This window comes from Nostoc sp. (genome assembly GCF_036917555.1).
In the GTDB taxonomy this organism is placed as follows: domain Bacteria; phylum Cyanobacteriota; class Cyanobacteriia; order Cyanobacteriales; family Nostocaceae; genus Nostoc.
In genome coordinates, this window is sequence record NZ_JBALDD010000065.1 from 115,343 (window position 1) to 173,013 (window position 57,671).

The following is a 57,671-nucleotide window of genomic DNA, read 5'->3' on the forward strand; positions in this document are numbered from 1 at the left end:
ATTGGGCACAGTCCTACATTACTTTTATGACTCCCTAGCGCGATTGGCTGTTTATCCAAAAGTCTCATCTTCAGAACGTCAGCAACTCCTCAAGCAGGTCAAAGCGAATCAGAAAAAACTGAAGAAGTGGGCTTTTTACGCCCCAAGCAATTACCAACATAAGTTTCTACTGGTAGAAGCAGAACAACATCGGATACTGAAGAAATATCCAGAGGCGATCGCTCTCTACGATCGCGCCATCGCCCTCGCCAAAGAAAATCAATACCTCAACGAAGAAGCATTAGCCAACGAACTTGCCGCCAAATTCTATCTCGATTGGGGCAAAGAAAAAATCGCTCAAGTCTATATGACAGAAGCCTATTATTGTTACACCCGTTGGGGAGCCAAAGCCAAAGTGATTGATTTAGAAACCCGATATCCCCAACTACTCGTAGGAATTTTCCAGAAACAGCAACCATTTTTCACACTCACAGAAACGATGATTCCGATCTCCTCTCACACTATTCAGAGTTCCAGCTTCGGTAATGGTAGCTTTTCAGAAGCTCTCGATCTAGCAACTATTCTCAAAGCTTTTCAATCTCTCTCTAGTGAAATTGAGTTGGAGAAATTACTCTCGACCCTACTTCAGGTGATACTCAAAAACGCAGGAGCTGATAAATGTGCGTTGCTGATGCCTTCAGGCTCGCACTGGGTAATTGAGGCATTATCCCAACTCGAAGGGCCTGCCATTGTCTTGCGTTCGCTGCCCTTTGAGGATCATCAAATAGTACCTGTTGCCCTGATTAATTGGGTCAAAAACACCCTATCATTGGCTGTGATTGAGAATGCAGTAGTCGAGCCAACCCTCGTGGCTGACCCCTATATTCTGCGCCATTCACCTAAGAGTATTCTCTGTGCGCCAATTCTCAACCAAGGCAAGTTGATTGGCATTTTGTACCTCGAAAATAACCTGACGGTGGGAGCTTTTACCAGCGATCGCCTACAAGTTCTCAAACTCCTCACTACTCAAGTAGCTATTTCTCTAGAAAATGCCCAATTATATCACAAATTAGAGAACTATTCCCATACTTTGGAGCAAAAAGTAGAAGAACGCACCCAGGAAATAACAGAAAAAGCAACTCAGTTAGAATTAACACTAGAGAAACTTTACTCAACTCAAGCCCAACTAATTCAATCAGAAAAAATGTCTGGTTTGGGACAGCTAGTTGCTGGGATTGCTCATGAAATTAATAATCCAATTAATTTCATCTATGGCAACTTACAACCAGCGAGTGAATACGTTGCATCCTTAATTGAATTAAATAATTTATATCAGCAACTTTATCCGCAACCATTGCCAGAGATTGCCGAAAAAATGGCAGATATAGAACTAGAATTTTTAGTGAACGATTTACAAAAGCTCTTATCCTCGATGAGGGTGGGAGCAGATCGCATCTGTCAAATTGTGCTGTCATTGCGAAATTTTTCCCGTTTGGATGAATCAGAAATCAAACCCGTAGACATTCACTCTGGTATTGATAGCACGCTGTTAATTTTGCAGCATCGACTTCAGAATAATAGTAAACATCCAGAGATTGTAGTTATTCAGAAATATGGTCAACTACCTTTAGTTAATTGTTATGCTTCTGCTCTGAATCAGGTGTTTATGAACATTATCAACAATGCCATTGATGCCTTAGAAATATCAGATACAAATCGCCAGCTTACTATTGTAATTCAGACTGAATTAAAAGAATCAAACAAGATATTAATATCTATTGCAGACAACGGTATAGGCATGAGCAAGTCCGTGCAAAATCAGATATTTAACCCATTTTTTACGACGAAATCAGTAGGTAGTGGTACGGGTTTAGGATTATCAACTAGCTATTCGATTGTGGTAGAAAAACATGGGGGTCAGTTAAGTTGCATTTCTACACCAGGAGAGGGAACAGAATTTTTTATTAAAATTCCAGTATAATTTTTGGTGATTTTTGTTAAACAACTTCAGATATCTGGGAATACTAAATCTGAAAATCTTAAGGATTTAGCAATATGGTTAGCACTCTAGTCAGTATTCCTGGATATCGCATCTATACAGAACTTTACAATGGTTCCAGAACTATAGTTTATCGAGGGTATTGAGAAACCGACTCATTACCCGTAGTGATTAAACTGCTGAAAAATCCTTATCCCAGCTTCTCTGAACTCTTGTCGTTTCGCAATCAGTACACCATTGCCAAAAATCTCAACTCACCGCTAATCATCCAAACCTACAGCCTGGAGGCGTATCAAAATGGCTATGCGTTGGTGATGGAAGATTTTGGCGGGATTTCTCTAAAAGAGTGGGGAGTGGGGGAAAGTGTAGAATCTCTGATGGAGTTTTTAGAAATAGCGATCGCACTGTGCAATGCCTTAGATATATTGTACCAGAATTGCACTATTCATAAAGACATCAAACCCGCGAATATTTTAATTAATCTCGAAACAAAACAAGTTAAATTAATTGACTTTAGTATTGCATCTCTGCTGCCACAAGAAACTCAAGAAATCCAAAATGCCAATACCCTAAAAGGAACTCTGTCCTATCTTTCACCAGAGCAAACTGGAAAGATGAACCAGGGTATTGACTACCGGAGTGACTTCTACTTCTACTCATTAAGTGTCACATTTTACAAACTACTCACAGGACAATTACCATTTATCTCTGACGATCCAATGGAATTGGTACATTGTCATCTTGCCAAAACCCCTACTTTAGTACATCAGATAACTCCTGAAATTCCGTTAGTTTTATCGAAAATAATCAGCAAATTGATGGCAAAAAATACCGAGGATCGCTATCAGAGTACATTAGGAATAAAGCATGATTTAGAAATTTGTCTTAATCAATTAAAAGCCACTGGAAATATTGAATATTTTACAAACAGAGAGTGAGATATTAGCGATCTTTTTACCATTATGGAAAAATTATATGGTCGAGAAAAGGAAGTCAATGAACTACTAGAAGCATTTGATAGAGTATCCACAGGAAACAGCAAAATGGTATTGATCACTGGGTTTTCTGGCATCGGTAAAAGGTAATTAATGAAGTTTACAAACCTATAGTCAAACAACAGGGATATTTTATTAAAGGGAAATTTGACCAGTTTAATCGCAACATTCCTTTTTCAGCATTTGTCCAAGCATTCCGAGATTTAATGGGACAATTGATTGCAGAAAGTGATGTCCAAATCCAGCAATGGAAAAGTCAAATTATTCAAGTGTTAGGTGAAAACGGACAGGTAATTATTGATGTCATTCCCGAATTAAAACGCATTATTGGTACTCAAACACCTGCAACAGAATTATCTGGTATTGCTGCACAAAATAGATTTAATTTATTATTCCAAAAATTCCTTCAATTATTTACTCAAAATCCACATCCATTAGTGATATTTGTGGATAATTTACAATGGGCTGATTCGGCTTCATTGAAACTTATTCAATTATTAATGAGTGATGCAAATTAAGGATATTTATTATTAATTGGGGCATATCGTGATAATGAAGTATCACCTGCACATCCTTTGATATTGACATTGGATGCAATTAGGAAAGCAGCGGCAATTGTAAATACAATTACCCTAGGACCTCTAAGTCAATTAAAATTGAACAAGCTGGTAGCTGATACGTTAAGATGTACCGAGAACTTGGCGTTTTTTCTATCAGAATTGATTCATCGAAAAACTCAAGGTAATCCTTTTTTTATCCGAACGCTCAAATACAAACCATCTTTGAACCACAATTACTAGACACTTGTCAAGATATCCCCAGAAAAATTATTAACTATGTCAAGAATACCCAAGAAACCGTTGTCATAGATAATTGCCAAACAGATATCAGGGGGGTGATTGGGGAATATATGCATTCCTCACAACCCCAGAGTGTCTTGTGTACACCAATTATTAATCAAGGGCATTTAGTGGGGATTTTATATCTGGAAAACCAAATCACTTCTGGAGTATTTACCCAGGAACAATTGCAAGTAATTAACTTACTTTCTTCCCAAGCAGCAATCTCTCTAGAAAATACCAGACTTTATCAAAAAGCTCAACAAGCATTACTTGATTTACAACAGGCACAATTACAAATTGTTCAAAGTGAAAAAATGTCAGCTTTGGGTAACTTAGTTGCTGGTGTCGCTCATGAAATGAATAATCCTCTCGGTTTTATTGCTGCTACTCTAAAACTTGCTCAACCTACCGTCGCAGATATTAGCGAACACCTGAAGCTCTATCAAGAAACTCTACCAAATCCAGGCGAGGAAATCAAAGACCACGCCGAAGAAATTGACTTAGACTATAGCTTATCAGACTTGCCCAAGATGATTGATTCCATGACTATGGCGTGCGACAGGTTAAAAAATATCAGTACTAGTCTTCGCACTTTCTCCCGCGCTGACAAGAATTCGCTACGAATTAATGAAATGTTGTACTAAGTAAAGTAAATGTGAGGTAAATATGTGTAAGAAGGCACTAAATGACGAGGTATTGCTTTTACGTCAGCAAAATGCACAATTGCTGCAACAGTTAGAAGCATTGCAAGAACTTTATTCAACTACGCTGTTAGCTGAACAACATCAAATTTGGGAATTAGTTACTGGGTTAATCTAAAATCTAAAATCCAAAATTGTTTGACTATTGACTAATAGCTAAACAATCAGTTTCTGCCCACCAGGCATAAATAGGCGTGTCGCGGTCTGGTAAAGTGCCAAAAGTATTAGGTTGCAACACATTGATGCTAATGCCATTTGTTAATTCCATAACATAATTAACGTGTGTGCCCAAATACATAACGTTGACAAGCCGTCCTTCAAAGCAGTTAGCTGGCAAATTAGGTGGATACAGCGAAAGCTGTATTTTTTCTGGACGCACACTTACTACTACAGCTTGTGATAATTCAGTTGGTGTATCTTCAGTGCGGCTAATAACAATTGATAGTCCTATTTTTGTGGAAATTTTAATATTAGAGGAGTCTACCGCGACGATTTCACCACTGAATAAATTAGTATCACCAATAAAATCAGCAACAAAGGATGTACAGGGACGTTCGTAAATTTGGTTGGGAGTGCCAACTTGTTCAATTTTGCCTCGATTCATCACGGCAATGCGATCGCTCAAAGACAATGCTTCTTCTTGGTCGTGTGTCACCATCACAAAGGTTAACCCCAAGTCTTTGTGTAAATTTGATAACTCAACCTGCATTTCCTTACGTAGTTTTAAATCTAACGCCCCTAAAGGTTCATCCAGTAGTACAACGGTGGGACGGTTGACTAAAGCCCTTGCTAAGGCGACTCGCTGCTGTTGGCCCCCAGAAAGTTGATTGGGAAAGCGCGATCGCAAACTTTCCATTTTCACAAGTTTTAAAGCTTCTTGGACTCTAGCTTCAATTTTCGATTTGGGTATTTTTTTTAACCGCAGTCCAAAGGCGATGTTATTCCAGACATTCAGGTGGTTAAATAGAGCGTAACTTTGAAATACAGTATTGACGGGTCGGCGGTAAGGAGGCACATTAGTCATGGACTGACCCTGAATAAACACCTTACCAGCATCAGCAATTTCAAACCCAGCAATTAAGCGTAGTGTTGTTGTTTTACCACAACCGGAGGGGCCTAAAATACTAAAAAATTCTCCTTGTCTGACATCCAAATCTATTCCATTTACTGCTGGTTCTTGGTTAAAAAACTTGAAGACGTTACGCAGTTCAACATCAAGTGGCTGAAAACTTGTTATCCCCCTCTGATTTTGCATGACAATTTGAGCCATAATCCTCAGTAGAATGCCGTGATCTTACGTTATTTTGTCAATTGCTCTAGTCTTTTGGGCAGACTATATTTGACACTTTGGTTTATTGTATCCGCCAAAAACAATTGTTCAAGAATATACTCGCCTGATTCTTTCATACCCAGTAAGGAGAATAAAATTGTGGTAAATTTATATACTTAAAATCCTGTTTAGAGATTCTGTGATTAAGTTAACATGCCTTAAAATTGCATAATAGCAATTGCTAAAAGACTGGCTAGAATTGCATTTATTCATTTGGAATACTTCGACAAGCTCAGTACAAGTTTTGAATTTTGAATTAATACTTATGTCTTTATTCCCATCACTTGGCAGCAAAAAAGATACACGTACAGTTGGACGTGGTTTCCAATCAATATTTTTAATCGTATTTACCCTATTAATGACCAGTGGGATTGAGGCTCGTTTGGCTTACTTGCAAATAGTTGAAGGGCCAAAACTCCGGGAACGAGCTGAAGCAAACCGAATTCGGATGATTACCAAACAACCAGAACGGGGCAATATTTTTGACCGGAATGGCAAACTTTTAGCCAGTACTCGCTATCCTAGCTCAGTATATTTGTGGCCAATGGCACATACTAAGCCTTCCTGGTCTGTAGTCGGCCCGCGTCTGGCGCAAATTCTCAACATTCCCCAAGATGAGATGGAAAAGAAATTAGAACAAGCAGGTGCTAATTCTTCTTCACTCATCCGGGTTGCTCGCGATTTAAATGAAGCAGAAATTACGGCATTAAAGGAGTATAAAAATGAACTCCCAGAAGTGGAAATCAATACAGATTCTGTACGTTATTATCCCCACGGCAAGGAATTAGCGCACGTACTAGGTTATACACGAGAGTTGACCGCTGACCAGTTAAAGGGCAAGAAGGAGTTAGGCTATCGATTGGGAGATGTAATCGGTCAAATGGGTGTGGAAAAAGCTTATGAGAAAGCTCTACGGGGCGAATGGGGCGGTCAGCAAGTGGAAGTGGATGGTGCGGGTAGACCAATCCGGGTTATAGGGGAGAAACAGGCAAAAGCTGGTAATGATTTGCACCTGACCATAGATTTGGATGTGCAAAAAGCAGCCCAAAAAGCTTTGGGAAATCACCGAGGTGCGATCGCAGCACTCGATCCGAATAATGGTGCTGTTTTAGCGTTGGTATCTTACCCCACCTTTGACCCAAATATCTTTTCTAAACAAAAACTCTCCCAGAAAGATTGGGAAAGCGTGCAAGGTAAAGATCATCCCTTGGTTAATCGTGCCCTGAGTGCCTTTCCGCCCGCCAGTACTTTCAAAATTGTCACTACAACAGCTGGACTCGAATCAGGTGAATTTTCTCCTGACTCAATACTACAAACCTTTGGTTCTCTTACCGTGGGTGGGGTGACATTTGGTGAGTGGAACCACGCTGGATTTGGGCCATTAGGATTTCCGAGAGCGATCGCTATGAGTAGTGATACTTTCTTCTATCAAGTTGGTAGAAAAGTCGGTGGTCCCACTTTAATCAAATGGAGTCGCAAATACGGGTTTGGTCAAAGAACTGGTATTGAATTTCGTGATGAAGAATCAGTAGGCTTGGTTCCAGATGAAACATGGAAGCAGAAAGCTTGGAAGATACCTTGGACTGTAGGCGACACCATTAATATGTCAATTGGTCAAGGCGCTTTGCAAGTGACACCTCTGCAATCAGCGATTATGTTTTCTGTCCCTGCTAATGGTGGATATCGAGTTCAGCCGCATTTGCTTAAAGATAACGAAGAAGCAAAAAGTTGGCGAGAATCCTTAAATATGAAGCCGACAACTATCAAAGTTCTCCGCGACGGACTGCGGAAGGTGGTGAGTGAAGGCACTGGTAAGCGCTTGGACGTGCCGACAATTGCCCCAGCGTCCGGGAAAAGTGGCACAGCTGAAGCTGGTGTTGGTCGCCCAAATCATACATGGTTTGGTGCTTATGCGCCCAGTAATAAGCCAGAAATTGTGGTTGTGGCCTTTGGGGAAAATACTGGCGAACATGGTGGTACTATTTGCGGGCCAATGGTTTTACAAGTACTAGAAGCTTATTTTCAGCATAAGTATCCAGGTAAGTATCAAAAACCTCAGCCTGACCCATCAGAAGCTAAAACTCAAAGTTCAGGACATGGCACTGGAGACTAGCAGGAGGCAGAAGGTTGGAAATCGTGATTGACGACTATATTCGAGCCATAATGACTAAAAACCAGATTCCGGGGCTTTCTGTTGCAGTGGTGCGGGAAGGTGAACCTGTTTTAGTTAAGGGCTATGGACTGGCAAATGTTGAACACTCTGTTCTAGCGACTGAACATACAGTTTATGAAATTGCCTCTGTCGGTAAAACTTTTACCGCTACAGCCATAATCATGCTGGTTGAGCAAGGGATAATTTCGTTAGAAGATGCGATCGCAGACTATCTCGATTGTCTACCCCTAACATGGCAAAATGTCACAATCGGGCATATTCTGTCTCATCAGTCTGGAATTCCTAGTTATACCGATGCCCCAAACTACTGGGAAATTACCCATCTTAATTTATCGAAATCTGAAATTTTGGCTTTAGTTACTCACCTACCCCTCAAGTTCCAACCGGGTGAGTTTAGCGCCTATGACAACACAGGTTACTATCTACTGGGTTTGATCCTAGAAAAGGTAACTGAACAATCTTATGGAGATTTGTTACAAGAGCGCATTTTTGCTCCTTTGGGAATGAGTGCAACCGTGATGAATAATCCCAGTGAAATAGTTCCACACAGGGCTGCTGGCTATCGGTTGCTAAACAGCAAACTCATTAACAAACCTTACTACAGTCCTTCTGTTACCTATTCGGCTGGAGGTCAACTTTCCAGCGTAGAAGATATGGTGAAGTGGGAACAGGCGCTTTGTGGTGAAACTTTGCTAAAGCAATCAACCCTTGATTTGATGTGGACTCCTCATTTTCCAAATCAGGGTGATGATTGGGAAAAGTTAAGATATGTTGCAGGTTTAGGTTGGTGGGTATTGAATTATGGCAATCGCCGAGTAGTTAGTCATAATGGTTCGATACTAGGATTCGCAAGTAACATTACCCGCTTTATTGATGACAAAATTACCGTGATTTTACTTTGCAATCTAGATAAAATTTCTCGACCAGATGCGATCGCTAAGAAAATTGCTGAATACTACTGTCCAGCCCTTAAAGAACTAGTGCTTCAGCCTCCACTAGATGAGAGGGAGTAAGGAGAGAGGAAGAGAACCAATTAATTACTCCTGACTCTTGTCTTTTGTCTTTTGTCTTTTATGGCGATATCTTAGCGGGTTTCAAGTTTCTGGCTTTGTAAAACATTTCCAAGCTATTGCGATCGCCTACAAAACGCCAGTGCCAAGGCTCATAACTTACACCTTGAGCATTATCTTTGGGAAAAGACATTTCAAAGCTAAAACGTGCTGCATTTGCTTGCAGCCACCGATAAGCCTTGGTATTGTCAAAGTTTGTTTGAAGATTAGTTGCTGGTACTGCTCCGTCTCCAACATCCACAGCATAACCTGTGTGATGTTCGCTATGACCAGGAGGAGCGCTGAGGGCGGCTCGTTGTGCTGGCGTTTGATTTCGCTGGGCACCGACAGCAAAAAACAACTGCTCTTGGTCTTTGACTGAGCGAAAGCCAGAAATTGGTACTAAAATTACACCTGAGCTCCGCGCTGCTGCTACCATCTCCTCAAACTTTTGGGCAGCAGCTTTTCGCATTCTAATGCCCCTATTTGCGGAGATGGTTACTAGTTCTGACTCAGGGGCTTCTGGGTATGGAAAATGCCCTAACACAGTATCGCTGGAATTATTAGATGCTGTTGGAGTTGTAGGAGTAGAAGTAGCTGGTAAAAGTTGAGAATCGGCGGTTTTTTTGGGTGCTGTGACCAAAAACAAAAAACTGCCAATTAAAGCTAGCAAGACAAATCCTGCAATTCCCCCAATAAAGATAATTCGGGGTTGCAACCAAATTTTAGATGCTGCAACAGGGGTATCGCGTACAGCCACTGGAATATCATCGCCAAGGTCATTCGATGAGTTTTGCGGTTTTCCAGAAAACCCTGTCTTATTCAAGGGTAAACTCCTGTTTTTGTGGAATAGCCATAACAGATTTTGCACTGGACAAAAGTAAACGTAACAGGTAGCATTTTACATCTGTGGTTCTTAGGCGCAACCTTGACAAACCTTTTAGAACTATACGTCAAGCTGGGAGGATTAGTCCTGGTAGGTTTTATACTGGGACGCAAACTACCTGTAACAGTTCCTACACGTTTGGGACTGTTTCTTTTTTGGGTGGGAGTACCCATAAGCATAGTATCGTTTTTGCGTCAATCTAGTTTATCAGGGCAATTTTGGATTGCACCTGCAATCGCTTACCTCGCTATTTTACTAGGAGCATTTTTAGCTTGGTTAGGGATTAAAGCACAAGCCTATTTTAAAAAGACTGTTCCCCAACCACCAACTCAGGCTAGCTTGATATTAGCTGCAATGTTAGGTAATACTGGTTATCTTGGTTTTCCGATCACCTTAGCAATGGTAGGCAAGGAATACTTTGCTTGGGCGCTATTTTATGATTTGCTAGGTTCATTCCCAGGAACTTATGCTTTGGGTGTGTTGCTAGCAGCGCGTTTTGGTGGCGGTGTCCAGAATCATTGGCAGATTACTAAAGCCATTTTAATTAATCCTGCGCTGTGGGGTTTCGGATTTGGCTTGCTGTTTCGGCAGGTGACAATTTCCACAGTTGCGGAATTCTGGTTAGAAAAATTTGCTTGGAGTAGTGTAGCTTTATCCCTGGTGTTAATTGGAATGCGACTGGCGCTGCTCAAATCTTGGCGTAGCCTACCACAAGTAGGGATAAGCTTAGGAATCAAAATGCTGCTAGTTCCCTTGATATTGGGTAGCATCTTACCCCTGTTTGGATTAACTGGGGCGATCGCAAAGATAATCGTGCTACAAATGGCCATGCCTCCAGCTTTCGCCACACTGGTAATTGCTGAGACATTCAATCTCGATCGCGATCTGGCAGTTACTGCCTTAGCTGCTGGGGCTATAGTATTGTTGGTTACTCTCCCAGTTTGGTTGTGGCTGTTTTGATTTTGGATTCATGTACTGTGATACGATCGCTTAAAACCCCAGGAAAAGCGTATTTTATCGTTCTAATGTAAGCGTGTTTAGAAGATGCTTTTGAAATACTACTAATCCGCCTTGGCTCCCCCAATGTTTGTTGAATGTAGGGGTTTCCAACTTCATCACTTTACCCCCTTGAAGATGGACATGATAACCAAACACTATGTCTTGTTCAGGAGGTAGACTCGAATAATCCGCTATCCAAATTACTTGAACGCGACGGGAGATACCAAATTCTCCTTCGGGAGTCTCTTTATACAAAGTGTTGTTCAGAAGTTTGACAATATGCGTTACTTTGGTACGCTGTCTTAAAAGAATAAGTTCGCTTTCTTCTGGTTTGAGGGCGTTCTCTGCTTGTTCTGTTTTCCAATTTAATTGAAAAATGTTTAAAACCGGGCCAACATTTTGATAAGCCCAATATTTATCATCACCCTGATGATTTACATTTTTAGTCCACTTTAATTCTGTCAAATCCATACATTTAATCTCTATTGTAACAATAAACTTTATATATCAATATTCAGCTATGGATTTTGTATTACTCCAGAATAACTGCTACTCTCAATTTTTACAGTTTTAACATCACAAGTGGAAAAAGTGCTATTTGCCATATTTGTAGAAATTTGCTTAAACCCTTGTTCTGTTAATATCTTGCCACTATCAGATATAATAATGCTCATAGTCTTATTACTACTATCAAAGGTTGCTTCAGCCGCTCCTGCCATACTCTCATTAAAATTTGTTGCACATAATCTTCCGTTTACCTTTCCAGATATTGAAGAAGATTCAGATCCACTTCCAGAAGATGAAGAAACAGATGAAACTGGTGGAAATGAAATATTGTTTTGTTTAATCAAGGCTAAAATTAAAAATCCTAAGATAATAAATATGATATTAAAAAACATTCTTAAACCTTTGTGACATGAGCGGATAAATATAGAAGATACATAAATTTCTTCATAGGATTTTCTAGTAAATCCTGATATATACCACTTACAGAAACTCCATAAAGCTGATAATATCACCACCTTGGGGTCATATTGCTTCTTGACATAAGTAGATTGAGAATATTCTAAAGGTTTATCTGTTAATTGTTTTTTGGTAGGAGAATTTGTTAATTTAATTTCCGATGAATTTGATGAAGGCGGTAATTCCTCTGCTAATGTAAATTATTGGCTCCATGCCGGGAAGTCTTCACCTGTCTGTCGTCCGTACACCTGAACTATTTTAACGGACGAAATATCCAAACTTATTATTCCTCTGTGAATCAACTCAACTAAAACCTGTTGCTCTGGAACTGAAGTTGATTCCAACATTATCTTTAAGCAACTATTTTTAAAAGCAATCTTGGCATTGATACCTTTAGGTTGGAGAGAGCGGTTTATCAAGACACCAATCGCTTGTACATCACCCTGCTTTGCAAGTTTCAGATAATTTAATTGCGTCATTTTTTAGTTCAAATAGGTTTGGTAGTGCTGAACTCTACAAAGCCCTATCTGTTGTGGACATATAGCAATTATTTCCCACATCCTATTCTCTACAAACTATTGCTGTCATCCGAAGAAAACGAGGATTTCTAAAAAATAACATTAGGTCTTTTCAGGAAATTTACTGAAGGATTATCATTGAAAAGCTGTAATTTTTTCAACGAGTTTCATGGAATTCACCATCCCTCTATAGGTCAATACAGTTCAGTTAAGAATTTCTTCCTTCTCTTTCCTCTCTTACTTTGCGTTCTTTGCGTCCTTGGCGGTTCATAAAAAAAATTGACCTTGACAAATAGTTTTAGTCTTAACCCAACGTATTGCTCTATAGGTAAGTTATTTCTGCGCGATTCCTTAGCATAATTAGAGCGTGGCGAAGGAATTGATGCATATCAGTTAAACTTCTACTGGATGCTGCCCATAATATGGTAAAGCCTCTGACCAATTAGGACACTTGCCCTCTTGCCAATCGAGATTAGCTAATTCCAAAATACTTGTCACCGTTGCTGCTAACCCAGATTGGGCTTGAATCAGCTGATAATTAGTGTTCCAATTCGCTAAAGTTTCCTGCCATGCTTCTGGTGTCAACACTCTATCTGACAAACACACTTTTAGTTTAGAAGTATCTGGCTCAAACTGATAAATAGCAGCGAAAATTTGACCTCGTTGTGCTGGCATTTCCACAGCAATAGTTTTTAGATTTTGACTTTTGCCTACTTCTGACCAAGCTACCGCAGCCAAAGTTGAAATCGCAAATACAGGAATATCTAACTGTTGTCCCAAAGTGCGAGCAGTCACGACACCAATCCGAGTTCCTGTAAAGCCGCCGGGGCCTTTTGCAACTGCGATAAAGGACAAATCTGCCCAAGTTTGCGGTTTGATAAATTCAATTAAATATTGATGCACTAAGCTAGATAGATCGCGCCCCAAATTCCAAATTTGAGAGCGAGTATCGCCTGCAAAATTACTAATTGCTAGACCTAATTCAGGTGTAGTGGTATGTAGTGCTAAAGCGTATTTATTTATTGGAAGGTTTTCTAGTTCCGTTGTCAAAGTTATTTAAAATATCTATTTTTATAGAGTTAACGTGATTTATTCAAGCATATAACATAGCGGTTGTTAATTGAATAGACTACATTTCTTTTCTTCTGCTTTGGACAGAAGTCTCAGGAGAAAGGTTTTGCTATTTGAACAAAATCATAAAGTGATCGCAAATTTTTGCTTGCTGTTGACTTTCTATGTGCGATCGCGGCTATGATGGGGGATTTGGATTACCGCCTTGCTGTCTCAATAGATAGTCCAAAACTCGGTCAATTCGCTCCAAGGCAGCACCTGTGGTAAGTTGAAACTCCTGAAACTGAGATTTTTGTTCCTCAAAGCTTCGGTCAAGCTTTAGCATGAGTGCTTCTAATCGCTCAGTTCGTGCCTTTGTTTCCTCGATCTCACTGCCTGCCTTTGTAAATAGGCGTTGCGTGTGAGTGATAAAACTATCAACCCTATCAGAAACTTGGTCAACTTTTGCCCCTACCTGGTCAACACCCACCCCTATTTGGTCAAGGTGAGATTGGGTGCGGTCTTGTTTTATCGTCAACTCATCAAGGTGAGATTGAGTACGGTCTTGTTTTATCGTCAACTCATCAAGGTGAGATTGAGTACGGTCTTGTTTTATCGTCAACTCATCAAGGTGAGATTGAGTACGGTCTTGTTTTATCGTCAACTCATCAAGATGAGATTGAGTACGGTCTTGTTTTATGGTCAACTCATCAAGATGAGATTGAGTACGGTCTTGTTTTATGGTCAACTCATCAAGATGAGATTGGGTACGGTCTTGTTTTATGGTCAACTCATCAAGCCGCCTGTTTGCTGATTCTGCGTAGCTAGCAGTAGACACTAGCAATCGCTTAACAGTTTCGAGTTCATCTTCTACATGGTCTAGTCGCTGTGCGTTGGTCATGCTGTTTTCTCTTGGCTGGCTTCTTTATCTTCTGCGATCGCTTTCCTGACATCTCCTCCCTGTACCATGAATTTGCAATCGTTGAAGGACAAATCATTACAGCAGTTTTCATGTATTTAAAGCACATCTGTCATAAAGGCACAGCAATGGTGTACCCCTACCGCGTGGTCTATTTACCTGAAAATAGCTGTAAGATACACCAATCATTTTCTATCAAGTGGGCACTAATTCACCAGGACGCAACTTCGACCATTTACCTGTTTCCCGCTTGAAACTCAGACAACCAACAACATCCCATTCCATTTCAATCACATCATCTTTAGTCCGAATGTTGACATTAATAGAAGGTTCATTCGGATCAAAATCTGGTGTTTCTGTCAAGTGAGGCTGTTGGTGCTGCCCTTCTACGGCATGATAGGTAACACAGCTGTCTACATAGTGGCAATTCACGCAAATACACATAATAGAACCAACTCCAGGGGCCTTTATTGTTAATCTAACTTAAGCCCAACTGTTATTCATGAGTTGCTGGGTTGATTTTTATTACAATGCGTGAATCAATTCCTTCTACCCTAGCTCCCGAAAATTGGCCTTTTAGTTTGGAATTCCTGCCACAACCCGCTTACATGGTAGGCGGCGCTGTCCGAGATGCGATCCTTGGCAGAACTCGCGAATATCTGGATCTAGATTTTGTTATACCATCCAAGGCGGTAAAGGTAGCGAGAGCGATCGCTCATCATTACAAAGCTGGTTTTGTGTTACTCGATGCAAAACGACAAATTGCTCGTGTGGTTTTTCCCGACGCCACAGCTGACTTTGCCCAACAGGAAGGAGATAGTTTAGAAGTTGATTTGCACAGACGGGACTTTACGGTAAATGCGATCGCTTATAATCCCCATACGCAAGAAATTATCGATCCTCTGCAAGGTTATGTAGACTTACAGCAGGGCATTTTGCGAATGGTATCACCCGCGAACCTAGAAGATGACCCTTTGCGGTTAATGCGAGGTTATCGCCAAGCTGCCCAACTAGGTTTTACTATTGAGCCAGCTACCCAAGCCACAATTCGTTCTTTGGCATCACATCTTGGCAAAGTTGCAGCCGAAAGAGTTAGGGTAGAAATTGGCTATCTACTGGCAAATTCTCAGGGTACTCCTTGGATTACAATGGCTTGGGAGGATGGTTTACTTGCCCCTTTCTTCAAAAATGCCACCCGTGAAAGCTTACTCAAACTAGCAGCAGTTGACACAGCCGCCGCCTTACTTACACAAAAGTGGCAAAAACTAGGGGTACAACTGCAAGAATATATCCGTGATAGTATTAAAACTACTTGGCTAGGTATTGCCAAACTTGCTTGTCTTGTCAACCCAAATCCAGAATTAGCAGAAATAGAGCTACAGGAACTAACTTATAGTCGTGCAGAAATCCGAGGTGTAACTACTGCTCTGAAACTGTTACCGCAATTGAAACTAATTGATATGTCGTTGCGAGAACAATACTTTTTGTTTCATGACGCAGATATTGTGTTCCCCGCTACGGTAGTGCTAGCTGTAGCAATTAATAATTTGGTAGAGGCAATATCTGGTGACAAGCCACTACACACAGCAGTGGAAACTAAAGCAATGAGCTACCAAGTTTTAGCACCTTTGATCAACCGCTACCTCAACCCTAATGATGCGATCGCTCATCCCACTCCACTAGTAAGCGGGAAGGAGTTGATTATATCATTAGATATTCCAGCTTCGCCAATTATTGGTCAACTGTTGACAGAAATTGCTATAGCACAAGTTGAGGGGAAACTTTCAACACCAACAGAGGCGATCGCTTATGCACGTCAGTTAATTGATGGTTAAATATACTTCATTAATTTCTGGTAATGTAACAAACGCGATGCCTACGCAATTTTGGCACTCCTGGCTAAGGCTGGTAAATCTACAACTTCAAGTACTTTAAGTATCCGCTACTTACCATAAAATACTGATCTTTATAGTCAATCCTGGCAATTACATACATCAATTATGCTACTATTTACTTGATATTATGACTACTTTACTATATTATTTCCTAAAATTTAGCGGCGATGGATAACCGAATGCACTATACACTAACCTATTCATTTTTATGCCTTAGTTGGTCGTCTGAAGATAGTCTTGTACATTGAATTAAACACTTACTAGAAACAAAAACTTTTAGGTTTTCCTGATGGGTAGAATTTTTATGCCTAGCTTTTATTAGACAGGACTAACTGCTTATGAATGGACAGCCTTTAATTTTGGTTGTAGAACAGAGTTTACATGATTTAGAGCTACTTAATTCTCATCTAGGAATATTGAATTTTTCATGTATTTGTACCAAACAAGGGGTGAGGGCTGTGATGTTGGCGCAAACTCATCAACCAGATTTAATCCTGCTAGATATGAAATTATCTAATTTGAGTGCTAACCAAGTCATTGACGATCTCAAACATGACTCAAAAACTGCTACCATTCCAATCATTGCAGTCACACCTTTAACAACGGTACAAGATGATCGCTCCACGATGCTCACCGCATTTGATGATTGCATTACTAAACCCTATGATTTTAATCAATTAGAAGTGGTAATCAGTCGCCACATCAGTCAGCTAAATTCCTAACATTTACCTTGGGAATAGATTCGGGATTACGAACTTCAGATAATTCCTTGAGAATTACAACAATCCCAGTACGACCTGTTCTTAAATTTGTGTTTGTCATCAGGTAGAGGACAGGTTGACCAATAATTTCCTCAATCAAATTTTTCAAATCTGGTTTAATTATTTTTTCTAAATATAATCGTACTTGTTCAGCTAAAGTATCATAACCTCCTTTCAGTAAAGTTTGTTCAGCTGGGGTAACAGAGTTTTCTATAGAAATTACGATTTCAGTATCAAAAAAATGACAGATGATTTGGCTAGGAGATTTCCCTAGTCTATCATTATATAAATTTATGATTCGCTGTGATATTTCTGTTTCTAATTGTCCGATAGTCGGTTGTAGCATTAGTACCTACTATGTAAATTTATCGTTTTAATCGGGAATCGAAGTATCCAACATTATAGTAGATGATTATGGAATAGTCTGAGAAAATCAATCACTATTGTATATGAAGCTAATGTATAAATATGATGTATTTGCTATGAATTTATTTGAGAATATTTCCAAATTTGATGAGGTAAAATTTGTTAACTAACGATTTGTGCAGTATTCGGTTAATAACTGGATTTGATCATCATTTGCTCATAAGTAATCAGCTTATTTTGTGCTACATAAGCTTAGGTGTAGCCCCCTGCCTGTATCTCACAACCCAGGACTTAATCTATGTTCATTCAAATGGTCATCAATGACAGACGCATACAGTGCTACATCAGAATGTAATGTACATTACAAGACTCTCTATACTTCCGGTGCAGCGAGTAAGCAGATAAATTTAGGTTCTAATAAAGAGTATGTTAGCCACGAAGACAATTTGTGAAAAACCAATACAATATATTCAGTATTAATTCTTAGAAGCCAATATCTTCCACTCTGGTGACACATTCTTTACGGGCAAACCAACTGCGATTCTGCAATGTCAAAGCGTTTAGTAATTCCTGGTAAATACCAAACTGGCTCAACTACGGCTTTGGTAATAACCAAATTACCGCCTGGTTTCATAATTTTGCCATCTACCTGCAAACAACCTTTGTCTACTGCATTTTGCAGTTCTGGCATATTGATGTCGCCAAAGGGATCTGTTAGCTACCTATAGTCAGTTTTTATTTTTATGACTCTAAATATCTAGTGTGGTATTAGTCGTATTGTTGAACACAATAAATCACACAGAAATTTCATAATTAGCGATTAATCACGGCTAATTTAAAGATGACTTTAAAAATGATTTAATCGATATCTTTTGTGAGAAAGTTAATACAAAGGTATATTCACTGATCTCAAATTCATGGATTCTTTATTTATCAATTCCTTACTTGAAGAGTTGAAAAACCCGGATGCCACAGTGCGCGACAAGGCAACCAGAAAAATCTGGCGGATCTGGTTTCAGCAAAAGGGAATCTATGGGCTGGAAATAATTGACCGCAGTCAAAAGTTACTGGATGCAGGTGAAATTGCTGAAGCTGAAATAGCGCTGACAGCATTAATTAAAGACCAGCCAGATTTTGCCGAAGCTTGGAATCGTCGAGCTTTCCTCTATTACAGTATTGGTGATTATCAAAAATCTCTGGCAGATTGTCAGATGGTTGTACAGATAAATCCAATACATTTTGGGGCGCTTCATGGTATGGGCTTATGTTATGCAGCGCTAGGAGAGTATGGTCAAGCTATCCAAGCTTTTCAACGTGCTTTAGAAATTCAGCCCTATTCGCTAGTGAATCAAAAGTTGATTTTAGAATGTACATTTAGATTCAGCTACAACGGCAGATAGGAGAGAGCATCATACTGTTTTATAAATCTGTTATCACCCTCATCAACAGCAATTCATCGCCATAGTCGCCACAGTTTTATTCAATACGCTTCTATCTGGATTAATAGCAGCGTTATTGCTGCTTGCACTAACAGCAACCAACCGTCAACTAGCAATTGTCGATTGAATAAAGTTACCTTTAGTACAAACTAGATAGCACAAGCGGAACACGGGGCATTATACTAGGCGATGTCTATCACGGGCTGCGCCTACGCCATCGGTATTTACAAAGACTACAATTTAGATGTAGTTATGAAAAAGAGTGGTATCTAGGTTCTCAGTGGTACTCAATTGCCGATGGGGGTTCGATATATTTCTTTATAGGTTATGGCATAGATGTCGTGAATGCCATATCACAAAACATTCCCAAAATCACAGTTGCAGCAATTTTCTAGAAAGACCCCTGGTGTCTGATTGCACATCCCAACTCAGCAATTACAATTTTTACTGCATTTCGATTATGTCTCTATAGTAATCAAAAGCTGAATCTAGAAATACAAGAATACAATACTTTGAATTGTAGATTTTGGTAATTTTTTTGGTTAAATATATTTATATACCATTACAAAAGACTTAAAGATACACTTATGGGACAAGGGTTTACTCCAGAGACGAATGTAGATAAGTTACTGAGACTCTATGCAGAAGGAAAAAGAGATTTTCAAAATATAAACTTAAAACAAGCGGATCTCATAGCCGTAAATTTGTCAGAGGTGAATCTGAGAGGAGCAAATCTACAATTATCATTTTTAGAGGAAGTAGACCTGAGAGGAGCAAACCTGGAGGGAGCTAATCTGAAAAAAGCCAACTTATCAGAAGCAAATTTAGAAGGGGCTGATCTGCGAAAAGCTAATTTGCAAGGGGCAAAATTGATCGGGACACAAGTACGTAGAGCAAACCTACAAAGGGTAAATCTGAGACAAGCAGATTTAGGAGATGTTAGAAACTTAAGTATGGCAGACTTGCTTGCAGCAGATATGCAAGGCGCTAACTTAGAGACGACAAACCTAGAGAAGGTAAACCTGCAAGGAGTTAACCTGAGAAAAGCTAACCTGAAAACAGCACGTTTATTTGAGGCTGACCTGAGTAGCGCCGAACTTCAAGATGCAGTTTTTGAAAGCGCTTTTTATAATGAAAAAACTCGTTTCCCTGAAGATTTTGACCCAGTTAGTGCTGGAATGTATTTAATTGCTCCTAGAGTTTCACTGCAAGGGGCAAACCTGGTCGAAGCATTGCTATTTGAAGTCGATTTAAGTGAGGCAGATTTAACAGGCGCAAACTTAACTGAAGCACATTTGGAGAAAGCTAACCTACAAGGAGCAACATTAAAGGGAGCATCCTTTAATAGTGCAGAACTATTACAGACAAACTTATCTGGTGCAGACCTAACAGGAGCAGATTTAAGTTTCGCAAGTCTTAAAGAAGCAATAATTTTCGATGCCAAATTTCAAGATGCCTGTTACAACAGATTCACTAAATTTCCTCAAGGGTTTGACGCTGTAAGCGCTGAAATGCGTTGGATTGATATTGATATTGAGTAGTAATGTAGAGTAAACCTCTCATGAAATGGAAAATAGGTTTTTAACTCTATCTACCGAATACAATTTCATTGGATGTCCATTCTTGTAATATGGATTTTTTCTGATCCCATCTGGCTCTCCCAAGTGCCTGATTTGTTGTGAGGTTAAACCCAGTTCATTTTTTAATGTTGTAGCTGACTTTAATTCAAGTTGATTACCTTGATCATCTACTGAATAAAAATTACATAGACGGTAATCAAAGCCGTTTTGAGGTGACATAGGCTGATGACTAGCAGATGCACAAACCCCTTATCCAGCTTTAACCAAGTGACCTACACCCCACAGTAAAGGAAGTTTATTAGTTTCGGCTATTTCAATCGATTGTTTTTTCACTTTTTCAAAGTCTGTAGATTGGTTGCCGACAAATTTATTAGTCCACCAATAAAGAGATTCATAACCAACAAGCCGAACAGACCAAAATATAACTGTACAATATTCTCCTTCATAATCACCTGTAAATCGCCATGCTACGGCTACACATTCAGATGGTACAGGAATTAATTGTTTGAGCCACTCACATTGCTCATACCGCTTTCTCAATGCCTTTTTACTCGGTGCATACATTGGATTCTCAGGAATATAAATTTTTTTACCTATAAATTCCTCACAATATTTACCGCGTAGACTTGGAGCAATTAGTACCGTCATTTCTTCTGGGTCAATTGCAATCAAATTCAGATCAAATAGAGTGTGTAAATCTGCCCGAAGAAGCAAACCATTGGAAGGGTGATTAGTCTCTGAACCAAGATAAGGAATAATATGTGCTGCTTCCAGGGCTTGTTCTACATCACTCCCAGAAATGGCACATTTCCCGTTATGAGTTACAAGCAACTGCTGACGAAATTTAGGCTGACCTTGGCGACGAGTAATTGATGTAGCGATTTTTTTTCTAGCATCCTGAATATTTTCTGGATCAAAATCATCAATAATATTATCTAAAGTGTCAGTATTATTAGGTTCTGGAATTTCTTCTTGAATTTGACTGTTATTTGAAATGCTGCTATGAATTCTTATTTTATCTAAGGCATCATCATTGATTATCTCAATACCTACTGATTCTAACCAATCTGTTAACCGCTTTTTTATTTGTTCATTTTCAAATTCTGCCCAAGTATCACCAACAATATATTTGACTCGTTTAAAATGTCCTCTTCCTCCTCCATTAAATGCATTTTCCACCTGTAAATGTAGTGTAGGATCTTCTATATTTTCGATGAAAAGTTCCATGTCATTGCTACCATCACATAAATCTGGTATTTGGAGATACCGATTACCAGACTCTAATTCTTCAAAATCTAAATCATTAATTTCATTATCCTTAGATAGGTGGATGACTTTACTTTCCATATCTATAATCAATTCACCCAATTCATTATAGTTTTTTAATACTTCTATTATCCAGTCAATATCTATGTTGAGTTTTATCATGATAACTTTTCCAATTAATAGCTAACTATTAAAATATCCTAAATTTATATTATTTCACAATATTTTATCAAAGCTAGTGTTAATTTTCTTAGTTGATAGTAGCTCTTGTAAACTACCTTATCTTCTCCCTCATCCAAGTCCGAAAGGATTTTAACAAAACAATTTCACCCATACTTTTACTCTGCTCAATAAATCTACTTATCTCACTCACTGAAACTATAGGAAAGGCAATACTAGACTTACACTCTAGATATTGCCCTTCTATCAACTGATAAAACTTTAAATTTTGCCCGTCGTATCTCCAAAGTTCAGTTACACCCAACGCTGAATAAATCCCCAATTTGTTAACTGAACTGTTGGTAATGTCAATCTCAATTGCTAAGTCAGGCGGCGGATCTGTTTCTAAATTTAGCGTTACCTTACCTCTGACTTTCAATTCATTTTGTATATAATAGCAGTTATCTGGTTCTATACCTCGAAGTGCTAATCGTCGGTTCAGTGTTGTAGAACCAGCACTTTTAATTTCTACTCCCAGTTCTTCAGCTAAAGCGAATATAAATCGGTCAAACTGAATTTTAGGATTTTCGTGTTCCAAAAGTGGAGTCATGATTTCTAAAACACCGCAGTCATAAGCAAACCGAGAACCTCTATGCTCACCTGTATCTCTCAGCAAGGCTTCAAAGGTTTCCCAGCTAACGTTGTGTAAGACTGTTCTTTGTTCCCCAAGGGTTGACTTGACAAGCATATTACAATACTTTCTCCGTCAGGATGTTAAATAAAATCCCGATAATTTTACCTATATCATTAATATAATACTCGCCCAAATCAATTTCAATCACTTGCTCAATAAGTTTCAAAAAGTTCCAGTTAGTTCACTTTATGTACAGATGCAAATATATCAATTTTATCAGAAATAGTTAAGCTAAAGGTTTTCCTAACTCTATCTAAAGTAAAGTCACTGTATGACACTTTAGTTCCTCCTGTAAATAATCGAAACAACAAAATTGTGCCAACTATTGTTAGTTAATAACTGGCACAATTAGCATCTAAAATCTTGTCTACTTTTAACTAGAAAAACCTGCAAAAAAGTCTAGAGTTTCTTTCAATGCTTTGATGAAAATATTAATTTCTTCGCAGGTGTTGTAGAAAGATAGACTTGCTCGTGCGGTTGCAGCAAGACCTAAGTAACGGTGTAATGGTTGAGTACAGTGGTGTCCAGAACGGATAGCAACGCCTTCTTGATCTAATAATGTAGATAAATCGTTGGCGTGGACTTCCCCGGCAGTGAATGACGCAAGAGCGGCTCTACCTTCCCCTTTGACATTGGGTTTGGGGCCGTAAATTCTAATTTGGGGAATTTGCTCTAATTGTTGGAACAAATAAGCTGTTAATTCTGCTTCGTAGGCGTGGATTTTATCCATGCCGATGCTGCTAAGATAATCGATCGCAGCACCAAGTGCGATCGCTTCTCCAATTGCAGGTGTACCAGCTTCAAATTTATGCGGTAATTCTGCATAGGTGGAATGGTCTAAATATACCTCTGCAATCATCTCACCACCACCAAAAAATGGTGGCATTGATTCCAACAATTCCAACTTGCCATACAGAAATCCTATCCCAGTTGGGGCGCACATTTTGTGACCAGAAGCTACCAACCAATCACAATCTATTTTCTGTACATCAATCGGGAAGTGGGGAACACTTTGGCAAGCATCAACTAAGAATTTAGCATCGTATTCGTGAGCGATCGCACCAATTTCTTCCACTGGATTAATGCAACCCAAAGCATTAGAAATATGCACCACCGACACCAACTTTGTTTTGTCGGAAATCAGCTTTTTAAACTGTGACAAATCAAAAGTTTCTTCTGGTGTCAGTTCCACAAACTTCAGTACTGCACCCGTTTTTTGTGCTACCAATTGCCAAGGTACAATATTACTGTGGTGTTCCATCACCGACAGAATAATTTCATCCCCAGGCTGCAAATTATTCATTCCCCAGCTATAGGCTACTAGGTTAATCGCTTCACTTGCGTTTCGGGTGTAGACGATTTCCTGACGGGATGCAGCATTAATGAATTTGGCAACTTTATCTCTAGCACCTTCATAAGCATCAGTAGCTTTAGCACTCAGGGAATGGGCACCTCGATGCACGTTAGCATTATAGTGTTCGTAATAATCCCGTAGGGTATTTAACACCAACAAAGGCTTTTGTGATGTCGCAGCATTATCGAGATAAACCAGGGGTTTTCCGTTGATTTCCTGATGCAATATCGGGAAGTCAGCGCGAACTTTATCAGCAAGGGTTTTGGTAGAGGTGAAAGTCATTGGTAGATTAATTATTACTCATTAGTCAGGGACTTGAGATTATTGACTGTGTTTAAAAGGATTTCTCGCAGAGAAGGAACTGGTATTTGGTTGATAACTTCAGCAGCGAAGGCGTTAATTAATAACTTCCGAGCATCGTTTTCATCAATTCCCCGACTTTGCAGATAAAATATTTCATCATCTTCCAATTGGCTAACGGTAGCACCGTGGGCGCACTTTACATTATCCGCCGTAATTTCCAATTGGGGTTTGGTATCAACTCTAGCTTTAGATGATAGCAGTAAATTGCGATTCAACTGGGCTGCATTTGTCAACTGCGCTGGTTTGGGTACAAAAACTTTACCACTGAACACCGCATGAGCGCGATCGCCTACAATACATTTATGCAATTGGTCACTTGTACCGTGAGGATAATTGAGTGCGATCGCACTGTGAGTATCAGACAACTGCTTACCAGAAATTATCGTCAACCCATTGAGAGTAGTTTGTGTCTGCTCACCAGTTTGCAAAATTTCTAAATTGTGCCGTGACAACTTTGCACCTAAAGTTATGGCATGACTTGTATATCGACTATCACGAGCTTGTGCGATCGCAGTTTTCCCAATATGAAAAGCCTCTGCACCTTCTCGCTCAACCCTAGTGTGACTCACTTGGGCATTGTCAGCAACCCAAATTTCCGTAACCGAATTGGTGAAATATACTCTCTCTTTCTCTGCGCCTTGGTGGTTCGTATACTCTTCAACCAACGTCACCTGCGAACCACTTTCCGCCACCACCAAACAACGCGGCTGCGAAATCGTCGCCGTCTCACCCACAACCGAAATAAATACCAGATGAATTGGCGTTTCAACTACCACATTCTTCTTCACCCACACCACAGCTGCATCAGTTATCCCAGCCGTGTTGAGAGCAGTAAAAACTTCCTGCGCTCCCTCAGCTTGAGCTAAATACTGCTGTACAGCTTGCTGCTCAACCACAGGTAAGCCAGCCAAATTACTCACCACAATTCCAGATGGTAAATCTGTAACTGCGGATAACTCCGGCACAAAAACGCCATTAACAAATACCAAACGACTATTAGCCGCTTCTGGCAAAATATCAAATTCTAAAGACGCATAATTTACCCTCTCTACATTAAATTGCAGCTTTGGCAGAGACGACAAATCAGTAAATCGCCATTCTTCCTCACGAGTAGTTGGGATAATCGAGTGACGTACCCAATTAGCAGCACTTTGGCGTAATTCCTGCAACCAACCTTCTGTTTTAGTTGCAGTTACTTGATTTAACAACCCAGTCAGATAATCATCTCTATCTAACATTGATGTTAAACTGACTGCATTTGAATTCGGAATTGGACTAGGAGATACTTGAATACTCATTACACACCCACCTCAGCTGCAAATTCTTCTAGCACCCAGTCATAACCGCGAGACTCTAATTCCAGCGCCAGTTCTTTACCACCACTCGTAATAATCTGCCCTTGCGCCATCACATGCACAAAATCAGGCACAATATAATCGAGTAACCGTTGGTAGTGGGTAATCAAAATTGTAGAATTTTCTGGATTTGCCAGTTGATTTACCCCATTGGCCACAATTCTGAGCGCGTCAATATCTAAACCCGAATCAGTCTCATCCAAAATTCCCAACTTTGGTTCTAGCAGGGCCATTTGCAGAATTTCATTCCGCTTCTTCTCACCACCAGAAAACCCTTCATTCAAACTCCGACTCAGGAAACTGGGATTCATCTTCACCACATCCAGCTTTTCCTCAATCAAATCGTCAAAATCAAAAGCGTCTATTTCTTCTAAACCTTGGGCCTTACGCCGGGAATTGTACGCCACCCGCAAGAAATCTAAATTGCTCACACCCGGAATTTCTAACGGATACTGAAACGCCAGAAATACACCACTTCTGGCGCGTTCTTCCGGTTCCAACTCCAACAGATTTTGTCCTTGAAAAATCACCTCACCGCCAGTCACCTCATACGCCGGATGCCCAGCCAACACCTTAGAAAAGGTACTCTTACCAGAACCATTCGGCCCCATAATCGCATGAATTTCACCCGATCGCACATCAAGATTCACACCTTTAAGAATCGGTGTTCCATCAACATTAGCCGTCAGATTCCGTACTGACAGCACAATTTCACTATTTTCAATAATCATCTTCTCTCTCTTCTTTTTTGGTTCGTAGTAGCCACTTTAGCGCTAGAGGAAAGCGCTAAAGTGCTGACTACAAGCGTTAATTTTTTCGGTTTCTAGCGACTTGACAGCAATAAAGTGATGACTACAAACGCTATCCAACACTCCCTTCCAACTTCAAACTCAACAACTTATCAGCTTCCACAGCAAACTCCATCGGTAGCTGATTGAAAACATCCTTACAGAAGCCGCTAATCATCATCGAAATTGCATCTTCTGAGGAAATACCCCGTTGAGCGAAGTAGAATAACTGATCTTCCCCAATCTTGGAAGTAGAAGCTTCATGCTCCACCTTGCCAGTGTTATTTTGCACCTGGATATAAGGGAAAGTATTCGCATGGGCATTATCCCCAATCAGCATCGAGTCACACTGAGAATAATTTCTCGCCCCTTTTGCCGTCGGGTTGACTTTCACCAAACCCCGGTAGCTATTGCTGGATTTACCTGCGGAGATTCCTTTAGAAATAATTGTACTGCGAGTATTCTTACCTACGTGAATCATCTTACTGCCAGTATCAGCTTGCTGCATATGATTTGTCAGCGCCACCGAGTAAAACTCACCCACAGAGTTATCACCCACCAACACACAGCTAGGATATTTCCAAGTAATTGCCGAACCTGTTTCTACTTGAGTCCAGGAAATCTTGGAATTTACGCCCTGACACAAACCGCGCTTGGTGACAAAGTTGTAAATACCGCCTTTACCATTAGCATCTCCAGCGTACCAATTTTGCACGGTGGAGTATTTAATTTCGGCGTTGTCGAGGGCGACGAGTTCCACAACAGCAGCGTGCAACTGATTGCTGTCATACATCGGTGCGGTGCAACCTTCGAGGTAAGAAACATAACTACCTTCTTCGGCGACAATCAAAGTCCGCTCAAATTGTCCCGTATCACCAGAGTTGATGCGGAAGTAGGTAGATAGTTCCATTGGGCATTTCACGCCTTTAGGAATGTAGACAAAGGAACCATCGCTAAATACAGCGGCGTTCAAGGCGGCAAAGTAGTTGTCAGCAATGGGAACAACGCTACCCAGATATTTTTTAATCAGTTCTGGGTGTTCTTGCAACGCTTCCGAAAACGAACAGAAAATAACGCCGTCTTCTGCTAGCTTTTCTTTAAATGTAGTGGCAACAGAGACGCTATCGAAAATTGCATCAACGGCGACATTTGCTAGTCGTTTCTGTTCAGATAGGGAAATGCCTAACTTTTCAAAGGTTTCTAAAAGGGTTGGATCGACTTCATCCAAGCTGTTCAGCTTTTCTTTCTTGCGTTTCGGCGCTGAGTAGTAAATGATATCCTGATAATCGATTGGCGGATACTTGACATTCGGCCAAGTTGGTTCCGTCATTTTTTGCCACTGGCGATAAGCTCTGAGACGAAAGTCCAGCATGAACTGTGGCTCGTTCTTCTTAGAGGAGATCAAGCGGATAACGTCCTCGTCTAGTCCACGCTCAATTGTGTCGGCCTCAATGTCTGTGACAAAGCCGTACTTGTAGGGTTGGTTGACTAAGGTTTTGACAGTGGCACTCATCGGTAATAATCTCTAGTGTTCGGAACTTGAATCTTTATAAGGATGGGAGTTGGGCTTTTCTTTAGCCGATTCCCATCTCGCGTTACGGAATGATTACACGGCTGCTAGAATAGTGGTGGAGAGTAAAACAACAGTTTTGTTGTTTAATGTATCTTCATTTTACGCTAAATTAACAACAACAATGTTGTCAAAGTCAAATTTTCAAAGAAATTTTTGGGACGTTCGCTGAACGTCTTGCAGCAACTATAAGATGGCGACTACCCACCAGTCCTCAACCAAGCAAGATATCCTAGAGTATCTGCACAAACACGAAAAAGCAACGGCTTTGGAGCTAGCTGAACTTTTAGACGTTACCCCCCAAGCGATTCGTCGCCATCTCAAGGATTTGGAGACTGAGGAGCTAGTTTTGTATTCTACATCAGTACAGGCGGCAGGTATGGGGCGTCCGCAGCACCTTTATCAACTGAGTCGTCAGGGACGTGATCGCTTGCATCGAACAATGAGCGATCGCTTTGGTGATGGCCACGGAAATTTTGCGGTTTCGCTGCTAGACACCTTAGCCGAAACGGTAGGACACGACCAATTTAAATCGATTTTAGAGAAACAGTGGCAGCGCAAAGCCAAAGAATACCGGGTTCGCGTCGGTAATGGTTCACTGCGAGAACGTGTAGCCAACTTAGTAGAGTTGAGAAAAGCAGAAGGCTTCATGGCGGAGTATCACCCTGTTGATGTGAATGACTGCTTTGAGAGCGATCGCTTTATTTTAATGGAGCATAACTGCGCCATTTCTAACGTTGCCGAGTCTTTCCCCAGCATTTGTGGTCACGAATTAGAAATGTTTGCAGCCGTCTTACCTGATTGTACCGTAGAACGCACCCACTGGATTATTGATGGCGAACACCGTTGTGGCTATTTGGTACAAATTCGCCAGTAAAATTATCATAGATAAATTCAGTTTACATCTAGCCGTGGTAATGGATAATAGCTGAATAGCAACTACCTATTATCAATAATCAACTAAGTTTGAGATAGCATTTATGGATGTACCACCACAGCAACCATCAGCACAATTTTTAACTCTGGAAGAGTCAGCAAAAATAGATGCAGCCTTGTTGTCTTCCCCAGAAAAGTTTTTAACAAGATTGACAATTTCATCACTGAAGCTTTTGAAGCATATTGCCCAAGAGTACGGTGTTACTATTGAAGATTTGACAGCACAGCAAGTAATTGCCTGGTTTGAAAAAGATGGCAAAATTCGACGTGAGCAGGGAATTGAAGGTTCATATCTGAAATGGTGATCTGCGGTAGTAAAATTTTCATTGCATTTACTTGTAAAAAATAACTATACAAAATATCACACTTCTAAGAAACATTTCTGTTTTTTAGAAGCGCGATTTTAAGAGATAAAGAAAGTATGGTGCCATGCTGCGATACTGTTCAGTTCAGCCCAAGATTATTGCTAGAGAAGCAAAATTTTACATCTCTACAAGTTTAAAATCAATACCAAAATTTCTTAACTCAACCGTATTGGAGCGAGAACATTTGTTGCTATTTACTGGCAAATTTACTATATAAAAACAGTAAAATTTATGCTCTATGTAGAATGTAGAAAAAATATATGAATATCAAACCCGCAGTATTGACTAAAAATTTTTAAATATTTTTTATCTTGTACTAAATTAATACTTTATCAAGTTTTTATAGCGTTTCCTCATTTACTGAGGTACACCCTCATCTTGTTTAACAAGGTTAGTAGGGTTGAAAACGTACCTCACTAGGTTGGGAACCGCTATAAGAGGGTTTTGTAGTAAGGACTTTAGTGCCTAAAAAATAAGGACTAAAGTCATTACTACGAGTTTACTTACCTATCAAGTTTTAGCAACAGCAGAATTAATTAAGACGCTACAAATGCCAACTTGAAATAATAAACAAAAAACACCTTAATAAAGGTGCCTTTATTTAAAAATAAATAACATTTGATTTTTCAAACAATTATTTAAGCATTGTAATTGTTAGTCCGAGGAGTACGAGCACCAGTTACGGCTCCAATCATTGAGGCTATTAAACCCAACAAAGAACCAAACACAAACCACCACAATCCCGAACGTATATTAGCTGCCGTTTCACGAGCTTGTTGGGCACTTATGTTTGCTTGTGGTACATTAACACCACCTTGCTGTTGTACCTGGTTTATGACTTCTCCTGCGTTAGAAGCAGCAACACCAAAAGCACCAGATACTCCACTTGCTAAAAGCCATGAGCTAACTGCCAAAGTCGTTGCCCAAAGAATTGCGCCGTTAAGAAGAGCTGTATTGCGGTTCATGGGACCACAAGCACGGGCTGTAACCCAACCACCAGTAAATAGGGAAATTAGTAAAGCGATAGTTGACCAAAGCCCTGCATTACCCGCAGCGTTAGGGGCAATTGTTCTGGGTGCACCTGAACCTGCAACAGTGCCCGCCGCAACCGCAGCAATGATAGAACTCAAAATTAATTGTGTAGCCAAAGAAACCAACAAACCAGCAATAATTGGCCCCCAGCGAACACGGTCGTGATATTCAGCTACTCGACCTGCTACCACAGTATCAGTAGATATAACGTCATTGCCTGTCCGATTTACGTATGACATCGCTTATGTTCTCCAGTGCTGTTTCAGCAAAGTTCCTGCTCAGGTATATTTATCTTTATGCTTCAAATTAAATAACTAAATGTTGTGTTTTAATCTCTATCAATAGAAAGATTTAATAGGTCTATCTTTAGCTAGAAAAAAACAAACTTAATTTAACAATTTTTAATATAATTTAGTGTTTATTTATGTATTTCTTTTCTAAAATTTCTATCTAAAAACTCTTAACTTAAATATAACTATTATCTAGCCATCAAAAACCTGCTTTAACGATGTATGCCATTAGACTTAATCTAACTAAAGCTTTGTAATAAATGTCAAAAGTAAAAATCATCACACATTAACGCATCTTCACAGCAGTGCCTGTGGCAGTAATCAGCAAAAGCACTCCTGACTGGTCAAGATTTATTGTGCCAGTATCAATTTCAATCCCAATTACAGCATTTGCCCCTAAACGTTGTGCGCGTTGTTCTAATTCTTCTAATGCCTTGCGTTGACCCTGCTCAAATAGACGCTCATAGCTAGCAGTGCGTCCACCGATAATATCTCGAATCCCAGCCAAAAAATCCCGCAAGAAATTGCTGCCGTAGACTACTTCTGCTGTCACAATGCCTAAATATGACTCAATCACGGCTCCTTGAATTACATCAGTAGTAGTTATAATCATAAATTAACCTCTTAATATGGGATATCTCTTGATATTTATTATTAAAGTATTTTGATAAATACTTTAATAATTGTAACTATTATTACAGAATACAGGTTGGATAAACATCCTTTCACACAACTTTAGATTGCGCTTTCGGCTTTAGTGTTGTCCTAAACAGATTAATGAAATATTTTACAGTTTAGATGTATCTTACCTTTGAATAACCAAAAAAGGATATAAATGCCTGGATGATAACTTCTCAAAAGCTAGTATTAAGGATTAAAAATGTCAGAAAAGATTGGATACAGAGTCACTCACTTCGCTCGAATTCAAAATTCAAAATGACGCTCTCTACGAGACGCTGCGCGTAGCTTGCTTCTCTGTAAGAGTACGTGGACTCGTTAACGCTGCGCTAACAAAATTCAAAATTCAATTCCACGACTTAAGCTGCAAGCTCTGGAACTCTTGACGCCTTGCGCCTCTCTACGAGACACTACGCGAACATGCTGCGCGCCTCGGAGCAATTCTTTTTTAAAGTGGGCTTGTATTCCACAACTAAAGTTTTATTCATAATTTTCCATTTTTAATTTTTAATTTTCTATTTTTAATTGTTTTGTCAAAGCCTATAAGCTTGCTGCATCAGAATCTAGGATTAAGTCAGATGGCTGTTGAGTTTTTCTGGGTAACACGTATAACTACTGATTAAAAGATGTGTCGTTTTGCTATAGTACTGGTTTATATGTAGGGTATCTTCACCTGCTCCTCGATCCCTGACACTTCATCCTTCAGTAAAAACTCTGTTATGTAATGCTAAATGTAAAGCAAAGAAAAATGAACTATTAACATCTTAATCAATACGAAGAAATACAGTTTTCAAAAGTCCATATTTTTGTTTTAATGTACAAGAAAAAAGTCCTCTAAAATTTCAGGAAATTTACTGTGTACAAGCCAACATCATTCGTGTTTAGTGTGGTGTTACTAGGATGTTTTACTTTGACCATACCTTCAGTAGCTCAGGCTCAAGTATTAGTGGCGCAGGCCAAAAACCCAGAGTTAAAGCAATTGCTGGAGGAAGGACGGAGGTTAGTGAATGGCGGGGATTATGGTGGTGCGATCGCTGTTTATCAGCAAGCAGCTAGACTAGATCCCAAGAATGCTAAAATTCATTCAGGTATTGGGTATTTATACGCTCAACAGGGAAATTACCAGGCAGCATTAACAGCTTATCGTCGGGCAATCGCTATCAACCCTAACAATAGTGATTTTTACTACGCTGTGGGTTACATCAAAGCCAATTTGGGCGACACACGTGGCGCAAAGGAAGGCTACCGTCGTGCTATACAGCTGAACCGTAACAACGTCAATGCCTATTTAGGATTGGCTGTGACACAATCGCGTATGGGAGACTATAATGCAGCTACCTGGGCATACCAACAAGCAATCGATTTGGATAAAAACAATGCCCAGACTTATGAGTTGATGGGTTCGATGTATAAACAGCGACGACAAGCCAAACAAGCAAACAGCTTGCTTCAGAAAGCCCGTGACTTGTACAAGCGGCGCAATGACTCAGATGGCGTAGAAAGGGTAGAAGCCATGCTGCGGCAGTTAGGAGGATGAGGTTAATCTAACTGGCGTCCCGTTAATTCCACAAAAATATCTTCCAGATTAGAGGGACGCACCATCATTCCGGTTTTATCGGGCTGTTCATTTAAGTAAATATTTGCTGCTTCCAAGGATGGGAAAAACAGATATTCCCAATTACGAACGCTATCGCTTCCGACATTAGACGCACCTAATTGTTTCATCACCAAACCTTCACCGTGAGCAGAACGCAGCTGCTGTAAAGTTCCCAAAGAAATCAGTTTACCGCCATCCATAATACCGATTCGTCCTGGCTTGGTAGAACCAAAGGCATCGCACAAAAATTCGACCTCATCCATATAATGGGTCGTCAGTAGCATCGTCATCCCTTGTTTATTTAAATCCCGAATAATTTCCCAGAGGCGTCGCCTGGTCTGGGGGTCTAGTCCTACTGTTGGTTCATCTAAAAACAAAATTTGCGGTTGATGCAATAAGGCTCTCGCAATTTGCAACCGTCGTTTCATACCCCCAGACAGGGTTTTTACCAAATCATCACGTTTTTCTGCTAGCTCAACATATTCTAGCCATTGATTAATTAATTTTTGTCGCTGCGGGTTACTAATGTGATGTAGCCTCCCGTGCAGTTCCATATTTTCCCAGACAGTTAAATCGTTATCCACACTGACTTGTTGCAAGACTACGCCAATACTCTGTTTTGCCAACGTTGCTTGGCTCATCACATCATATCCACCTACTTCTATGCGTCCTTGGGACGGTTTTGTGAGTGTAGTCAGCATCCGAATTGTAGTTGATTTCCCTGCACCGTTTGGGCCAAGTAGAGCAAATATCTCTCCCGCTTCAATTTGGAATGACAGGTCATTAACTACAGGTACATTATTGTAAAACTTGTAGACGTTTTCTAGAAAGACAGCAGCAGTCACGTCGCTTCGCTCCGAATTAAAAATTAAAAATTAACAAGCTCATTAATAAATTTAGTTGCTCTATATCCTTTTCTGTTTCAGTCATAGATAAATTTGCTCTTAATAAATACTACCATTCTGATTACATCAAACTAAATATATTTTATTAACCCTTAGATAACTCAATCTTTACTTATTGACATAACAACGTGTGGTAAACACTTATCTTGTAATACTTTAGTTTAAGGTTGCTATTATTTAGTATGAAATTGCATCACCAATTGAAGCTAAATCGGCGTCAGTTTTTGCTACGTTCAGCTATCACAGCCGATGGAATTATTTCCACAAATCTTGTAGCTAAATCACCAGTTTTTGGCAAAGCACCTGCAATCATCACTTCTGATAAAATGCGTCCTGGCATACCTTATGGTGTAGCTAGCGGCGATATATCTAACGATAGCATTGTCATCTGGAGTCGGAGCGATCGCTCCACCAAAATGATCGTAGAATATTCTACTAGCGAATCTTTTCGCAACGTGCAGCGAGTTGTGGGGCCTAATGCTTTAAAAAATAGCGACTTTACAGCACGACTTTATTTAACGAACCTGCCACCAGACCAAAAATTATTTTATCGGGTGATTTTCCAAGATTTAGATTATCAGCATACTTGCAGCGCTCCTTTTCATGGTACTTTCCGAACTCCCCCCAAATCTGGACGAGATATATTCTTTGTTTGGGGTGGCGATACCGCCGGTCAAGGATGGGGAATTAATCCTGATTTTGGTGGGATGAGAATTTATGAAACTATGCGCCAACTTCATCCCGACTTTTTTATCCATTCGGGTGATAATATTTATGCTGATAGCCCGATTCTATCAGAAGTGACTTTAGACGACGGCACTATTTGGAAAAACATTACTACACCAGAAAAATCCAAAGTAGCAGAAACTATTACAGAATTTCGTGGCAACTATATTTACAATTTGCTGGATAAAAACATCAAGCGTTTCAATGCTGAAGTTCCCATATTGGCACAGTGGGACGACCACGAAACCAGAAACAATTGGTATCCTGGACAAATTATCCTCAACGATGACCGTTATACAGTTAAGGATGTTAACTTGCTAGCTCAAAGGGCAAGACAAGCATTTTTAGAATATCTGCCTATTGGATATGAAAGCAATAATCCAGAGAAAGCGAAAATTTATCGCTCTTTCAACTATGGCCCATTATTAGACATTTTCATGCTGGATGAGCGCACCTATCGGGGGCCAAATAGTCCCAATAATCAGGCGGTACCAAGTAAAGAAACAGATTTTTTGAGCAGAAAACAAGTGCAATGGTTGAAAAGGCAATTGCTGTCAGCAAAAGCAACATGGAAAGTGATTGCTAGTGATATGCCTTTGGGACTGATAGTTAGAGACGGTAGCACAGATTTTGAAGCTTGGGCTAATGGAGATGGTTCACCATTAGGAAGAGAGTTAGAACTTGCCGATTTGCTACGATTTATCAAAAACAAAAATATCCAGAATGTTGTTTGGTTAACTGCTGATGTACATTATGCAGCAGCCCACTATTACGACCCCGCTAAAGCACAGTTTACCGACTTCAAGCCTTTTTGGGAGTTCGTCGCCGGGCCGCTTAACTCTGGTACATTTGGGCCTAACCAATTGGAAAATACCTTTGGGCCACAACTGGTATTTCAAAGCCTTCCTCCAGATACAAAAGCAAATCGACCACCAAGTGAAGGTTTGCAATTCTTTGGAGGAGTTAAAATTGATGGAAATACAAAAGTGATGACAGTAACACTGCGTAACTTGGCAGGGAAAACTCTTTACAGTGTAGATTTACCGCCAGAAAAATAAATCGCCAAAATCACAGTGAGATGTAGCCAGTTAGATAGAGTAATTACGCAATTTTTTACTTTGTCTGCTGGCTTTGCTGTTTTTTTGCTGAGATGTTGAAGAAGAAAAATCTTGTGCGATGCCTGCGGCGGGCTTTGCCTACGCTACTGTTAGGAGCTAAATTTAAGTAGGTAGAGTTTTGGAGTTTATCATGCTTAAGCAACTCATTCTTGAAAACTGGAAAAGTTTCCGTTATGCAGAGCTTCCACTTGACCCTTTGACTGTTCTGATTGGTACAAATGCCAGTGGTAAATCTAATGTGGTTGAAGCGTTAGAATTTTTACAAAGAATTGCTAGAGGTGAGAATATTGAAGCAGCTTTAGCAGGAGATAAAATACTTTCATCTATTCGTGGTGGCGTAGAGTGGGCTGCACTTAAACCAGAGAAAGAATTTACATTAAAAGCGTTGGTTGCAGATGAAGATGGAAAAACTGATTACTTGTATGTTATAAAAATTCAAACAATCCCTGAAATTAGAGTTATCGAAGAATATATCGAACTTCAAATATTAAGTGAAAATGCTTTAAATAATTATTTAAATATAATTAATGCTAAAAGTTGGCATTTTCCAACTAGAAGTGGATTAAAAGAAGTAAACTCTCCTATTAATATAAATGAAATAATGAATTTTAAAAAGAGTTTAAATATCAATAATAATCCTATACAAATAGATACTCAGACTGAAGATTTTAAAAATATATATAATGAATATGCAACCTTCCAGCAACAAATTAAAGATTATGTAATCTCTAAGTTAGAAAATATATTAATTCTCAATCCTGTACCTTCAAAAATGCGTTATTATTCACGCTTGTCTGACACTTTTGAAAGTGATGCATCTAATATTGCGGGTGTGCTAGCAACATTACCTGATGAACGGAAAAAAGAAGTAGAATCAACGCTGTCTACCTACGTAAAAGATTTACCAGAAAGTCATAGTCAAAAAGTATGGGCAGAAAAGTTTGGCAGATTTGCTACTGATGCCATGCTTTACTGCCAGGAACAATGGAAACTTGGTCATATTACAGAAATTGATGCTAGAACTATGTCAGATGGAACCTTACGTTTTATAGCAATTCTTACAGCATTACTTATCAGACCAGAACGTAGCCAACTAGTAATTGAAGAAATAGATAATGGTCTTCATCCCTCGCGTGCACAATTGCTAGTAAAAATACTGCAAGAGATTGGCAGCAAAAGAAAAATTGATATTTTACTGACTACGCATAACCCAGCTTTACTTGATGCTTTAAGCCCAGAGATAGTTCCTTTTGTGGTTGTTGCACACCGTGATTCTGAAACTGGAGAAAGCAAACTTACTCTCTTAGAAGATATTGAAAACTTTTCTAAGTTATTTGCATCATATTCTTTGGGTGATATGACAACTAAGGGTGCGATTGAAAGAAGCCTCTCTCGTAATGAATAATTATTAATATGAGAAAGGTGTTACTCATTGATACATCGCTTTTATACGTTTGGTTAAAAGTTCCAGGTAGAGAAACTGCTGGTAATAATGAATGGGATTTTGAGCGTGTAAATCAAAAAATTCAGGTAGAAATCGCCAAATCAACAACGCTGGTACTATCTTTAGCTGCTGTTATAGAAACAGGTAATCACATTGCACAGGCTAAAATAGCAAATTCAGAAAGTAAACGTATAGCAGCTCAAAAATTTGCCGAAATTATGACTTATGCAGCTGATGAAACCACACCTTGGGCTAAGTTCCGTGAGCAAATTGTTCTTTGGGAGGAGGAAGAATTGAAAAACTTAGCCGCTAAATTCCCTAATCAAGCTGTAGAAAAGACTTCTATGGGTGATGCTACTATTGTCATTTTGGGTTGGCACTATTACCAAAAATGTTTCCATGTAGAATTTTTGACTGATGATGACAAGCTAAAATCTCAAGAACCACCTCCACCACAGCCACCTACGCGTCGTAGTAGTCGAACAAAAGGGTAAAATATCCATGAGCAATTACTTTTTACCCAAAATAGCAGTCAGCGAAATTGCTCTTGGAGTGAAAGAGAAAGTAATTAAAAAGGGTTTTGGAAATTTGGTTATCTCTCAGACTGCTGCTTACACTTGAAGGCTACTGTTTAGATAACTAAAGCATTATTTTATATAATCAACGACTAATCACTAATGACTCCCCTTGATGGGGAGTTATTTGATATCAGTTAGCTAGCTAAAATGAAATTGGTACATTTTTAAATGCGGCTGTATCTGGCACAAAAATGTCCAATTTATTGATCCCATCGGGAACTCTTAGCCAGATATAAGCATCTGCGGAGGCTTGTGGACGTACTGGGAATAAAGAAACGCTTCCTGTTGAGCGATTAAGAGCAACTCCTTTGTAGGTTACGCTAGTGTCAGGATTGCGGGCTGTTGTACTAGCAACCGATATAATATCGCTACCAACAACTCCGTCTGTGGCAAGGCGACGAATACGCATTTGCAGATTTACCACATCACGGTTTCCAGTTTCTGGATCTTTAATTCGTTTTGCTGAAAGTAACTCAACTTCTGCCTTTTTGCCAAAAGCAGGCTGCACAAATTGACCAGGGCTAATTGCTGAAGTTGTAGCATTAACTGGGGATGGTGAGACTGTTCCTTGTGGAGAAGTTGTAGCTGTAAAACTTGGCACTTGAGTGAGAATGCTGCTACTGGCTGTATTAGTAGCATTTAGTGTCTGCCGTAACGTGAAAACTTCATAAGCTACATAGCCGCTACATCCCAAAGCCAAAGTAGAGAGTAATACAGCTACACCAGATAAAAATGTACTCACGCCGTTGCCTCGATTTCGTATTTCTGTATATGCAGGTTGACTTACGTTTCTATTTTGTAATCCCATAAATTATGTTTGTGCGTAGGCGCAGCCCGTCGTAGACATCGCCTATGTATGAAACATGTGAACATCTTCCCTATACTAATTAAGTAACTTTACTGAGCTAATTCTTCTCTTTCCGGAAAGAAATTGTTCACAAGGTAAAAATATCTGTCTTTGGGATTAGGAAAATTGGTGAGACTTAAGATTTTAAATCAACCATTGGGTGTTTTGTTAATATTTTTGACTAGCCAGATAGGATTTAGTTCTAGAGTTGCGAAAGCACAAACCTCAGTTGCACCAACAACTACCACAAAATCAATTTGCTCTAGCCAACTGGGAACAGCGATAGATACTGTAATCAATCGTCCCTTATTTAGTCGGGGGCGCTGGGGAATTTTGATACAACCCCTGTCAACCGCACAAACTCTTTACAGTCGAGATGCTCAAAAATATTTTACTCCTGCGTCTAACCTCAAATTGCTGACAACAGCAGCTGCGTTGCAGGAATTGGGTGCTAATTTTCGGATTCGCACCTCTATTTATCAGAATAGCAATGGTGTTTTACGTGTTGTCGGAAGAGGAGATCCTAGCTTAAGTGATACTGAACTGCAAAAATTGGCACAGCAATTAAAACAGAAAGGTATTACCCAAATTCAGCGTTTGATTGCTGATGATAGTTATATTCAAGGTGATATTGTTAATCCCACCTGGCAATGGGAAGATGTGCAGTCAAGTGATGGCGTACCAGTCAGCAGTTTTATTCTGAATCAAAATATTTTTAGCTTCAAACTTGTACCACAGGCTGTAGGTAAATCTTTGCAAGTGGTGTGGATTGATCCTGGCGAAGCGAAACAGTGGCGGGTAATTAATCAGTCAGTAACCCTTCCCCAAAATCAACCAAGCTATGTCAATGTTACCCGCGAATTATCAGGAACAGTATTACGAATTCAAGGACAACTGACAACAAATTCTGAACCCTCTTTAATAGATTTGCCTGTAGTTGATCCTAATTATTACTTCTTACGACGCTTCCGTACTGCTTTAGTAACAGAAAAAATTACTTTGGGACAAACATTAGTAGTAAATGGTGGTGTGAATCAAGGTGAAATAGCATTTGTAGAGTCGCCACCTTTAGCTGAATTATTAGCAGAAACTAATTTAAATAGTAATAATCTTTATGCTGAGGCACTGCTGAGAGCATTAGCTGTGAAAAAAACCAGACTGAAAAATCAGACTAGTGCTGATGTTGGTTTAGAAGTTGTCAAAGCAAGTTTAACTAAATTGGGGGTCGATCCAGCCAATTACATTTTAGTGGATGGTTCAGGTTTATCACGTCGTAACTTAGTGACACCAGAAGCTTTTGTACAAACTCTGCGGGGAATGGCAAAAACCCCAACAGCATATATATATCGCGCATCTTTACCCGTGGCTGGTAAAAGTGGAACTCTGAAAAGCCGCTTTCAAGATACACCTGCTGAGGGCATTGTACAAGCAAAAACAGGTACGTTAACGGGTGTAGTTTCTCTATCTGGATATATGAATGCACCGAAATATGAGCCGCTAGTTTTTAGTATTATCGTCAATCAGTCGGATCAATCTGCAACAGTTGTACGGCAGGCAATTGATGAAGTTGTTGTGTTGTTAACACAGTTACAGCATTGTTAATATTATACTTTTCATTCATAACTTTTTTCATGCCAGCCAAAATCTTACCACCGCCCCTAAAACCTGGAGACTTACTACGAGTAATTGCCCCTAGTGGTGCTTTGCGAGAATTCCAGGAATTTAAACAGAGTCTAGAAATTTGGCGATCGCGTGGTTATCAATTACAAGTCAGTCCCCAGATAGATGACAAATGGGGTTATCTAGCTGGAACAGACGAAAATCGCCGTCAACAGCTAGCAGCAGCATGGCAAGATCCTAATTGTCGTGGTATTCTCTGTGCCAGAGGTGGTTTTGGCAGCACCCGCATCTTAGAAGATTGGAATTGGTCAACCTCAGCGCTTCCCAAGTGGCTCATAGGCTTTTCTGATATTACAGCTTTATTATGGAGCCTTTATACAGCAGGAATTTCCGGCGTTCATGGACCCGTAATGACAACTTTCGCAGATGAACCAGATTGGTCAATTAAGCGATTATTTGATTGGATAGAAGGTAGTTCTTTCACTCCTCTTAAAGGTTGCGGTTGGGGTGGCGGTGTGGTTAATGGTACTTTATTACCAGGGAATCTCACGGTGGCTACTCACCTTTTGGGTACACCCATCCTGCCACATCTAAATGGTGTAATTCTGGCGTTGGAAGATGTTACAGAAGCACCTTATCGGATTGACAGGATGTTGACACAGTGGCGTTTGAGCGGTGTTTTATCTCAAGTCTGCGGTATTGCTTTAGGGGGTTTTACTCGCTGTGAAGCGCCACCAACTATATCTAGTTTTAGTGTAGAAGAAGTATTGCGCGATCGCTTGGGTGATTTGGGTATTCCAATTGTCTCTGATTTGCCTTTTGGCCACGATAGTCCCAATGCGGCATTACCAGTGGGTGTAGAGGTAACTTTAGATGGGGATACGGGAATATTAGCGATCGCGCATCTAGATTAAGTTAAAATCAGATCCGCTTCTGGTTAAACAGTGATAATCCACTCACAGAATAATTTGCTAAATGCTTTGGTAAATTCCAATTAATTTTCGGATATGGCTGATGTTTTACTGGCTCAACATTCCCACGCCAAGCAGCCCCCATAATTTGCATAGTTTGGTAAATAATTGTATTCCAACCTTTTTCCTTTAAATAGTCTAAGCCTTGTGCTACATCAGGATAAATTAAATCATGGAACAAAATTAAAGCATCGTCCTCTGCCAATGGTTCACAAATAATCGTATCATTGAGCGGAGTCGGTGCTTGACGATTGCCATCAATGTGAATCACCACCAAGCCGTACTAGATTTACTGTAGAAAAAGAGAAAATCTTCTTTGCATAATCTGTGAACTGTCATTATAGATAAATTCAAAAATAGCTTACAATGCCTAAATCATCCTCCTTATTAAAAATCTTTGAGTGATTAATTGTATGCAAAAAAAGTATGTAACTAATATATTTTTGAAAATTGAAGATTCGCAGTTATATGCAATTTTTGCTTGGAGTCAGCGAACAGCAGAAATTGTTCAAGCCAAATCGTGGCTGACAATACTAGAAATATTTATTCACGAACATTCATTAGAGAATGCTTACCAAATATTTCAAAAAATTAAATCAGCTTCTATTGCAGATAGAGTTATTCAAGAGCTAAATGAATATGAACAATTTCTTCAAGATGCTATAGTTTTTTTAGCCGATGGCAGCCTGACGATTTTTGGTAAAGGCTTTCGCAGTTTTATTGAAAAAGAAATGCAGTTTGAACTTGGTTCATTAAGTAGAGAAACTTATCAAATCTTGCCACAACTATTTTCCCAGTATCAATTAAAAGATGACCTAGAATCTATTGAGAATATAGAAGACTTTCGTAAATTAGTAGAATGCCTAGAAAATCTTGGCTTCCTATCTCCTGCTATAGGTTCAATAGATTGGGGTGATTTGAAAAAAACAGTTCCTATTTGTCAAGCATTTGGATTGACAAGAGGTAAACCCGTCGATAGATACTATCTCAGCAAATTTCTTCAGGAAATTCAAACCCAAATCGGGGGCAATATCTTGGAAATAGGAGGAACACCAAAAGATAAAGATTTTTATCAAATTAATCCAGGTGCTTCATATCAGATTCTCAACTTAGAAGCAGGTCCAGGAGTAGATATAGTTGGGGATGCTCACGATGTATCCGTTATCAAACCAGAATCTCTTGATTCAGTGATAATTTTTAACGTCCTAGAACACTGTTATGCCCCCTGGGTAGTGGTGGAAAACATTTACACTTGGCTAAAACCTGGTGGAAAATGTTTTGCGATGGTACCAAGTGCGATTAGAGTTCATGCTACTCCCGTTGATTATTGGCGACCTTTACCTGATGCTTTCGCCTGGATATTCAGAAGCTTCTCTCAACAGAAATTATATGTCTATGGCAATCCGACCACTGTAATAGCTAGTTATCATGGAATAGCCGTAGAAGAACTGACATTTGAAGAACTAGACGCTTATCATCCAGATTATCCCGTCGCAACTTGTATTTTGGCTGAAAAGTAAATCTCAAAGTGTGAGGAGAAATTAAATTATTTATGAAAATGTTTAGAACAAGTTTATTTTCGTCTCACATATTAGAACTTATTGTTGGGATTTTTTTGCAAACAATACAATGATGATTTAAGATGATTTAACAATGCAAACTGTAGTTTTTGATTTCAATCATGAAGTATCAATTGTTCTCTGTACCTACAATCGAGCAAAATACTTAAACAATTGCATCGATAGTGTTATTGCTCAAAGTTTTAAAAATTGGGAACTGATTATAGTTGATGACGGCAGCCAAGATAATACTTTTGAAATTGTCAATCCTTATATTCAACAATTTCCAAATATCCGGTATTTGAAACATCAAAATAAGAAGCTATGGTATGCTAAAAATGCTGGTATCCAAGCATCTTTCGGCAAATACATAACATTTCTAGATAGTGATGATGCGTACAAAGTCAATCACTTGGATGCGCGAATTCAATATATGAAAGCTAATCCAGAAATTGATTTGATTGAAGGGGGATTTGCAGCTGAAGAAGAGATTTTGGTTGCAGATTATTTTCAACCAGGTCAAAAAATTAATCTCCGAGAATGTGTTTTAGGTCCAACATTTTTTGGGAAGAGACAGGTGTTTTTTGAGGTGAAAGGATTTAATCATATTGCCTATGGAGAGGATACAGACTTTTGGTATCGGGCGGCAAAAATATTCAGAACCGAAAAACTAACCGAACCCCAAACTTATATTTACACAAGAGCAGAAAATAGTATTACCAAAAGTTTTTTGGAAAATATTTCTTAATCAGATTAACTACCTGGCATGAAGATTATCCTTTTTCTATCCCAAATAAGCCATTATTCTCGTCGGGTCATTACTTCTGTTTGGCAGATGTTACTTTTAGGGATTGTTCTAAGTTCGTTTCTTATATTGTTATCTGGTTGTCAGGGAATAGCACAGAGGGATGATGGAGTAATTCATTTGACCTTGTGGCAAGCAATCAATCCCCCGGCTAATCGGGATGTGTTTGAAAAACTGGTAGACAAATTTAATCAGACTCATTCTGATATCAAGGTAGAATCTGTCTTTTTAGCTCAACCCCAATTGCCAAAAATATTAACTGCGGTTGTGGGTAATGTGCCTCCAGATATCTTGGCATTCTACCCGCAAATTACAGGTCAGTTGGTAGATTTAGGGGCAGTTATACCTTTAGAAGATTGGTTAGACAAATTACCCATAAAGTCAGAAATCAGCCCTAACCTACTTGAGGAATTGCAATTAGATGGTCATCTTTGGTCAGCCCCGTTGTACACAAGCAATATAGGCATTTTTTATAGACCTAAGCTTTTCCAAGCTGCGGGAATTACGCAAATGCCCAAGACTTGGGAAGAATTGAGGGAAGTTGCCAAAAAATTAACCATAGACCGCAATGGCGACAACCGACCAGAGCAGTACGGAATTACACTGCCTTTAGGGAAGGGAGAATGGACTGTTTTTAGCTGGTTTCCTTTTTTACTGAGCGCTGGGGGAGAAGTACTGAAAAATAATCGACCAGATTTAACAAACGCTGGAGCGCTGAAAGCCTTACAATTCTGGCAAGAGCTATTAAAAGATGGTTCAGCCATGCTTTCTTCTCCAGAGCGGGGTTATGAAGAGGATGCTTTTATAGCCGGTCGCGTTGCTATGCAAATTACGGGACCTTGGAGTTATATCACTAAATCTAAAGTTGATTACGACGCATTTCCCATACCTGCAAATGTTGGTCAAGCTACGGTGACAGGTGGCGGAAATCTTTATGTGATGAAGACTACACTAGCCAGAGAGCAAGCTGCACTCAAGTTTTTAAAATATGTTTTGAGTGAAGAATTCCAAAAAGAATGGAGTCTCGGCACCGGTTTTTTACCAGTTAATCTTAAAGCTACTCAAAGTGAAGCTTATCAGCAATTCATCAACCAAAAACCTTGGTTAAAAGTATTTATGGAACAAATTCCTCTGGCTGGCGCTCGACCGATTATTGCTGGATATAGCCGCCTTTCTGATAGTCTTGGTCGAGCTATCGAGGCTACATTGCTGGGTGAGTCTCCCGAAAAAGCTCTCAAAATAGCACAAGAGCGTTTAGAAACTATTTGGGATAGTAAATAAATGGGGCTGGGTAGCTCCTGGTATCCTCTAAGGTGCAGTGGCATGATTAACTACTAGCATTAGTAAGAATTCCTACAAGCACTCGCACTAATTCTTCCAAACCTTCGGGAACACGATAAAGTTTGATATCTTGCATTACCCGTTTATCTTGACGATAAAATATCCCAAATCGCCAATCTTCTCCATTTGTTACAGCACCATACAATGTTGGTGTTTGAGAATCTGTCCATTGGTCAAGTGCTATCAATTCAATTGCAAGTTGAGTAAACCCCCGGCTTAAATCGGATTGCTTGGCTTCAACTACTAACAGTGAATTGGAAGATGAAATATAGTAATCAAAACTTCCTTTGAGTTGTTCACTAACATTAATGGGGTACTCAATGTTTAGTTGAGTTTGCGTTTGGTCGCAAATTTCTAACAAAATAGGAGCAATTAAAACTTCACGTTTTGCAGCTTCACTGATAGGATTTACGCGCATGATATTGCGCCGTAAGTAACGCTGTAAAAATTCTAAATAGTCAATGACACCAGAATATTGTGGTAGTTGTAGCAATGCGCGTTCGTAACTACATCCCAGTTCCGCCAAGATATCTGCTGGGGCATAGGGTAATTCAAAATACTTACTAAATGTATAACTTTGACCAAGTTGGAGAATGCGCGGGCGAGTCATAAATATTAAGATTATGGAATATATCGATAAAATTCAGGAAGAAATTCCAATTTTGGGATGTAAATTTCTTTTCAATGTACACAAACCAATTGCTGGTATGGCTCCTAGAATCGCTGCTGTCAGTCCTTGTCCACTCCAATATAGTATGGGAGTACGGTAGGTTTCTGGAATCAAATTTTGCATAATAAAAAGCAACCAAACCAAAATAGTGATCCAGAAAAAAGAGATTGAGGGTAAAAAATTCCACCACCAAATGCCTGCTGTATATCGCCTCAATACCAGCCATTGGCAAATCCCTAGCCAAATTCCAGAAATTATATATGCGATCGCAGACAAAAATCCAAAAATCAAAGTATCTTCAGAAGATGATGAGGCAATGGTTGAAATGTAGTTAATCCAGGCTGTAGAAACGCCGTTGGCAATCAACCAACCTACACTAGTAGCAAATAGCCACTGCCAACCCGGTAAATATCGGTAAAGCACAAGAGCTTGGTCAGCAGCGAAAATCACGGCAAATACAATGTTACTAAGACTTCTAACCAAAATGCTCCATGTTTGTGGTTGGATAGCAACGTTAGATGAGATACTGTGGAAAATAATTTTCTCTAAAGCGATACTAGCAATGCCACCCACAACCCATCCGATGAGGGTCATTAAGGTAAACTGCATAAAGAACTTCTGTCGCTGCGATCGCGGAATCAAAAACTTTCCTAGATTAGGCTCGTTATTAGTAGATGCAAGATGATCAGGATTATTGGAGTCAGTTTGCATAAGAAGTTAGGGGAGTGAGGGAATAGTGAGATCACGGAGATAGGGGAGCAGAGGGAGAACAATTAATGCCCAATGCCCAATCCTCAATTAAATATTGATTCTTGTTTTACCCTATTTCTCAATCACCAGTCCCTATTTTCTATTCCCCACTCACCACTCGCCATTTCCCCAAGGTGAGAATATATGTCAATAATAACAGTCTATTCTCAATAGAATTTTATTAACCTATTCTTCTTGCTAAAGATTTAGGAGTAGCCCATCGTAGACATGGCTTTGAGTCTAGGAAACTAAATCAAACGATAAATGGTGATTTTTTGTTGGTTCTTAACCTTGGTTGCGATCGAGAGTAATTTAGATGCGTTTGTTCTGCCCACTAAAATTGCACAAGAACCTTCACTTAATCTTTAAAGAAATTTTAGTATATACACTGTATCTTTTGCGAGTTATAAAAATCAAAATAGGATTACAAAGCATCAAGAGAAACTTACATCTTCGAGCTTGTTTTACCCAACAACATTCATATATAAAGACCTAACAATCTTTGTGATTTTCTTCTAATTTGTTGGAGTAATGAAATCAGCCTTTCATAGCTAGGTTTCAAGAAAATTTCAGTCTTAATTCTCTTTGTGTTTTTCAAGGTTTATTATTAGAATGCTACAAAAAATCTCTTTGGCTTTACTCGGAATAACTGCTGTAGTCATGAGTGCGAATCCAGCTAGCGCCGTAACTCTGCAAGTCAACAGTGGGCCGTTTTCTAGCTACGCTGATGCCAAAACTGTCACCTTTGATGATGGCACAGCAAACGATCCTAATGGATTTGTTACTTACTCTAATATTACTTCTAACATTGTTCAAGGTAGTGTATCTGGTCAATACGCCTCACCTTATGGGGATAATACCAAATTTCTAACAATTTCTCCCTCAGGTAGTAATGTTGCAGGCGATAGTGGTTTTGTCAATATTGCCTTCAAAAAAGCTGTTAATTACTTCGGTTTTTATGCAGGTTCATTGGATGATTACAACTATGTTGATATTTACAAAGGTAATCAGCTGTTAAAGACCTTTAATGGTACAAATGTACCAAATGCTACAGCAGACGGGAACCAGACTAGCCTTCAATCTAATCTCTTTGTCAATCTTGTAGCTGATACAGGAGAAACATTTGACCGAGTTGTGATGCGCTCAAATGGTATTGCGTTTGAAACAGATAACCACGCCTATAGACTAGCCGAGAGCGTTCCCGAACCTAGTGCGATGTTAGGTGTGTTAGCAATAGGTGCTTGTGGTATGACTTCACTTTTCAAACGCTCACAACATAAAGCGACAGTGAAAGGATAAATTGATCGCCATACCGATTGAATAACCCTTAAGGATGTGTCTCTACGTCAAGCGTAGAGACACATTTGTTATTTGTCATGCAGTTTTCTTCATGCGTTCCCTTGATGTATAAGCCAGAGGTGCATTTCTACGTAGGAATCAAAGCGATGATTGCATCAGATAAGCCAAAAAAAGAATAATTTGTAGCGCTTGCTGGCATTAATACTGTAGTCAAGCCAACCGAGCGCTCATATCCAAAATATTTAAAATATTATAAAATATTACTATTGTGCCCTGTACTCACCTTTTCTTAAAAACCTGCTGGAAAAGCGTAATCCCAGAATGATAAGCTAAACAGTGGCATAAATAGGATGAAGTAATAAATGGGTGTTTCTTTAACAACTCCTCATCTCTTACGGGCTGCTCGTGGTGAAGTAGTAGATCGTCCCCCTGTATGGATGATGCGACAAGCAGGACGATATATGAAAGCATATCGAGACTTAAGAGATAAGTATCCTTCGTTTCGCGATCGCTCCGAAATTCCAGAAGTAGCAATTGAAGTTTCCTTGCAACCCTGGAAAGCCTTCCAACCAGACGGAGTAATTTTATTTTCTGATATTGTCACCCCATTACCTGGTTTGGGCATTGAGATGGATATTGCCGAAGGTAAAGGGCCAATTATTCACTCACCCCTCCGCACTCAAGAACAAATTGATAGTTTGCATCCTTTAGAACCAGAAGCAGCTCTACCATTTATCAAAACAATTTTGCAAGCGCTGCGTTCGGAAGTAGGCGATAAATCAACGGTGTTGGGCTTTGTAGGTGCGCCGTGGACGCTAGCAGCTTATGCAGTTGAGGGAAAAGGTTCTAAAACCTACTCCATCATCAAAAACATGGCATTCTCAGATCCGACGATATTGCATCAATTGTTAACTAAATTAGCAGATGCGATCGCCATCTATGCCCGCTACCAAATTGACTCTGGCGCTCAAGTTGTGCAAATGTTCGATTCTTGGGCGGGTCAATTGAGTCCTCAAGATTATGACACCTTTGCTCTCCCCTATCAGCAGAGAGTTTTCCAACAAGTCAAGCAAACCCATCCTGATACACCTTTGATTCTGCTCGTTAGCGGTAGTGCAGGTGTGTTGGAAAGAATGGGACAATCTGGCGCTGATATTGTCAGTGTAGACTGGGCAGTGGATATGGCAGACGCACGAGCCAGATTGGGCAAACAAGTTAAAGTTCAAGGAAATCTTGACCCAGGTGTGCTATTCGGCTCTAAACAGTTTATCCGCGATCGCATTCTTGATACCGTTCGCAAAGCTGGCAATTGGGGTCACATTCTCAATCTCGGTCACGGTGTCTTACCAGAAACTCCAGAAGAAAATGTCGCTTTCTTCTTTGAGACAGCAAAGGAATTGAATCTTGCAGGAGTTAAGAGTTAGGAGTTATGAGTTATGAGTTATCAGTTAGGAGTTATCAGTTAGGAGTTATCAGTCGCGAAGTGCAAAGTTATTTTTAACTCCTCACTTCTCTCTGCTAACTTTATTTTTAACTCCTGATTTGGAACTTTTAACTTGATTCTTAACTCTTTAGTTTTAACTCCTAACTTTTGATAAATTCTCTATGAGCCAGAAACGGATTTTAGTGACTGGTGCAAGTGGTTGTATAGGTCATTATTTAACAGAAGCCTTAATTAAAGAAACAGATCACGAACTGTATCTACTAGTTAGGAACCCAAGCAAATTGCAAGTTGATACCAAGGCACGTTCAGGCATCAACGTTTTACAAGGTGATATGCAAAATATTCGCCAGTTTGCCGATTTGCTATCTACAATTGATATGGCGGTACTCACAGCCACAGCTTGGGGTGGTGATGAGACATTTGATATTAATGTCGTCAAGACTATAGAGTTGCTCGAACTGCTAGATCCAGAACGTTGCCAACAGGTGATTTATTTTTCGACAGCTAGCGTTTTGGATCGCTACAATCAACCATTAAAAGAAGCCGGGGAAATTGGGACAGATTACATCCGTTCTAAATATGAGTGCTTAGAGAAAAAAGAAAAATTAGCGATCGCACCCAAAATTACCACAGTATTTCCGACTTTAGTATTAGGTGGTGATGCCAATAAACCCTATTCTCACCTTACATCTGGCATTCCAGAAGTTACGAAATATATTAATTTGATTCGCTTTTTGGAAGCAGATGGCAGTTTTCACTTTATCCACGGACGAGATATTGCCACTGTCGTGCGATATTTAATTGATCATCCTGCCAAAAATGATCAACCACGTCGGCTTGTTTTAGGTCAAGCAGCATTAACTGCTAATCAAGCAGTGAAACAAGTTTGTGCTTATCTGGGAAAAAAGATTTACTTTCGCATTCCCATATCTATAGCATTAGCTAATTTGATTATTGTTCTGTTCCGCATTCGGATGGCCGCTTGGGATCGGTTTTGCATGAACTATCGGCATTTTACATACGAAAAATTCATCAATCCCAATAGTTTCGGCTTGCCAAATTATTGTGCAACCATGAGTGATGTTTTGAAAATTAGCGGTGTTGAAAAGGCTAAAAATTGATTATAATCTGTGCCTTTTGACAACGTTTGTAAAAAATTAGCAGAAAACTATCCTAATCTTGTAGAGAGCCTCTGGGGTTTCCTTCATTAGCGACTAGAGTCATTGAGTATGGGTGAAGAATGGAAAATTACCTCTTTCCTCTCTGCTCCCCAGTCCCTTGATTTGAGTTAAAAATATCAATGGTAAAATAAAACAACTTTAATAAAAAGTCAATAACTCTTTATTTTCGTTAGAGTGGGATAACAATCAAAGTGTGAGGATTGATACTACATGCGAATCTTGTTAGTGTATCCAATATTTCCCAAAACCTTTTGGTCTTATGAAAAAATCTTGGAGTTAGTCGATCGCAAGGTTTTATTACCACCTCTGGGTTTAGTAACAGTAGCCGCAATTTTGCCCCAAGAATGGGAATTCAAACTGGTCGATCGCAACATCCGCCCCGCAACAGAAGCAGAATGGGCATGGGCAGATATAGTAATTCTCTCTGCGATGATTGTCCAGAAACAAGATTTACTTGAGCAAATCCGGGAAGCAAAAAAACGTGGCAAGCTAGTCGCAGTTGGCGGCCCCTACCCCACTTCTGTACCTCACGAAGTGGAAAATGTTGGTGCAGATTTTCTGATTCTGGATGAAGGGGAAATCACGCTACCTATGTTTATTGAGGCAATAAAAAGGGGAGACACTTCTGGGACTTTCCGCGCCACAGAAAAACCTGATGTCACAAGCACACCAATACCCCGCTTTGATTTATTAGAATTGAACGCTTATGACATGATGTCGGTACAGTTTTCGCGTGGGTGTCCCTTCCAGTGCGAATTTTGCGACATTATTGTTCTCTACGGGCGCAAACCACGCACCAAAACCCCAGCCCAACTTTTAGCAGAGTTAGATTGCCTCTATGAATTGGGTTGGCGACGGGGTGTGTTCATGGTGGATGACAACTTTATTGGCAACAAGCGAAATGTAAAATTGTTGCTCAAAGAGTTAAAAGTTTGGATGGCAGAACACAAATATCCCTTCCGATTTGACACTGAAGCTTCAATTGACTTAGCACAAGACTCAGAAATGTTGGAGTTGATGGTTGAGTCTGGTTTCTCGGCGGTGTTTTTGGGAATCGAAACGCCGGATGAGGATAGTTTGCAAATGACTAAGAAGTTTCAAAATACTCGCAGTTCTCTAACTGAGGCAGTGGAAACCATCATCAAAGCGGGATTGCGCCCAATGGCTGGGTTTATTATTGGGTTTGATGGCGAAAAAGCAGGCGCAGGCGATCGCATTGTCCGCTTTGCTGAACAAGCAGCAATTCCCTCAACTACCTTTGCCATGTTACAAGCGTTACCTAATACTGCGCTTTGGCATCGCCTGAAAAAGGAAGGACGATTACGGGAAAATCAAGATGGTAACATCAACCAAACAACATTGATGAACTTCCTACCCACTCGTCCCTTGGAAGAACTTGCACGAGAATATATTGAAGCGTTCTGTACTTTATATGACCCAGTACAGTATTTAGATCGCACCTATCGCTGTTTCTTGATGATGGGTTTGCCAAGTTGGAAAGCCCCAGCAAAAATGCCAGAGTGGGTAGTTGTAAAAGCGTTGCTGATTGTAATTTGGCGACAAGGAATCAAACGGGAAACCCGCTGGAAATTCTGGCATCATTTGTTCAGCATTCTCAAGCGTAACCCTGGAGTGATTGAACATTACATTTCTGCTTGCGCCCACAACGAGCATTTTCTGGAGTATCGCCAAATTGTCCGCGATCAAATTGAAAGTCAGCTAGCTGAGTATTTGGCACAAGGTGCAGAAACGCCTTATGTACTAGTGAAAGAAAAAGCAGAGGAAAAAGCTGAAGCAGTAGTAAGTTAAGAACTTCCAAATCAAACAATATCCCATTGCAGAAGGACTTCAAGGTGGTAGTCGTAATCGGTGGTGGACTTGTGGGTATGAGCGCTGCGTACCAACTAACGCGTTATGGCGTGCCAGTAGTCCTGGTTGATCAGGCTGATGAAGGCAAAGCTACGACGGCAGGCGCAGGAATTTTATCACCGGGCAATCGGTTCCCGTCTAGCGATCCGATTCTGCCGCTTTTAAAGGAAGCCCACGCTTATTACCCCAAGTTGATTGCAAGTCTGGCTGAGGACGGTGAATACCATACTGGGTATGAGAAGGTGGGGGCACTTCATGTTGCTACTACCGACGAAGAGGCGTCCCAAATGTCGAAGTTACTGGAACAAATCCAGGAACGCCGGACAGCTGGATTTAATCACATCGGAGATGCCAAAATAGTCGATTCCGACACTGCTAGATCCTTCTTTCCAGCCCTCAGCCCAGTTAAGGCTGCGATTCATATTCCTGAAGCTGCTCGTGTTGACGGTCAACTACTCTGTAGCGCACTGGAACGGGCAATTGGTCGGCGCGGTGGATCTCTAGTTCATGGTCGTGCTGAGTTGGTGGTTGATAAAGGAAAAGTGACATCTGTCATGGTGGAAGGCCAGACTATAGCTGCCGAAGCAGTAATTATTGCTGCTGGCGCTTGGTCAGCCATGCTAGCCAAGCAACTCGGTATAACGATGCCAGTGTATCCACAGCGTGGCCAAATCGCCCATTTAGTTGTTCCCAAGACCGAGACTGGAGGATGGTCTATTGTTATGGGATTTACACACTACATCCTGACTTTTCCGAGTGATCGTATAGTAGTGGGTGCAACACGCGATAATGTCGGCTATGACTATCGTGTGACTATGGGCGGGATGCGGGAGATTATCAACGAGGGGCTGCGAATGGCGATCGGACTAGAGTCTGCCACTGTACAGGATGTGCGTATCGGTTTTCGTCCGCAGAGCCAGGATACTGAACCTTTTATTGGGCAAGTACCTGGCTTTGAGAATGTGTATTTTGCTACTGGGCATGGTGGGTATGGGCTGCAAGTAGGACCCTACTCTGGTGCGATCGCTGCCGATTTGGTGCTTAACAAACCAGTCTCGATCGACTTGAGTCCTTTCGCAGTCGATCGCTTTAGCCATACCTACTGACCTCAGTTTAGCTGAACCTGTATTGATAATATTTTAGGTTTCTTCTTTGTTTTTAATTCCAGTTATTTCGTTAACTAAATCTGAGACTCTATTAATTAATGAGGTGTCAATATCAATTTGATAATTTCCCTGTTTTAAAACCTCTATTACAACTTGACTGAAATCTGCGTTACCTTTTCTCGCACCCAAACCATTAATTGCACATTCAATTTGCCTCACGCCACAACTTAAAGTAATGAGTGAATATATCTACCGCCATACCCAAATCATCATGACAGTGTACTGAAACAACAACTCGATCAATATTTAGTACTCGATTAAAAATCATTTGCAGAAGTTGCAAAAACTCTTCTGACGATGCCAAACCTAAGCTATCAGGAATACTAACAGTCGTAGCACCACTCTTGATTGCAGTTTCAATTGACAAATTAGTTAATTCGCCGCTGTTTGGGCTTCTTGATAAATTATTTCTTGGAACTGGATCATATCTTTTTGTGGATCGGCGTGGCTAACTTTCACCACTATCTGTTCACCTAAGTTCACAGAACGTTTGAAAGCCATTGGTAACTGCAAGCCCAAATCTTCTAACAAAATTAGGGCTAAGTTGCTGTCTTCTCGCAGCCACATCAACACTGTCACATCCCAAGTTTCTTCTGGATGACGGCGTAAATACTCTAGAGCATAATATCTATTAGTTTGTCGTTCCACCATCGTCACCTCTTGGGTGATGCTGGTGACAGTCATCATAACTTCTTTAAGCTGATCTGCAGAAAATGGCAGAACTTCACCCCGCAAATGAGCTTTAATTTGAAAGTGCGTGAGTAAGTCACTGTAGCGACGGATGGGAGAAGTTGCTTGGGTGTAAGTATCCAAGCCTAAACCAGCATGACGCAAAGGCGTAATGCTCATTTCACTCTTGGGCATACAACGACGCATGGCGCAAGCGCGAACGAATCCGGCTGGAAGTAGAAGCAATTCCTCATCTGGAGGTAATTCTGGTTGCGGTTGACCACGAAAGGGCAAAGGTATGTTATGAGTTTTACCATAACGAGCCGCAACTTCACCGGCAACAATCATCATTTCTGCTACCAGTTGCCGCGATGGGGAATCATCCAAAATATCAATGTGGATCTCCTCACCTTTGACTTTGATCGTCGCTTCGGGCATGGTGATGCTAATTGCCCCTTGAGCGTAACGCCAAGCTTTGCGCCTCCGTGCCCAAGTTGCGATCGCAGCAATTTCCGGTTCTGCTTGTACTCGTAATTGCAGCATTTCATCTACATCTTCGTAGGTGAGGCGATAAGTCGGCTTAATCAAGCTGGTATGAATGCTGTAATCTTCTACTACCCCAGTTATACCTAAAATAATCCCGAAACTGAGAGCGCAACAAACCTTTCCCTGGATCAGACTCATTGGCCCAGTTGCCAACACTTCTGGAAACATGGGAATCATTCCCGTCGGTAAATAGACTGTACTACCGCGCTTTCTGGCTTCCAAATCTAATTCATCTTCCGGTACTAACCATCTAGTAGGATCGGCGATATGCACCCACAAGCGTTCCCGTCCATCGGGCAGTACTTCCCAACTTAGACCATCGTCGATCTCTGTAGTAGTTTCATCATCAATGGTGTAAACCTTCAGGTGAGTCAGATCAAGGCGGTTTGTATCTGAGTCAATCGGCGGGAAATCCAAACGCTGTTGCGCCACTTCTAATACCTTATGAGGAAATTGAATTGGAATTGAAGAACGACGCAGGAACAAGTTTTCATAAGGACTCCAGCAACCCAAATCTACCAATAGTTGAAAGGCTCCTTGGGGTGTTGTGGGCCGTCCCAGCATGGTCATAGTTTCTAATACTGGAGCGCTGGGCGGATAAGCACGAGCCAAGGAGTCATAATTAACCCCTGTCCGCACGGTGTCAGCTATTAACGCTGCATATTTTTCTAGTCCTTCTAAGCGCTGGCGATCATGGCGCTGCCACTCTACTACTTCACCTTTGAGCGCCTGCTCTACGCGAGTTAAAAATTCCTGCTGTCCTTTAGCTTTTAGTGCCTCTACTTCCAGTTGGTGCTTGCGTTCTGCCACTTGAGCAGCAGTTCTCGGCTCGTAAGCGTCTCCTTTTTGCTTGAAATAAAGTTTGTCGTCTGATAACAAGCAATAGGCGGCGTAACAAGGAGGTGCAGCTGATTCTGAAAATAGCAGATTCGCCATTTGGTCTGGGGTAACTGTTTCTCCATCTTCAACCAGTAATTCCCAAGCCACTTCTAAACTAGATGGGTCTAAATAAGGCTCGATCTGCTTCAAAAAGCTGGCAATCTCAGAAGCCTTGTAAGTCTGTCCGGTAACTGTATAGGTTATTTGTCTAGGCGCGAGGCTGTGGGATTGACCACGTTCGTCTACCACAAACCAGCGGGTTTTTCCGTCTGGACGTTCTACGATGCCCAGACGGCGATCGCCTTGAACCCTAAATTCAACTAGCGTCCCCTTCTCCACAACTCTCGCACTCTAATTTGGTGAACAGTTTAAATAGTTTTAAGTTAGGAGTTAGGAGTTAAAAGTTTTGATTCTTAACTCATCACTCATCACTCATAACTCATCACTCTTTTTAGCCTTCCGCATTGATAAATGGCAACAAAGCCACAATCCGCGAACGTTTAATTGCTAGTGTCAACTCTCGCTGTTGCTGAGACGTAAGCCCGGTAATCCGACGTGGCAGTATCTTTCCCCGCTCAGTGACAAACTTACGCAATAAATCAACATCTTTATAATCGATTGGTTCTCCTGGCTTGATCGGAGAAAGGCGACGACGGAAATAACTCATCTTTTTTACTTAATTTCCTTGTGAACGGTATGTTTGTTGCAGTGGGTGCAGAACTTTTTCAGTTCTAGCCTGTTAGTGGTGTTGCGGCGATTCTTGGTACTGGTATAACGTGAAACACCAGCAGAACGCTTATCTGAATTTGTCCGGCACTCAGTACACTCTAGTGTGATAATAATGCGGGCACCTTTACTCTTAGCCATAATCTTACAAACAGTGAAGCCTGAAGAGAATTAACACAAATGACTATCTTCTCACATTTCGGCGCAGATTTTCAACTAATCTTTTAATTTTTATATCGAGCGAGTAGCCACGACGCGACGAAACGATGAAAGTTCCACAATAGCGATCATGTAAAGCCTGCCGCATCTGGGTATCAGAGAAAGCAGTCCCGCAATCAATTGCTAGGGGAATTACTAGCAGTATAGCAGTGGGATTGGCTCTAATATTGCTCAGGGCAATTGACACTAACAAAGCACCCAAGCCGATTATTGCTTCTCGCTTCAGTAGTGAAAGCAAATCTGGAATTCTGCCCACTACTTCTCCATCTTCGACTGACAACACTTTTAAATCGAACGCCCAACGTCCTAAACTTTGCCCTTGATTGTTGTATACCAACAGCACCCGCAAAACCAGCCAAAGTATTACGAAAACTAAGATTTCAACAAATTGAATCCCGATATCGCTGCCTCCCAGTAGGGAACTGACTAACCAGACACCAAGGAAATCAAGTCCCAATGCCATACCTCGTCGCCCAATCTCAGCCTTGGGATAGTGTTTTTGGGGAACTCGTTCGATTGTCATACAAAACAAGTATTTTTATTTAGGGGTTGGGAAATAGCGATCGCTCCTGTTTTTTATATTAAGGTGAGGGCTATAACTTTGATTGCAATTGAAGTATGCAGTAACCACCCTAAATCACTGCTAGACTGGCTTTTAGATGATTTGTAGGAAGTTCTTGTGCCGAAACTGAAACCGGATGACATTTGTCAAGTGCGCTGTTTCAATGACGAGTTAGTAGTTCACGTCCGCGACGCAATGCCGATGGACGACGCCTTTGAAGAAGCTAAAATACTGTTTACTGCTCTTGCTGACAAATCTCGGCTGAAGATACTCTATGCCTTGAAAGATCGCCAGGAATTGTGTGTCTGTGATATTGCGGAGGTTCTTGGTGTACAAGTCTCTGTGGCATCACACCATTTGCGGAAGCTCCGCGATCTCAAAGTACTTAAGTATAGGAATGATGGGAAACTCGTCTATTACTCACTGCAAGATCAATTCGTAGGTGAGATTTTGGATCTTGTGTTGCAAAAGATTGTTCAGTAGTCTCTTTTTTTATTTAATCATTATGATATTCTTTTGAATGTTGGAATGAATAAGTGACTAAGGAACTAAATAATGTCTGACCACTGCTGCCAAAAGAAATCATCTGAACTTGAAAAAACGACCAAACGCCAGAGCAAGGTTTTGTGGATTGTTCTGGGTGTAAACACAGTAATGTTCGTTGTAGAACTTCTGTCTGGCATTCACTCCAAATCCCTTTCTCTGACGGGGGACTCTCTGGATATGCTAGGAGATGCGATCGCCTATGGAAGCAGTCTTTACGTAATCAATAAGGGAGCAAAATCACAGGCAAAATCCGCCATACTTAAAGGAGCTATTATGTTTTTGTCTGCTGTAGTGGTATTTGCCAGGGCTACTCATCAGGTGTTTTTTAACACAAACCCTG

55 protein-coding genes and 3 pseudogenes (2 of these 58 running past the window's edge) are annotated in these 57,671 nt (G+C 40.2%); 29 read left to right on the plus strand and 29 right to left on the minus strand.

Annotation, left to right across the window (positions count from 1 at the left end):
* The 4 genes and pseudogenes from V7K60_RS26060 to V7K60_RS26070 form a co-directional block, all read left to right on the plus strand.
* Positions 1-1,960, plus strand: partial view of a trifunctional serine/threonine-protein kinase/ATP-binding protein/sensor histidine kinase gene (locus tag V7K60_RS26060; protein WP_334929741.1) — the 3' end only. 3,473 nt of this gene lie to the left of the window's left edge; 1,960 of the gene's 5,433 nt are visible here — the last part of the coding sequence; its start codon lies beyond the left edge, outside the window; it ends in the stop codon at positions 1,958-1,960.
* A gap of 74 nt (positions 1,961-2,034) precedes the next feature.
* Positions 2,035-3,728: pseudogene (locus V7K60_RS26065) on the plus strand (ATP-binding protein); the annotation flags it as partial.
* Positions 3,729-3,739: 11 nt separating this feature from the next.
* Positions 3,740-4,429, plus strand: a pseudogene (locus tag V7K60_RS35420) (GAF domain-containing protein); the annotation flags it as partial.
* A gap of 52 nt (positions 4,430-4,481) precedes the next feature.
* On the plus strand, positions 4,482-4,634 hold the full coding sequence (locus V7K60_RS26070; protein ID WP_334929743.1) for a hypothetical protein: 153 nt from the start codon (positions 4,482-4,484) through the stop codon (positions 4,632-4,634).
* A gap of 24 nt (positions 4,635-4,658) precedes the next feature.
* Here the strand turns inward: V7K60_RS26070 and V7K60_RS26075 are convergent, their stop codons facing one another.
* The gene (locus V7K60_RS26075) at positions 4,659-5,786 is read right to left on the minus strand and encodes an ABC transporter ATP-binding protein (RefSeq protein ID WP_334929745.1); all 1,128 of its coding nucleotides are present in this window, start codon (positions 5,784-5,786) and stop codon (positions 4,659-4,661) included.
* A gap of 325 nt (positions 5,787-6,111) precedes the next feature.
* Between V7K60_RS26075 and mrdA the strand changes: the two genes are divergently transcribed.
* Together mrdA and V7K60_RS26085 are read left to right on the plus strand one after the other, a co-directional pair.
* The gene (gene mrdA / locus V7K60_RS26080) at positions 6,112-7,959 is read left to right on the plus strand and encodes a penicillin-binding protein 2 (RefSeq protein WP_334929747.1); all 1,848 of its coding nucleotides are present in this window, start codon (positions 6,112-6,114) and stop codon (positions 7,957-7,959) included.
* Positions 7,960-7,982: 23 nt separating this feature from the next.
* Positions 7,983-9,032, plus strand: a complete 1,050-nt coding sequence (locus V7K60_RS26085) for a serine hydrolase domain-containing protein (RefSeq protein WP_334929749.1) — start codon at positions 7,983-7,985, stop codon at positions 9,030-9,032.
* Positions 9,033-9,090: 58 nt separating this feature from the next.
* Here the strand turns inward: V7K60_RS26085 and V7K60_RS26090 are convergent, their stop codons facing one another.
* Positions 9,091-9,894: a M15 family metallopeptidase gene (locus V7K60_RS26090; protein ID WP_334929751.1), complete on the minus strand. Its 804-nt coding sequence runs from the start codon at positions 9,892-9,894 to the stop codon at positions 9,091-9,093.
* A gap of 102 nt (positions 9,895-9,996) precedes the next feature.
* On the opposite strand from V7K60_RS26090, the gene V7K60_RS26095 reads away from it, so the two are divergent.
* The gene (locus V7K60_RS26095; RefSeq protein ID WP_334929854.1) at positions 9,997-10,914 is read left to right on the plus strand and encodes an AEC family transporter; all 918 of its coding nucleotides are present in this window, start codon (positions 9,997-9,999) and stop codon (positions 10,912-10,914) included.
* A gap of 54 nt (positions 10,915-10,968) precedes the next feature.
* On the opposite strand, the gene V7K60_RS26100 is transcribed toward V7K60_RS26095, so the two are convergent.
* The 6 genes from V7K60_RS26100 to V7K60_RS26125 form a co-directional block, all read right to left on the minus strand.
* Positions 10,969-11,424, minus strand: a complete 456-nt coding sequence (locus tag V7K60_RS26100) for a hypothetical protein (protein WP_334929753.1) — start codon at positions 11,422-11,424, stop codon at positions 10,969-10,971.
* Between the two features lie 47 nt (positions 11,425-11,471).
* The gene (locus V7K60_RS26105) at positions 11,472-11,975 is read right to left on the minus strand and encodes a hypothetical protein (RefSeq protein ID WP_334929755.1); all 504 of its coding nucleotides are present in this window, start codon (positions 11,973-11,975) and stop codon (positions 11,472-11,474) included.
* A 141-nt stretch (positions 11,976-12,116) separates the two neighbouring features.
* On the minus strand, positions 12,117-12,395 hold the full coding sequence (locus V7K60_RS26110; RefSeq protein WP_334929757.1) for a hypothetical protein: 279 nt from the start codon (positions 12,393-12,395) through the stop codon (positions 12,117-12,119).
* A gap of 432 nt (positions 12,396-12,827) precedes the next feature.
* Positions 12,828-13,484, minus strand: a complete 657-nt coding sequence (tsaB, locus tag V7K60_RS26115) for a tRNA (adenosine(37)-N6)-threonylcarbamoyltransferase complex dimerization subunit type 1 TsaB (RefSeq protein ID WP_334929759.1) — start codon at positions 13,482-13,484, stop codon at positions 12,828-12,830.
* A 199-nt stretch (positions 13,485-13,683) separates the two neighbouring features.
* Positions 13,684-14,385 (minus strand): 6-aminohexanoate hydrolase, encoded by a 702-nt coding sequence (locus V7K60_RS26120; RefSeq protein ID WP_334929761.1) that lies wholly within the window; start codon positions 14,383-14,385, stop codon positions 13,684-13,686.
* A 213-nt stretch (positions 14,386-14,598) separates the two neighbouring features.
* Complete coding sequence (locus tag V7K60_RS26125) at positions 14,599-14,847, minus strand: Ycf34 family protein (RefSeq protein WP_251960287.1); 249 nt, start codon at positions 14,845-14,847, stop codon at positions 14,599-14,601.
* An 86-nt stretch (positions 14,848-14,933) separates the two neighbouring features.
* Here V7K60_RS26125 and V7K60_RS26130 point away from each other — a divergent pair, with 86 nt between their 5' ends.
* Both V7K60_RS26130 and V7K60_RS26135 read left to right on the plus strand, forming a co-directional pair.
* A complete protein-coding gene (locus V7K60_RS26130; protein ID WP_334929763.1) occupies positions 14,934-16,238 on the plus strand; it encodes a CCA tRNA nucleotidyltransferase in 1,305 nt (434 codons plus the stop codon).
* 398 nt (positions 16,239-16,636) lie between these two features.
* Positions 16,637-17,020 (plus strand): response regulator, encoded by a 384-nt coding sequence (locus V7K60_RS26135; RefSeq protein ID WP_334929765.1) that lies wholly within the window; start codon positions 16,637-16,639, stop codon positions 17,018-17,020.
* Here the strand turns inward: V7K60_RS26135 and V7K60_RS26140 are convergent.
* On the minus strand, positions 17,001-17,405 hold the full coding sequence (locus V7K60_RS26140) for a DUF2294 domain-containing protein (protein WP_334929767.1): 405 nt from the start codon (positions 17,403-17,405) through the stop codon (positions 17,001-17,003). The two genes, V7K60_RS26135 and V7K60_RS26140, sit on opposite strands and share 20 nt — an antisense overlap.
* Positions 17,406-17,957: 552 nt before the next feature.
* Positions 17,958-18,122: pseudogene (locus V7K60_RS26145) on the minus strand (GTP cyclohydrolase II); the annotation flags it as partial.
* A 220-nt stretch (positions 18,123-18,342) separates the two neighbouring features.
* Here V7K60_RS26145 and V7K60_RS26150 point away from each other — a divergent pair.
* Both V7K60_RS26150 and V7K60_RS26155 read left to right on the plus strand, forming a co-directional pair.
* Positions 18,343-18,825 carry a tetratricopeptide repeat protein gene (locus V7K60_RS26150; protein WP_334929769.1) on the plus strand — a complete coding sequence of 161 codons (483 nt, stop codon included), beginning with the start codon at positions 18,343-18,345 and terminating at the stop codon, positions 18,823-18,825.
* Between the two features lie 626 nt (positions 18,826-19,451).
* Positions 19,452-20,405, plus strand: a complete 954-nt coding sequence (locus V7K60_RS26155) for a pentapeptide repeat-containing protein (protein ID WP_334929771.1) — start codon at positions 19,452-19,454, stop codon at positions 20,403-20,405.
* A 288-nt stretch (positions 20,406-20,693) separates the two neighbouring features.
* On the opposite strand, the gene V7K60_RS26160 is transcribed toward V7K60_RS26155, so the two are convergent.
* The 6 genes from V7K60_RS26160 to sufB all read right to left on the minus strand — a co-directional run bounded on the left by V7K60_RS26160 (position 20,694) and on the right by sufB (position 27,936).
* Positions 20,694-21,872, minus strand: coding sequence for a UPF0158 family protein (locus V7K60_RS26160; RefSeq protein ID WP_334929773.1), 1,179 nt, complete (start codon positions 21,870-21,872; stop codon positions 20,694-20,696).
* A 112-nt stretch (positions 21,873-21,984) separates the two neighbouring features.
* On the minus strand, positions 21,985-22,617 hold the full coding sequence (locus V7K60_RS26165; protein WP_334929774.1) for a Uma2 family endonuclease: 633 nt from the start codon (positions 22,615-22,617) through the stop codon (positions 21,985-21,987).
* A 319-nt stretch (positions 22,618-22,936) separates the two neighbouring features.
* Positions 22,937-24,199: a cysteine desulfurase gene (locus V7K60_RS26170; protein ID WP_334929776.1), complete on the minus strand. Its 1,263-nt coding sequence runs from the start codon at positions 24,197-24,199 to the stop codon at positions 22,937-22,939.
* Between the two features lie 14 nt (positions 24,200-24,213).
* Entirely contained in the window at positions 24,214-25,578 is a 1,365-nt protein-coding gene (gene sufD / locus V7K60_RS26175) for a Fe-S cluster assembly protein SufD (RefSeq protein WP_334929778.1), read from the minus strand.
* Positions 25,578-26,366: a Fe-S cluster assembly ATPase SufC gene (gene sufC, locus V7K60_RS26180; RefSeq protein ID WP_334929780.1), complete on the minus strand. Its 789-nt coding sequence runs from the start codon at positions 26,364-26,366 to the stop codon at positions 25,578-25,580. Before sufC ends, sufD begins: the two co-directional genes overlap by 1 nt.
* A 130-nt stretch (positions 26,367-26,496) precedes the next feature.
* Positions 26,497-27,936 (minus strand): Fe-S cluster assembly protein SufB, encoded by a 1,440-nt coding sequence (gene sufB / locus V7K60_RS26185; protein ID WP_334929782.1) that lies wholly within the window; start codon positions 27,934-27,936, stop codon positions 26,497-26,499.
* Between the two features lie 250 nt (positions 27,937-28,186).
* Here sufB and sufR point away from each other — a divergent pair, with 250 nt between their 5' ends.
* On the plus strand, positions 28,187-28,870 hold the full coding sequence (gene sufR / locus V7K60_RS26190) for an iron-sulfur cluster biosynthesis transcriptional regulator SufR (protein WP_334929784.1): 684 nt from the start codon (positions 28,187-28,189) through the stop codon (positions 28,868-28,870).
* Positions 28,871-28,973: 103 nt separating this feature from the next.
* Positions 28,974-29,234, plus strand: a complete 261-nt coding sequence (locus V7K60_RS26195; RefSeq protein WP_334929786.1) for a hypothetical protein — start codon at positions 28,974-28,976, stop codon at positions 29,232-29,234.
* A gap of 698 nt (positions 29,235-29,932) precedes the next feature.
* Here V7K60_RS26195 and V7K60_RS26200 read toward each other — a convergent pair.
* Both V7K60_RS26200 and V7K60_RS26205 read right to left on the minus strand, forming a co-directional pair.
* Positions 29,933-30,565, minus strand: a complete 633-nt coding sequence (locus tag V7K60_RS26200) for a hypothetical protein (protein ID WP_334929788.1) — start codon at positions 30,563-30,565, stop codon at positions 29,933-29,935.
* A gap of 337 nt (positions 30,566-30,902) precedes the next feature.
* Entirely contained in the window at positions 30,903-31,229 is a 327-nt protein-coding gene (locus V7K60_RS26205) for a YbjQ family protein (RefSeq protein WP_012411120.1), read from the minus strand.
* A gap of 921 nt (positions 31,230-32,150) precedes the next feature.
* Here V7K60_RS26205 and V7K60_RS26210 point away from each other — a divergent pair.
* Positions 32,151-32,831, plus strand: a complete 681-nt coding sequence (locus V7K60_RS26210; RefSeq protein WP_334929790.1) for a tetratricopeptide repeat protein — start codon at positions 32,151-32,153, stop codon at positions 32,829-32,831.
* A gap of 2 nt (positions 32,832-32,833) precedes the next feature.
* Here V7K60_RS26210 and V7K60_RS26215 read toward each other — a convergent pair whose 3' ends face one another.
* The gene (locus V7K60_RS26215) at positions 32,834-33,736 is read right to left on the minus strand and encodes an ABC transporter ATP-binding protein (RefSeq protein ID WP_334929792.1); all 903 of its coding nucleotides are present in this window, start codon (positions 33,734-33,736) and stop codon (positions 32,834-32,836) included.
* 242 nt (positions 33,737-33,978) lie between these two features.
* Here V7K60_RS26215 and V7K60_RS26220 point away from each other — a divergent pair, with 242 nt between their 5' ends.
* The 3 genes from V7K60_RS26220 to V7K60_RS26230 all read left to right on the plus strand — a co-directional run bounded on the left by V7K60_RS26220 (position 33,979) and on the right by V7K60_RS26230 (position 37,578).
* Positions 33,979-35,580 carry an alkaline phosphatase D family protein gene (locus V7K60_RS26220; RefSeq protein WP_334929794.1) on the plus strand — a complete coding sequence of 534 codons (1,602 nt, stop codon included), beginning with the start codon at positions 33,979-33,981 and terminating at the stop codon, positions 35,578-35,580.
* A 190-nt stretch (positions 35,581-35,770) separates the two neighbouring features.
* Positions 35,771-37,045 carry an AAA family ATPase gene (locus V7K60_RS26225; protein ID WP_334929796.1) on the plus strand — a complete coding sequence of 425 codons (1,275 nt, stop codon included), beginning with the start codon at positions 35,771-35,773 and terminating at the stop codon, positions 37,043-37,045.
* An 8-nt stretch (positions 37,046-37,053) separates the two neighbouring features.
* Positions 37,054-37,578 (plus strand): hypothetical protein, encoded by a 525-nt coding sequence (locus V7K60_RS26230; RefSeq protein ID WP_334929798.1) that lies wholly within the window; start codon positions 37,054-37,056, stop codon positions 37,576-37,578.
* 226 nt (positions 37,579-37,804) lie between these two features.
* Here V7K60_RS26230 and V7K60_RS26235 read toward each other — a convergent pair whose 3' ends face one another.
* Entirely contained in the window at positions 37,805-38,404 is a 600-nt protein-coding gene (locus V7K60_RS26235) for a hypothetical protein (RefSeq protein ID WP_334929856.1), read from the minus strand.
* 234 nt (positions 38,405-38,638) lie between these two features.
* Here V7K60_RS26235 and dacB point away from each other — a divergent pair, with 234 nt between their 5' ends.
* Together dacB and V7K60_RS26245 are read left to right on the plus strand one after the other, a co-directional pair.
* The gene (dacB, locus tag V7K60_RS26240) at positions 38,639-40,111 is read left to right on the plus strand and encodes a D-alanyl-D-alanine carboxypeptidase/D-alanyl-D-alanine endopeptidase (protein ID WP_334929800.1); all 1,473 of its coding nucleotides are present in this window, start codon (positions 38,639-38,641) and stop codon (positions 40,109-40,111) included.
* A 29-nt stretch (positions 40,112-40,140) separates the two neighbouring features.
* Complete coding sequence (locus V7K60_RS26245; RefSeq protein WP_334929802.1) at positions 40,141-41,043, plus strand: S66 peptidase family protein; 903 nt, start codon at positions 40,141-40,143, stop codon at positions 41,041-41,043.
* A gap of 7 nt (positions 41,044-41,050) precedes the next feature.
* On the opposite strand, the gene V7K60_RS26250 is transcribed toward V7K60_RS26245, so the two are convergent.
* Positions 41,051-41,374, minus strand: a complete 324-nt coding sequence (locus V7K60_RS26250) for a hypothetical protein (RefSeq protein WP_334929804.1) — start codon at positions 41,372-41,374, stop codon at positions 41,051-41,053.
* Positions 41,375-41,513: 139 nt separating this feature from the next.
* On the opposite strand from V7K60_RS26250, the gene V7K60_RS26255 reads away from it, so the two are divergent.
* The 3 genes from V7K60_RS26255 (at position 41,514) to V7K60_RS26265 (ending at position 44,745) form a co-directional block, all read left to right on the plus strand.
* Positions 41,514-42,620 carry a class I SAM-dependent methyltransferase gene (locus V7K60_RS26255; protein ID WP_334929806.1) on the plus strand — a complete coding sequence of 369 codons (1,107 nt, stop codon included), beginning with the start codon at positions 41,514-41,516 and terminating at the stop codon, positions 42,618-42,620.
* Positions 42,621-42,753: 133 nt separating this feature from the next.
* Positions 42,754-43,407: a glycosyltransferase family 2 protein gene (locus V7K60_RS26260; RefSeq protein WP_334929808.1), complete on the plus strand. Its 654-nt coding sequence runs from the start codon at positions 42,754-42,756 to the stop codon at positions 43,405-43,407.
* Positions 43,408-43,425: 18 nt separating this feature from the next.
* Positions 43,426-44,745, plus strand: coding sequence for an ABC transporter substrate-binding protein (locus V7K60_RS26265; RefSeq protein ID WP_334929810.1), 1,320 nt, complete (start codon positions 43,426-43,428; stop codon positions 44,743-44,745).
* A gap of 46 nt (positions 44,746-44,791) precedes the next feature.
* Here V7K60_RS26265 and V7K60_RS26270 read toward each other — a convergent pair whose 3' ends face one another.
* Together V7K60_RS26270 and V7K60_RS26275 are read right to left on the minus strand one after the other, a co-directional pair.
* Complete coding sequence (locus tag V7K60_RS26270; protein ID WP_334929812.1) at positions 44,792-45,415, minus strand: hypothetical protein; 624 nt, start codon at positions 45,413-45,415, stop codon at positions 44,792-44,794.
* A 33-nt stretch (positions 45,416-45,448) separates the two neighbouring features.
* Complete coding sequence (locus V7K60_RS26275; RefSeq protein WP_334929814.1) at positions 45,449-46,186, minus strand: hypothetical protein; 738 nt, start codon at positions 46,184-46,186, stop codon at positions 45,449-45,451.
* Between the two features lie 651 nt (positions 46,187-46,837).
* Between V7K60_RS26275 and V7K60_RS26280 the strand changes: the two genes are divergently transcribed.
* From V7K60_RS26280 to V7K60_RS26300, 5 genes are all read left to right on the plus strand, one after another.
* Complete coding sequence (locus V7K60_RS26280) at positions 46,838-47,524, plus strand: PEP-CTERM sorting domain-containing protein (RefSeq protein WP_334929816.1); 687 nt, start codon at positions 46,838-46,840, stop codon at positions 47,522-47,524.
* A 362-nt stretch (positions 47,525-47,886) separates the two neighbouring features.
* Positions 47,887-48,948, plus strand: a complete 1,062-nt coding sequence (gene hemE, locus V7K60_RS26285; RefSeq protein WP_334929818.1) for a uroporphyrinogen decarboxylase — start codon at positions 47,887-47,889, stop codon at positions 48,946-48,948.
* 181 nt (positions 48,949-49,129) lie between these two features.
* The gene (locus V7K60_RS26290) at positions 49,130-50,089 is read left to right on the plus strand and encodes an NAD-dependent epimerase/dehydratase family protein (RefSeq protein ID WP_334929820.1); all 960 of its coding nucleotides are present in this window, start codon (positions 49,130-49,132) and stop codon (positions 50,087-50,089) included.
* A 270-nt stretch (positions 50,090-50,359) separates the two neighbouring features.
* Positions 50,360-51,958, plus strand: a complete 1,599-nt coding sequence (locus tag V7K60_RS26295) for a B12-binding domain-containing radical SAM protein (RefSeq protein ID WP_334929822.1) — start codon at positions 50,360-50,362, stop codon at positions 51,956-51,958.
* Positions 51,959-52,002: 44 nt separating this feature from the next.
* A complete protein-coding gene (locus V7K60_RS26300) occupies positions 52,003-53,124 on the plus strand; it encodes an NAD(P)/FAD-dependent oxidoreductase (protein WP_334929824.1) in 1,122 nt (373 codons plus the stop codon).
* A gap of 33 nt (positions 53,125-53,157) precedes the next feature.
* Here the strand turns inward: V7K60_RS26300 and V7K60_RS26305 are convergent, their stop codons facing one another.
* The 6 genes from V7K60_RS26305 to V7K60_RS26330 form a co-directional block, all read right to left on the minus strand.
* Entirely contained in the window at positions 53,158-53,343 is a 186-nt protein-coding gene (locus tag V7K60_RS26305; protein ID WP_334929826.1) for a hypothetical protein, read from the minus strand.
* Positions 53,330-53,551 (minus strand): hypothetical protein, encoded by a 222-nt coding sequence (locus tag V7K60_RS26310; RefSeq protein ID WP_334929828.1) that lies wholly within the window; start codon positions 53,549-53,551, stop codon positions 53,330-53,332. The genes V7K60_RS26305 and V7K60_RS26310 overlap by 14 nt, the downstream gene beginning before the upstream one ends.
* A gap of 5 nt (positions 53,552-53,556) precedes the next feature.
* Positions 53,557-55,617, minus strand: coding sequence for a ribonuclease catalytic domain-containing protein (locus tag V7K60_RS26315; RefSeq protein WP_334929829.1), 2,061 nt, complete (start codon positions 55,615-55,617; stop codon positions 53,557-53,559).
* A 112-nt stretch (positions 55,618-55,729) separates the two neighbouring features.
* Positions 55,730-55,945, minus strand: coding sequence for a 30S ribosomal protein S18 (gene rpsR / locus V7K60_RS26320; RefSeq protein ID WP_012411240.1), 216 nt, complete (start codon positions 55,943-55,945; stop codon positions 55,730-55,732).
* A 5-nt stretch (positions 55,946-55,950) separates the two neighbouring features.
* Positions 55,951-56,145, minus strand: coding sequence for a 50S ribosomal protein L33 (rpmG, locus tag V7K60_RS26325; RefSeq protein ID WP_012411241.1), 195 nt, complete (start codon positions 56,143-56,145; stop codon positions 55,951-55,953).
* 43 nt (positions 56,146-56,188) lie between these two features.
* Positions 56,189-56,746, minus strand: coding sequence for an RDD family protein (locus tag V7K60_RS26330; RefSeq protein ID WP_334929831.1), 558 nt, complete (start codon positions 56,744-56,746; stop codon positions 56,189-56,191).
* A gap of 156 nt (positions 56,747-56,902) precedes the next feature.
* On the opposite strand from V7K60_RS26330, the gene V7K60_RS26335 reads away from it, so the two are divergent.
* A complete protein-coding gene (locus V7K60_RS26335; protein ID WP_334929833.1) occupies positions 56,903-57,268 on the plus strand; it encodes an ArsR/SmtB family transcription factor in 366 nt (121 codons plus the stop codon).
* A gap of 72 nt (positions 57,269-57,340) precedes the next feature.
* A protein-coding gene (locus V7K60_RS26340) for a cation transporter (RefSeq protein ID WP_334929835.1) crosses the window boundary here: on the plus strand, positions 57,341-57,671 show its 5' portion. It continues 287 nt past the right edge of the window; only the first 331 of its 618 coding nucleotides appear in the window; the start codon lies at positions 57,341-57,343; its stop codon lies beyond the right edge, outside the window.

What these genes read in the sequence shown, in the direction of transcription:
- V7K60_RS26070 (WP_334929743.1), top strand. Translation starts at nt 4,482, where the DNA reads ATGTGTAAGAAGGCACTAAATGACGAGGTATTGCTTTTACGTCAGCAA.
- V7K60_RS26075 (WP_334929745.1), bottom strand. Translation starts at nt 5,786, where the DNA reads ATGGCTCAAATTGTCATGCAAAATCAGAGGGGGATAACAAGTTTTCAG.
- mrdA (WP_334929747.1), top strand. Translation starts at nt 6,112, where the DNA reads ATGTCTTTATTCCCATCACTTGGCAGCAAAAAAGATACACGTACAGTT.
- V7K60_RS26100 (WP_334929753.1), bottom strand. Translation starts at nt 11,424, where the DNA reads ATGGATTTGACAGAATTAAAGTGGACTAAAAATGTAAATCATCAGGGT.
- V7K60_RS26110 (WP_334929757.1), bottom strand. Translation starts at nt 12,395, where the DNA reads ATGACGCAATTAAATTATCTGAAACTTGCAAAGCAGGGTGATGTACAA.
- V7K60_RS26120 (WP_334929761.1), bottom strand. Translation starts at nt 14,385, where the DNA reads ATGACCAACGCACAGCGACTAGACCATGTAGAAGATGAACTCGAAACT.
- V7K60_RS26125 (WP_251960287.1), bottom strand. Translation starts at nt 14,847, where the DNA reads ATGTGTATTTGCGTGAATTGCCACTATGTAGACAGCTGTGTTACCTAT.
- V7K60_RS26130 (WP_334929763.1), top strand. Translation starts at nt 14,934, where the DNA reads ATGCGTGAATCAATTCCTTCTACCCTAGCTCCCGAAAATTGGCCTTTT.
- V7K60_RS26135 (WP_334929765.1), top strand. Translation starts at nt 16,637, where the DNA reads ATGAATGGACAGCCTTTAATTTTGGTTGTAGAACAGAGTTTACATGAT.
- V7K60_RS26140 (WP_334929767.1), bottom strand. Translation starts at nt 17,405, where the DNA reads ATGCTACAACCGACTATCGGACAATTAGAAACAGAAATATCACAGCGA.
- V7K60_RS26150 (WP_334929769.1), top strand. Translation starts at nt 18,343, where the DNA reads ATGGATTCTTTATTTATCAATTCCTTACTTGAAGAGTTGAAAAACCCG.
- V7K60_RS26155 (WP_334929771.1), top strand. Translation starts at nt 19,452, where the DNA reads ATGGGACAAGGGTTTACTCCAGAGACGAATGTAGATAAGTTACTGAGA.
- V7K60_RS26160 (WP_334929773.1), bottom strand. Translation starts at nt 21,872, where the DNA reads ATGATAAAACTCAACATAGATATTGACTGGATAATAGAAGTATTAAAA.
- V7K60_RS26165 (WP_334929774.1), bottom strand. Translation starts at nt 22,617, where the DNA reads ATGCTTGTCAAGTCAACCCTTGGGGAACAAAGAACAGTCTTACACAAC.
- V7K60_RS26170 (WP_334929776.1), bottom strand. Translation starts at nt 24,199, where the DNA reads ATGACTTTCACCTCTACCAAAACCCTTGCTGATAAAGTTCGCGCTGAC.
- sufD (WP_334929778.1), bottom strand. Translation starts at nt 25,578, where the DNA reads ATGAGTATTCAAGTATCTCCTAGTCCAATTCCGAATTCAAATGCAGTC.
- sufC (WP_334929780.1), bottom strand. Translation starts at nt 26,366, where the DNA reads ATGATTATTGAAAATAGTGAAATTGTGCTGTCAGTACGGAATCTGACG.
- sufB (WP_334929782.1), bottom strand. Translation starts at nt 27,936, where the DNA reads ATGAGTGCCACTGTCAAAACCTTAGTCAACCAACCCTACAAGTACGGC.
- sufR (WP_334929784.1), top strand. Translation starts at nt 28,187, where the DNA reads ATGGCGACTACCCACCAGTCCTCAACCAAGCAAGATATCCTAGAGTAT.
- V7K60_RS26195 (WP_334929786.1), top strand. Translation starts at nt 28,974, where the DNA reads ATGGATGTACCACCACAGCAACCATCAGCACAATTTTTAACTCTGGAA.
- V7K60_RS26200 (WP_334929788.1), bottom strand. Translation starts at nt 30,565, where the DNA reads ATGTCATACGTAAATCGGACAGGCAATGACGTTATATCTACTGATACT.
- V7K60_RS26205 (WP_012411120.1), bottom strand. Translation starts at nt 31,229, where the DNA reads ATGATTATAACTACTACTGATGTAATTCAAGGAGCCGTGATTGAGTCA.
- V7K60_RS26220 (WP_334929794.1), top strand. Translation starts at nt 33,979, where the DNA reads ATGAAATTGCATCACCAATTGAAGCTAAATCGGCGTCAGTTTTTGCTA.
- V7K60_RS26225 (WP_334929796.1), top strand. Translation starts at nt 35,771, where the DNA reads ATGCTTAAGCAACTCATTCTTGAAAACTGGAAAAGTTTCCGTTATGCA.
- V7K60_RS26230 (WP_334929798.1), top strand. Translation starts at nt 37,054, where the DNA reads ATGAGAAAGGTGTTACTCATTGATACATCGCTTTTATACGTTTGGTTA.
- V7K60_RS26245 (WP_334929802.1), top strand. Translation starts at nt 40,141, where the DNA reads ATGCCAGCCAAAATCTTACCACCGCCCCTAAAACCTGGAGACTTACTA.
- V7K60_RS26255 (WP_334929806.1), top strand. Translation starts at nt 41,514, where the DNA reads ATGCAAAAAAAGTATGTAACTAATATATTTTTGAAAATTGAAGATTCG.
- V7K60_RS26260 (WP_334929808.1), top strand. Translation starts at nt 42,754, where the DNA reads ATGCAAACTGTAGTTTTTGATTTCAATCATGAAGTATCAATTGTTCTC.
- V7K60_RS26265 (WP_334929810.1), top strand. Translation starts at nt 43,426, where the DNA reads ATGAAGATTATCCTTTTTCTATCCCAAATAAGCCATTATTCTCGTCGG.
- V7K60_RS26270 (WP_334929812.1), bottom strand. Translation starts at nt 45,415, where the DNA reads ATGACTCGCCCGCGCATTCTCCAACTTGGTCAAAGTTATACATTTAGT.
- V7K60_RS26275 (WP_334929814.1), bottom strand. Translation starts at nt 46,186, where the DNA reads ATGCAAACTGACTCCAATAATCCTGATCATCTTGCATCTACTAATAAC.
- V7K60_RS26280 (WP_334929816.1), top strand. Translation starts at nt 46,838, where the DNA reads ATGCTACAAAAAATCTCTTTGGCTTTACTCGGAATAACTGCTGTAGTC.
- hemE (WP_334929818.1), top strand. Translation starts at nt 47,887, where the DNA reads ATGGGTGTTTCTTTAACAACTCCTCATCTCTTACGGGCTGCTCGTGGT.
- V7K60_RS26290 (WP_334929820.1), top strand. Translation starts at nt 49,130, where the DNA reads ATGAGCCAGAAACGGATTTTAGTGACTGGTGCAAGTGGTTGTATAGGT.
- V7K60_RS26295 (WP_334929822.1), top strand. Translation starts at nt 50,360, where the DNA reads ATGCGAATCTTGTTAGTGTATCCAATATTTCCCAAAACCTTTTGGTCT.
- rpsR (WP_012411240.1), bottom strand. Translation starts at nt 55,945, where the DNA reads ATGAGTTATTTCCGTCGTCGCCTTTCTCCGATCAAGCCAGGAGAACCA.
- rpmG (WP_012411241.1), bottom strand. Translation starts at nt 56,145, where the DNA reads ATGGCTAAGAGTAAAGGTGCCCGCATTATTATCACACTAGAGTGTACT.
- V7K60_RS26330 (WP_334929831.1), bottom strand. Translation starts at nt 56,746, where the DNA reads ATGACAATCGAACGAGTTCCCCAAAAACACTATCCCAAGGCTGAGATT.